Source organism: Burkholderia sp. Bp9142 (assembly GCF_003853415.1).
Classification (GTDB): domain Bacteria; phylum Pseudomonadota; class Gammaproteobacteria; order Burkholderiales; family Burkholderiaceae; genus Burkholderia.
Map to the genome: position 1 here is coordinate 114,344 of NZ_QTPP01000014.1, position 56,603 is coordinate 170,946.

Annotated in this window: 52 protein-coding genes and 3 pseudogenes (2 of these 55 running past the window's edge); 33 read left to right on the top strand and 22 right to left on the bottom strand. The window is 66.0% G+C overall.

Going from position 1 to position 56,603, the window contains the following annotated elements:
* Together DIE22_RS17880 and DIE22_RS17885 are read right to left on the bottom strand one after the other, a co-directional pair.
* Positions 1–1,805: the 5' portion of an efflux RND transporter permease subunit gene (locus tag DIE22_RS17880; RefSeq protein ID WP_124605702.1), read on the bottom strand. 1,363 nt of this gene lie to the left of the window's left edge; 1,805 of the gene's 3,168 nt are visible here — the first part of the coding sequence; its start codon is at positions 1,803–1,805; the stop codon falls past the left edge of the window.
* A 228-nt stretch (positions 1,806–2,033) separates the two neighbouring features.
* The gene (locus DIE22_RS17885; RefSeq protein WP_124501295.1) at positions 2,034–2,801 is read right to left on the bottom strand and encodes a Crp/Fnr family transcriptional regulator; all 768 of its coding nucleotides are present in this window, start codon (positions 2,799–2,801) and stop codon (positions 2,034–2,036) included.
* 216 nt (positions 2,802–3,017) lie between these two features.
* Here DIE22_RS17885 and DIE22_RS17890 point away from each other — a divergent pair, with 216 nt between their 5' ends.
* A complete protein-coding gene (locus DIE22_RS17890; RefSeq protein ID WP_124501294.1) occupies positions 3,018–4,670 on the top strand; it encodes an acyl-CoA synthetase in 1,653 nt (550 codons plus the stop codon).
* Between the two features lie 39 nt (positions 4,671–4,709).
* Here the strand turns inward: DIE22_RS17890 and DIE22_RS17895 are convergent, their stop codons facing one another.
* The 3 genes from DIE22_RS17895 to DIE22_RS17905 all read right to left on the bottom strand — a co-directional run bounded on the left by DIE22_RS17895 (position 4,710) and on the right by DIE22_RS17905 (position 7,990).
* Positions 4,710–6,692, bottom strand: coding sequence for a methyl-accepting chemotaxis protein (locus DIE22_RS17895; protein ID WP_124501293.1), 1,983 nt, complete (start codon positions 6,690–6,692; stop codon positions 4,710–4,712).
* Between the two features lie 142 nt (positions 6,693–6,834).
* A complete protein-coding gene (locus DIE22_RS17900) occupies positions 6,835–7,266 on the bottom strand; it encodes a YqaA family protein (RefSeq protein WP_124501292.1) in 432 nt (143 codons plus the stop codon).
* A 79-nt stretch (positions 7,267–7,345) separates the two neighbouring features.
* Positions 7,346–7,990, bottom strand: a complete 645-nt coding sequence (locus DIE22_RS17905) for a LysE family translocator (RefSeq protein WP_124605703.1) — start codon at positions 7,988–7,990, stop codon at positions 7,346–7,348.
* A 284-nt stretch (positions 7,991–8,274) separates the two neighbouring features.
* Between DIE22_RS17905 and DIE22_RS17910 the strand changes: the two genes are divergently transcribed.
* Complete coding sequence (locus DIE22_RS17910; RefSeq protein WP_124501290.1) at positions 8,275–8,757, top strand: Lrp/AsnC family transcriptional regulator; 483 nt, start codon at positions 8,275–8,277, stop codon at positions 8,755–8,757.
* A gap of 407 nt (positions 8,758–9,164) precedes the next feature.
* On the opposite strand, the gene DIE22_RS17915 is transcribed toward DIE22_RS17910, so the two are convergent.
* A complete protein-coding gene (locus tag DIE22_RS17915; RefSeq protein WP_179955234.1) occupies positions 9,165–9,308 on the bottom strand; it encodes a hypothetical protein in 144 nt (47 codons plus the stop codon).
* Between the two features lie 250 nt (positions 9,309–9,558).
* Complete coding sequence (locus DIE22_RS17920; RefSeq protein WP_124605704.1) at positions 9,559–11,211, bottom strand: IclR family transcriptional regulator; 1,653 nt, start codon at positions 11,209–11,211, stop codon at positions 9,559–9,561.
* 177 nt (positions 11,212–11,388) lie between these two features.
* Here DIE22_RS17920 and DIE22_RS17925 point away from each other — a divergent pair, with 177 nt between their 5' ends.
* From DIE22_RS17925 to DIE22_RS38830, 3 genes and pseudogenes are all read left to right on the top strand, one after another.
* Positions 11,389–12,348: an MBL fold metallo-hydrolase gene (locus DIE22_RS17925; protein ID WP_059599391.1), complete on the top strand. Its 960-nt coding sequence runs from the start codon at positions 11,389–11,391 to the stop codon at positions 12,346–12,348.
* A 182-nt stretch (positions 12,349–12,530) separates the two neighbouring features.
* A complete protein-coding gene (locus DIE22_RS17930) occupies positions 12,531–13,904 on the top strand; it encodes an MFS transporter (RefSeq protein ID WP_124605705.1) in 1,374 nt (457 codons plus the stop codon).
* A 78-nt stretch (positions 13,905–13,982) separates the two neighbouring features.
* Positions 13,983–14,292 (top strand): annotated as a pseudogene (locus DIE22_RS38830) (MFS transporter); the annotation flags it as partial.
* On the opposite strand, the gene DIE22_RS17940 reads toward DIE22_RS38830, so the two are convergent.
* Positions 14,206–15,996 (bottom strand): sensor domain-containing diguanylate cyclase, encoded by a 1,791-nt coding sequence (locus DIE22_RS17940; RefSeq protein ID WP_124605706.1) that lies wholly within the window; start codon positions 15,994–15,996, stop codon positions 14,206–14,208. The pseudogene DIE22_RS38830 and the gene DIE22_RS17940 overlap by 87 nt on opposite strands.
* Before the next feature lie 259 nt (positions 15,997–16,255).
* Positions 16,256–17,056 carry an SDR family oxidoreductase gene (locus tag DIE22_RS17945; protein ID WP_124605707.1) on the bottom strand — a complete coding sequence of 267 codons (801 nt, stop codon included), beginning with the start codon at positions 17,054–17,056 and terminating at the stop codon, positions 16,256–16,258.
* Between the two features lie 141 nt (positions 17,057–17,197).
* Here DIE22_RS17945 and DIE22_RS17950 point away from each other — a divergent pair, with 141 nt between their 5' ends.
* Positions 17,198–18,160: a GlxA family transcriptional regulator gene (locus DIE22_RS17950; protein WP_124501283.1), complete on the top strand. Its 963-nt coding sequence runs from the start codon at positions 17,198–17,200 to the stop codon at positions 18,158–18,160.
* Positions 18,161–18,170: 10 nt separating this feature from the next.
* Here DIE22_RS17950 and DIE22_RS17955 read toward each other — a convergent pair whose 3' ends face one another.
* Positions 18,171–18,662, bottom strand: a complete 492-nt coding sequence (locus tag DIE22_RS17955; protein WP_012365998.1) for a 2,4'-dihydroxyacetophenone dioxygenase family protein — start codon at positions 18,660–18,662, stop codon at positions 18,171–18,173.
* 247 nt (positions 18,663–18,909) lie between these two features.
* The gene (locus DIE22_RS17965) at positions 18,910–19,875 is read right to left on the bottom strand and encodes a LysR family transcriptional regulator (protein ID WP_185640640.1); all 966 of its coding nucleotides are present in this window, start codon (positions 19,873–19,875) and stop codon (positions 18,910–18,912) included.
* Between the two features lie 105 nt (positions 19,876–19,980).
* Between DIE22_RS17965 and DIE22_RS17970 the strand changes: the two genes are divergently transcribed.
* Positions 19,981–21,339, top strand: coding sequence for an aspartate aminotransferase family protein (locus DIE22_RS17970; RefSeq protein ID WP_124501281.1), 1,359 nt, complete (start codon positions 19,981–19,983; stop codon positions 21,337–21,339).
* A 49-nt stretch (positions 21,340–21,388) separates the two neighbouring features.
* A complete protein-coding gene (locus tag DIE22_RS17975; RefSeq protein ID WP_124501280.1) occupies positions 21,389–22,906 on the top strand; it encodes a CoA-acylating methylmalonate-semialdehyde dehydrogenase in 1,518 nt (505 codons plus the stop codon).
* Positions 22,907–23,060: 154 nt separating this feature from the next.
* Here the strand turns inward: DIE22_RS17975 and DIE22_RS17980 are convergent, their stop codons facing one another.
* From DIE22_RS17980 to DIE22_RS17990, 3 genes are all read right to left on the bottom strand, one after another.
* Positions 23,061–23,435, bottom strand: a complete 375-nt coding sequence (locus DIE22_RS17980) for a hypothetical protein (protein WP_124501279.1) — start codon at positions 23,433–23,435, stop codon at positions 23,061–23,063.
* 326 nt (positions 23,436–23,761) lie between these two features.
* Positions 23,762–24,694 carry an AEC family transporter gene (locus DIE22_RS17985; RefSeq protein WP_124605708.1) on the bottom strand — a complete coding sequence of 311 codons (933 nt, stop codon included), beginning with the start codon at positions 24,692–24,694 and terminating at the stop codon, positions 23,762–23,764.
* Positions 24,695–24,858: 164 nt separating this feature from the next.
* Entirely contained in the window at positions 24,859–25,743 is an 885-nt protein-coding gene (locus tag DIE22_RS17990; protein WP_124501277.1) for a LysR substrate-binding domain-containing protein, read from the bottom strand.
* A 365-nt stretch (positions 25,744–26,108) separates the two neighbouring features.
* On the opposite strand from DIE22_RS17990, the gene DIE22_RS17995 reads away from it, so the two are divergent.
* Entirely contained in the window at positions 26,109–26,486 is a 378-nt protein-coding gene (locus tag DIE22_RS17995) for a nuclear transport factor 2 family protein (protein WP_124501276.1), read from the top strand.
* A 24-nt stretch (positions 26,487–26,510) separates the two neighbouring features.
* Here the strand turns inward: DIE22_RS17995 and DIE22_RS18000 are convergent, their stop codons facing one another.
* A complete protein-coding gene (locus tag DIE22_RS18000) occupies positions 26,511–27,311 on the bottom strand; it encodes a helix-turn-helix transcriptional regulator (RefSeq protein ID WP_124501275.1) in 801 nt (266 codons plus the stop codon).
* 132 nt (positions 27,312–27,443) lie between these two features.
* On the opposite strand from DIE22_RS18000, the gene DIE22_RS18005 reads away from it, so the two are divergent.
* Complete coding sequence (locus DIE22_RS18005) at positions 27,444–28,850, top strand: APC family permease (RefSeq protein WP_124501274.1); 1,407 nt, start codon at positions 27,444–27,446, stop codon at positions 28,848–28,850.
* A gap of 64 nt (positions 28,851–28,914) precedes the next feature.
* The gene (locus tag DIE22_RS18010) at positions 28,915–30,024 is read left to right on the top strand and encodes a P1 family peptidase (RefSeq protein ID WP_124501273.1); all 1,110 of its coding nucleotides are present in this window, start codon (positions 28,915–28,917) and stop codon (positions 30,022–30,024) included.
* Between the two features lie 138 nt (positions 30,025–30,162).
* On the opposite strand, the gene DIE22_RS18015 is transcribed toward DIE22_RS18010, so the two are convergent.
* Positions 30,163–30,375, bottom strand: coding sequence for a hypothetical protein (locus DIE22_RS18015; RefSeq protein ID WP_124501272.1), 213 nt, complete (start codon positions 30,373–30,375; stop codon positions 30,163–30,165).
* Between the two features lie 158 nt (positions 30,376–30,533).
* Positions 30,534–32,717 carry an FUSC family protein gene (locus tag DIE22_RS18020; RefSeq protein ID WP_124605709.1) on the bottom strand — a complete coding sequence of 728 codons (2,184 nt, stop codon included), beginning with the start codon at positions 32,715–32,717 and terminating at the stop codon, positions 30,534–30,536.
* Positions 32,718–32,918: 201 nt separating this feature from the next.
* Here DIE22_RS18020 and DIE22_RS18025 point away from each other — a divergent pair, with 201 nt between their 5' ends.
* Complete coding sequence (locus DIE22_RS18025) at positions 32,919–33,866, top strand: LysR family transcriptional regulator (protein WP_124501270.1); 948 nt, start codon at positions 32,919–32,921, stop codon at positions 33,864–33,866.
* A gap of 140 nt (positions 33,867–34,006) precedes the next feature.
* On the opposite strand, the gene DIE22_RS18030 is transcribed toward DIE22_RS18025, so the two are convergent.
* Positions 34,007–34,309, bottom strand: coding sequence for a DUF4148 domain-containing protein (locus DIE22_RS18030; RefSeq protein WP_124501269.1), 303 nt, complete (start codon positions 34,307–34,309; stop codon positions 34,007–34,009).
* A gap of 223 nt (positions 34,310–34,532) precedes the next feature.
* The gene (locus tag DIE22_RS18035) at positions 34,533–35,675 is read right to left on the bottom strand and encodes a porin (RefSeq protein WP_124501268.1); all 1,143 of its coding nucleotides are present in this window, start codon (positions 35,673–35,675) and stop codon (positions 34,533–34,535) included.
* A gap of 308 nt (positions 35,676–35,983) precedes the next feature.
* Between DIE22_RS18035 and DIE22_RS18040 the strand changes: the two genes are divergently transcribed.
* The 5 genes from DIE22_RS18040 to DIE22_RS38845 all read left to right on the top strand — a co-directional run bounded on the left by DIE22_RS18040 (position 35,984) and on the right by DIE22_RS38845 (position 39,464).
* Positions 35,984–36,448 carry a VOC family protein gene (locus DIE22_RS18040; protein WP_124605710.1) on the top strand — a complete coding sequence of 155 codons (465 nt, stop codon included), beginning with the start codon at positions 35,984–35,986 and terminating at the stop codon, positions 36,446–36,448.
* Positions 36,449–36,522: 74 nt separating this feature from the next.
* The gene (gene codA, locus DIE22_RS18045) at positions 36,523–37,764 is read left to right on the top strand and encodes a cytosine deaminase (RefSeq protein ID WP_124501301.1); all 1,242 of its coding nucleotides are present in this window, start codon (positions 36,523–36,525) and stop codon (positions 37,762–37,764) included.
* A 398-nt stretch (positions 37,765–38,162) separates the two neighbouring features.
* On the top strand, positions 38,163–38,759 hold the full coding sequence (locus DIE22_RS38835) for a hypothetical protein (protein ID WP_260426705.1): 597 nt from the start codon (positions 38,163–38,165) through the stop codon (positions 38,757–38,759).
* Entirely contained in the window at positions 38,669–38,941 is a 273-nt protein-coding gene (locus DIE22_RS38840; protein WP_260426706.1) for a hypothetical protein, read from the top strand. The genes DIE22_RS38835 and DIE22_RS38840 overlap by 91 nt, the downstream gene beginning before the upstream one ends.
* A 46-nt stretch (positions 38,942–38,987) precedes the next feature.
* Positions 38,988–39,464 (top strand): hypothetical protein, encoded by a 477-nt coding sequence (locus DIE22_RS38845; RefSeq protein ID WP_260426707.1) that lies wholly within the window; start codon positions 38,988–38,990, stop codon positions 39,462–39,464.
* Between the two features lie 175 nt (positions 39,465–39,639).
* Here the strand turns inward: DIE22_RS38845 and DIE22_RS18055 are convergent, their stop codons facing one another.
* Complete coding sequence (locus DIE22_RS18055; protein WP_124501266.1) at positions 39,640–40,026, bottom strand: hypothetical protein; 387 nt, start codon at positions 40,024–40,026, stop codon at positions 39,640–39,642.
* 269 nt (positions 40,027–40,295) lie between these two features.
* Here DIE22_RS18055 and DIE22_RS18060 point away from each other — a divergent pair, with 269 nt between their 5' ends.
* The 7 genes and pseudogenes from DIE22_RS18060 (at position 40,296) to DIE22_RS18100 (ending at position 46,112) form a co-directional block, all read left to right on the top strand.
* Positions 40,296–41,015 (top strand): GntR family transcriptional regulator, encoded by a 720-nt coding sequence (locus tag DIE22_RS18060; protein WP_124501265.1) that lies wholly within the window; start codon positions 40,296–40,298, stop codon positions 41,013–41,015.
* Between the two features lie 356 nt (positions 41,016–41,371).
* Complete coding sequence (locus tag DIE22_RS18065) at positions 41,372–41,806, top strand: PAS domain-containing protein (RefSeq protein ID WP_124501264.1); 435 nt, start codon at positions 41,372–41,374, stop codon at positions 41,804–41,806.
* Between the two features lie 637 nt (positions 41,807–42,443).
* Complete coding sequence (frc, locus tag DIE22_RS18075) at positions 42,444–43,691, top strand: formyl-CoA transferase (protein ID WP_124605711.1); 1,248 nt, start codon at positions 42,444–42,446, stop codon at positions 43,689–43,691.
* A 38-nt stretch (positions 43,692–43,729) separates the two neighbouring features.
* Positions 43,730–43,992 (top strand): annotated as a pseudogene (locus DIE22_RS39330) (oxidoreductase); the annotation flags it as partial.
* 97 nt (positions 43,993–44,089) lie between these two features.
* On the top strand, positions 44,090–44,305 hold the full coding sequence (locus tag DIE22_RS18085) for a hypothetical protein (protein ID WP_124501262.1): 216 nt from the start codon (positions 44,090–44,092) through the stop codon (positions 44,303–44,305).
* A gap of 33 nt (positions 44,306–44,338) precedes the next feature.
* A complete protein-coding gene (locus tag DIE22_RS18090; protein WP_124501300.1) occupies positions 44,339–45,019 on the top strand; it encodes a GntR family transcriptional regulator in 681 nt (226 codons plus the stop codon).
* A 535-nt stretch (positions 45,020–45,554) separates the two neighbouring features.
* Positions 45,555–46,112, top strand: a complete 558-nt coding sequence (locus tag DIE22_RS18100; RefSeq protein ID WP_124501261.1) for an NADP transhydrogenase subunit beta — start codon at positions 45,555–45,557, stop codon at positions 46,110–46,112.
* Positions 46,113–46,200: 88 nt separating this feature from the next.
* On the opposite strand, the gene DIE22_RS18105 is transcribed toward DIE22_RS18100, so the two are convergent.
* Positions 46,201–46,458 carry a hypothetical protein gene (locus DIE22_RS18105; protein ID WP_124501260.1) on the bottom strand — a complete coding sequence of 86 codons (258 nt, stop codon included), beginning with the start codon at positions 46,456–46,458 and terminating at the stop codon, positions 46,201–46,203.
* Between the two features lie 98 nt (positions 46,459–46,556).
* Positions 46,557–47,501 carry a LysR family transcriptional regulator gene (locus DIE22_RS18110; protein ID WP_124501259.1) on the bottom strand — a complete coding sequence of 315 codons (945 nt, stop codon included), beginning with the start codon at positions 47,499–47,501 and terminating at the stop codon, positions 46,557–46,559.
* Between the two features lie 350 nt (positions 47,502–47,851).
* On the opposite strand from DIE22_RS18110, the gene oxlT reads away from it, so the two are divergent.
* The 9 genes and pseudogenes from oxlT to DIE22_RS18150 form a co-directional block, all read left to right on the top strand.
* Complete coding sequence (gene oxlT / locus DIE22_RS18115) at positions 47,852–49,192, top strand: oxalate/formate MFS antiporter (RefSeq protein ID WP_124501258.1); 1,341 nt, start codon at positions 47,852–47,854, stop codon at positions 49,190–49,192.
* A gap of 31 nt (positions 49,193–49,223) precedes the next feature.
* Complete coding sequence (locus DIE22_RS18120; RefSeq protein WP_260426708.1) at positions 49,224–50,210, top strand: LysR family transcriptional regulator; 987 nt, start codon at positions 49,224–49,226, stop codon at positions 50,208–50,210.
* A 130-nt stretch (positions 50,211–50,340) separates the two neighbouring features.
* A pseudogene (locus DIE22_RS38855) lies at positions 50,341–50,709 on the top strand (aldehyde dehydrogenase family protein); the annotation flags it as partial.
* A gap of 530 nt (positions 50,710–51,239) precedes the next feature.
* On the top strand, positions 51,240–52,985 hold the full coding sequence (oxc, locus tag DIE22_RS18130; protein ID WP_124605712.1) for an oxalyl-CoA decarboxylase: 1,746 nt from the start codon (positions 51,240–51,242) through the stop codon (positions 52,983–52,985).
* A 31-nt stretch (positions 52,986–53,016) separates the two neighbouring features.
* Entirely contained in the window at positions 53,017–54,267 is a 1,251-nt protein-coding gene (gene frc, locus DIE22_RS18135; RefSeq protein ID WP_124501256.1) for a formyl-CoA transferase, read from the top strand.
* 260 nt (positions 54,268–54,527) lie between these two features.
* Complete coding sequence (locus DIE22_RS18140; protein ID WP_260426709.1) at positions 54,528–54,725, top strand: hypothetical protein; 198 nt, start codon at positions 54,528–54,530, stop codon at positions 54,723–54,725.
* Between the two features lie 91 nt (positions 54,726–54,816).
* Complete coding sequence (locus DIE22_RS37995) at positions 54,817–55,017, top strand: hypothetical protein (protein ID WP_124501255.1); 201 nt, start codon at positions 54,817–54,819, stop codon at positions 55,015–55,017.
* Between the two features lie 229 nt (positions 55,018–55,246).
* Positions 55,247–56,026 carry a fumarylacetoacetate hydrolase family protein gene (locus DIE22_RS18145; protein ID WP_124501254.1) on the top strand — a complete coding sequence of 260 codons (780 nt, stop codon included), beginning with the start codon at positions 55,247–55,249 and terminating at the stop codon, positions 56,024–56,026.
* 1 nt (position 56,027) lies between these two features.
* Positions 56,028–56,603 carry the 5' portion of a Re/Si-specific NAD(P)(+) transhydrogenase subunit alpha gene (locus tag DIE22_RS18150; RefSeq protein ID WP_124605714.1) on the top strand. Its footprint extends 1,020 nt past the window's final position, so the window shows 576 of its 1,596 coding nt (coding positions 1–576); it begins with the start codon at positions 56,028–56,030; its stop codon lies beyond the right edge, outside the window.

The following is a 56,603-nucleotide window of genomic DNA, read 5'->3' on the forward strand; positions in this document are numbered from 1 at the left end:
CCGGGCGGCACGGCTTCGCGGATCACGCGCTCGACCTGGTCGGCGAGGCGCGCGGTTTCCTCGATCCGGTAGCCGGTCGGCGCGCGCATGTGCAGCCGGATGTTGCCGGAATCGGCATTCGGGAAGAAGTCGCGGCCGAGCACGAACACGAGGCCGGTCGACATCACGCAGAAGCCGAGGAAGCACGTCGCGTAGAAGCGGCGGCGCACCAGCAGGATGCTGAGCAGCACGATGTACCACGCGCGCAGCCGCTCGAACGCAGCGTTGAACGCGTGATGGATGCGCGCGAAGCGCGACGTCGAATGATCGGGGCCGGTGCTGGCCTGCCGCGGGCGGAACAGCAGCATCGCGAGCGTCGGCACGAGCGTGCGCGACAGCACGTAGGACGCGAGCATCGCGAACACCACGGCTTCGGCGAGCGGCACGAACAGGAAGCGCGCGACGCCCGTCAGGAAGAACATCGGCACGAACACGATGCAGATGCACAGCGTCGACACGAACGCGGGCACCGCGATCTCGCCCGCGCCTTCGAGAATCGCATCGTGCAAGTCCGTTCCGAGGTGCAAGTGCCGCTCGATGTTCTCGATCGTGACGGTCGCGTCGTCGACCAGGATCCCCACCGCGAGCGCGAGCCCGCCGAGCGTCATGATGTTGATGGTCTCGCCGAGCGCCGACAGCGCGATCAGCGACGTGAAGATCGACAGCGGAATCGAGATCGCGATGATCAGCGTGCTGCGCCAGTTGCCGAGGAACAGCAGGATCATCATCGCGGTCAGCACCGCGGCGATCAGCGCCTCGTGGATCACGCCCTGCACGGCGGCATTGACGAACACCGACTGGTCGAACAGCGGCGTGATCGTGAGCCCTTCGGGCAGCGTCGGGATCACCTTCGGCAGCAGTGCCTTCAGGTCCGACACGACCTTCAGCGTCGACGCGTCGCCGGTCTTCAGGATCGACATCAGCACGCCGCGCTGGCCGTTCTGGCGCACGACGTTGGTCTGCGGCGCGAAGCCGTCGCGCACCGACGCGACTTCGCGCAGGTAGGTCGTCGCGCCGTTGACGGTCTGGATCGGCAGGCTGTCGATGTCGGCGATCGTGTCGGCCGACGCGTTCGTGTCGATCCGGTATTCGGTCTGGCCCATCTTCGCGGTGCCGGTCGGCAGCACGAGGTTCTGCGCGTTGATCGAGTTGACGATGTCGGCGGGCGTGAGGCCTTTCGCGAGCAGCGCCTGCGGATCGAGGTCGATCGCCACCACGCGCGTGCGGCCGCCATACGGGAAAGGGATCTGCGCACCCGGGATCGTGATCAGTTGCGGACGCAGGAAGTTGAGCGCGATGTCGGCGAGCGACTGTTCGCTGAGCGTCTTGCTCGACAGCCCGAGCTGGATCACCGGAATGCTCGACGCGGAATACGTGATCACGAGCGGCGGCGTCGCCCCCTGCGGCATCTGCCGCACGATCGCCTGCGCGGACGACACCGTCTGCGCGATCGCCGTCTGCACGTTCGCGCCGGGCTGCAGGAACACCTTCACGACCGCGATGCCCGGCAGCGACGTCGACTCGATGTGCTGGATGTTGTTGACGGTCGTCGTCAGGATCCGTTCATGGACGGCCGTGATCCGGTTGGTCATCTCCGACGCGGAGAAGCCGTTGTAATTCCAGATCACGCTGATGACGGGAATGTTGACCGCCGGCAGCACGTCGACAGGCGTGCGCATCAGCGCAAGCGGGGTGGCCAGCACGATCATGATGGCCATCACGATGAACGTGTACGGGCGCCTGAGCGCGAGATTGACGATCCACATGGCGGCAGCGGGACAGGCGGTGATCAGGCGTCGGTGAAGGGAACCCGAATGATAGGCGTCGGGGCGGAACGGGTTACTGACGCGAAACTGGCGGGATTGTCAGGTTGGGGCGCGGTGATGACAGGCCGATTCATCGGATGAAACGCGAGCGGGTGCCGGCGCCCGGCAACGGCTGCCGCATCGCACGCGCGTGCCGCGGCGGCGGCGATTCCGTTCATCGGGCCTCGCTCAGATCTGCTCCATCCCGACCCGCGCGAGCGCGGCCAGATCGACGACCTCGATCTGGTTGTACGCGAGCCGCAGCACGCCGAGCTTCTCGAGTTGCTGCAGCGCCTGGTTGATCCGCTGCCGCGACACGCCGACGAGCATCCCCAGTTCCTCCTGCGAGATCGCGAGCGACGGGCCGGTGTCCGGGTACAGGGCGGGGTTGAACAGTTGCGCGAGCGCCTGCGCGACGCGCGCGTCGACGTCGAGCAGCCGGCTGTTCTGGATCGACGCGATGAATTCGCCCATCCGGTTGTTGAGCTGGTGGATCACGAAACGCGTGAACGGCAGGCTCGTGTCGAGCAGCGCATGGAACGTGTCGACCGGCACGAACAGCACGATCGAGCGCTGGACCGCGACGACTTCGTACTTGCGCAGCTCGCGCTTGATCACGCTGCCTTCGCCGAACCAGCCGCCCGACGGCACGCCGGAAAACGTGCAGCCGCGCCCCGACGCGTTGAAGATCGCCAGCTTCAGCAACCCGCGATGCACACCGATCCAGTATTCGGACGGCGCGAGCCGTTGCGCGATCACGTCGCCGGCCTCGCGCTGCTCGGCCCGCGATTGCGCGAGCACGAGCGCCTGGTGTTCCGGCGCCAGTGCGCGGAACCACGCGCACTGGCCGAACAGTGCGGACAGGGCGGGCAACGGGCCCGGTTCGAGCGGCGTGTCGGCCGGTGTGTTGGCCGAGGCAGCGGCCGCGTCGGGCGGCGCAACGAGGTGGTCGTGCATGGGTGCGGGTTTGCGAGGATAGGGATAACGCGCAGCGCTCGAGAGGCACTCTGTCGTTTCGATGACAGACGGCTCACAATAGCGCCGGTTAGGCTGTCGGCAATTGAACCACATCAAGACCGATCGGGGTGCATGCACGCCGGCTGGACACGAGATCGAAGCGTGCGCCGCGGCGCCGGCGCACGCACCGGTCGACAGAAAACGGGAGACAGGATCATGACGCAGATGTTCGAGGCCGGACTCGGCCGCCGCGACGCCAACTACGTGCCGCTCACGCCGATCGATTTTCTGGTCCGCGCGGCCGAAGTCTACGGCGCGCGCCTCGCGATCGTGCACGGCGACGTGCGGCGCACGTGGGGCGAGACCTATACGCGGGCGAAGCAGCTCGCGAGCGCGCTCGCGCAGGCCGGGGTCGCGCGCGGCGAGACGGTCGCGGCGCTGCTGCCGAACATCCCGGCGATGGTCGAGGCGCACTTCGGCGTGCCGATGGCCGGCGCCGTGCTCAACACGATCAACACGCGGCTCGACATTGCGTCGGTGCTGTTCATGCTGCGTCACGGCGAAGCGAAGGTGCTGATCGTCGACACCGAATACGCGGAGCTCGCGCATCGCGCGGCGCTCGAAGTGCCGGGCCTGAAGATCGTCAGCGTCGCCGACGCGATGCCGGCGGACCCCGCGCGCTTCGCGGGCGCGACCGACTACGAGGCGTTCGTCGCGGGCGGCGACCCCGACTACGCGTGGACGCTGCCGGCCGACGAATGGGAGGCGATCGCGCTGAACTACACGTCCGGCACGACCGGCGACCCGAAGGGCGTCGTCTATCACCATCGCGGCGCGTATCTCGCGGCGATCAGCAACATCCTCGAATGGGACATGCCGAAGCACGCGGTGTATCTGTGGACGCTGCCGATGTTCCATTGCAACGGCTGGTGCTTCCCGTGGGCCGTCGCGGCGCGCGCGGGCGTGAACGTCTGCCTGCGCAAGTTCGACGCGAAGACCGTGTTCGACCTGATCCGCCGCGAACGCATCACGCATTACTGCGGCGCGCCGATCGTGCAGAGCGCGATCGCGAACGCACCGGCCGAGTTCCGCGCAGGCATCGATCACACGGTGCACGCGATGGTCGCCGGCGCGGCGCCCGCGCCGGCCGTGATCGCGAAGATGAAGGAAATCGGCTTCGACCTGCTGCACGTGTACGGGCTGACCGAGGTCTACGGCCCGGCGACCGTGTGCGCGAAGCAGGCGCACTGGGACGACTTGCCCGACGACGAACGCGCGCGCCTCAACGCGCGGCAGGGCGTGCGCTATCACCTGGAAGCGGGCGCGACGGTGCTCGACCCGGACACGATGGCGCCGGTGCCGGCCGACGGCGAGACGCTCGGCGAGATCATGTTCCGCGGCAACATCTGCATGAAGGGCTACCTGAAGAATCCGCACGCGACGGAGGAAGCGTTCCACGGCGGCTGGTTCCATACGGGCGATCTCGGTGTGCTGACGCCGGACGGCTATATCCGCATCAAGGATCGCCGCAAGGACATCATCATCTCGGGCGGCGAGAACATCTCGAGCATCGAGGTCGAGGATGCGCTGTACCGGCATCCGGCCGTCGAGGTGGCGGCCGTGGTCGCGATGCCCGATCCGAAATGGGGCGAGGTGCCGTGCGCGTTCGTCGAGTTGCGCAACGGCATGAGCGCGACCGAGGAGGAGATCGTCGCGCACTGCCGGCAGTTGCTCGCGGGCTTCAAGGTGCCGAAGGTCGTGCGCTTCGGCGAGCTGCCGAAGACGTCGACCGGCAAGATCCAGAAATTCCAGCTGCGCAACGCGGTTGGATCGGACAAGGCGATCGACCTGGCGGGGGACAAGAAGTAATCGACGGGACCGGGCGGTTGCCCGGTCGTTCGTCAGGTGTCACGCGTTGGGTGCCAGCCGGAACACACTGACGGCTTCCGACAATTGCGCGGCCTGGTCGCGCAACGCGACGGCCGCGTGCTCGGCGTGCGAGATCAGCGTCGCGTTCTGCTGCGTCGCCTCGCCGATCTGCGTGATGGCCTGGTTCACCTGCTCGATGCCGGTCGATTGCTCGCGCGACGCGGCGCTGATCTCGCCGATCAGCGTGCTGACCTGGTCGACGCGCTGGACGATGTCGCGCATCGTGCCGCGCGCGGCGTCCGCGATCCGGTAACCCTGTTCGACCGTCGTCGACGATTCGGTGCTCAGCGCGTCGATTTCCTTGACCGCGGCCGCGCTGCGCTGCGCGAGCGCGCGGACTTCGGCCGCGACCACCGCGAAGCCCTTGCCATGCTCGCCCGCGCGCGCGGCCTCGACGGCCGCGTTCAGCGCCAGGATATTGGTCTGGAACGCGATGCCTTCGATCGTGCTCGTGATTTCGGCGATCCGGCGCGTCGCACGGCCAATGTCGTCCATCGTCGCGACCACGCGTTGCACCGCGGTATCGCCGTGGGTCGCGGCGGCCGATGCGTCCGCGACCAGTGCGTTGGCTTGCGCCGCGTGTTCGGCGTTTTGCTGCACGGCGGCCGTGATCTGCTCCATGCTCGCGGCCGTCTGTTCGACGCTGCTCGCCTGCGTCGCGATGCGCGCGGCGATGTCACCGCTGCCGGCCGCGATGCCGACCGTGCCGCGCGCGATGTCGGACGAGCTGCTGCGCACCTGCGCGACGATGCGTGCGAGGCCGTCGCCGATGCCGTCGACCGCCTGCACGAGCCGGCCGATCTCGTCGTTGCCCGCCGCGCCGCGCGCGGCCGCGCCGTCGCGGATCCGGAGGCTGAGATCGCCGGCCGCATAGCGTTCCGACGCACGTGCCGCCGCATCGAGCGGCCGGCTCACGACGCGCCGCACGACGACCACGAACAGCGCCGCGAACGCCGCGACGAGCACGGCCGCGATCATCAGGAAACGGTTGCGCACGGTGCGCATGCCCGCCAGCAGTTCGTCGTCGAGCGCGATGCCGCCGACCAGCCACTGCCATTGCGGAATCGTCGTGAACGACACGAATTTCGCGGTGGGCCGGGCATCGTGCGCGGCCGGGTCGGCCGACGTGTATGCGAGTTGCCCCTGGCCGGCCGCGAGCATTTGCGAGTACGGTGCGCGCGCGTCGTCGGCGTGCTGGCCGGCCGCGTCGGGATGGACGATCAGGTTGCCGCGCGACGCGCCCGGTGACGCATCGAGCACGAAGTAGTAGCCGCTTTCGCCGATCTTCAACGTCCGGATGCCGTCCTGGACGACTTGCAGTTCGGCCCCGACGTCGAGGCCGACGAACAGCGCGCCGATCACGCGGCCGGTCGCGTCGGTGAGCGGCTTGTACTGCGTGATGTACGGCCGGCCGAACAGCTTCGCAAGGCCCGTGTAGCTGCGTCCGGCGACGAGCGGCGCGTAGGCGGGGCCGGCGCGATCGAGGCGCGTGCCGACCGCGCGCGTGCCGTCCTGCTTCTTCAGCGACGTCGTGATGCGCACGAAATCGTCGCCGTCGCGCGCGAAGATCGTCGCGATCGCGCCGCTTTTCTTCAGGAACTGGTCGGGAATCGAGTAATCGAGATCGAGCGGCTGGCCCCCCGCGGACAGCACGGGCGCGGCGACGCCGCCGATGTCGACGGTGCGCGCCGGGTCGAGCGAGAAATCGGCCGGCAGGAACCCGGCGAACAGCGACATGGCGCGGCTGGCTTCAGCGGACAGTGCCTTGTCGAACACCTCGACCATCGCGCGGATCGACTGCTCCTTGTCGGCGATGCGGGCATGGGCCTCGTCGGCGAGTTGCTGGCCGGCGAAGTGGGCGAGCGCCCATGCGAAAACGGTGAACAGCAGTGCGACGAGCGCACACGCCAGCGCGGCCAGGCGCGCGCCGACGCTCGCCCGGCCCAATTGGGGCAATCTCATATGACATCCTGAGTGGGGAGGGAGAGAAACGGAACGCACGCGTCACCGCATACCGTAAGGAATACGGCAGCTTCGGCGAATTCTTTAGCGGTGCGAAGCCGACGGCGGCGCGAGCGGGTTCACTCGACGCAGGCAGGCGGCGTCAGTGCATCACGAGCCAGGCGATCACCAGATACCGCCCGACCTTCGCGATCGTCACGATCGCGAGGAAGGTGGGCAGCGGCTCGCGCAGCACGCCGGCGATCATCGTCAGCGGATCGCCGATCACCGGCGCCCAGCTCAGCAGCAGCGACCAGCGGCCGTAGCGCGCGTACCAGCGCTCGGCGCGCGCGAGCGCGGACGGCTTGACCGGAAACCAGCGGCGGTCGCGGAAGTGCTCGATGCCGCGGCCGAGCGCCCAGTTGATCGCCGAGCCCGCGACGTTGCCGATGCTCGCGACGAGCACCAGCGCCCACGCGGGCTCGCGCCCGGCGAGCAGCAGGCCGGCGAGCACGGCTTCGGACTGGAGCGGGAACAGGGTCGCGGCGACCATCGACACGGCGAACAGGCCGCCGTAGGTGAACAGTTCTGACATCGCGCGATTGTACCGGCCGCGCACCGGCCGGCACCGGTCACGCGGCGTCGGGTACCGAACAGCGAACGCGCGCGGCCGCTCAGTTCCAGCCGACCATGATCGCGCCCATGCCAACCAGCAGCCCGCCCGTCACGCGGTTCATCGCGCGCATCCGCGCCGGGCGCTGCAGCGCCCGGCCAAGCCGGTGCGAGAACAGCGCCATCGACGCGACCCCGCCAGCGAACAGCAGCGCGAAAGTCGTCGCGAGCAGCAGGAACTGCGCGTTCACGCTCCAGTCGTCGTTCGGGACGATGAACTGAGGAAAGAACGACGGAAAGAACAGCAGCGTCTTCGGATTCAGGCCGGAGGTGGCGACGCCGCGCCAGAACAGCGCGCGTCCGGTGTCGGCGGCGGGTGTGGTGCTGCCAGCTTCCGTCGATGCGGCCGGCGCGGTTGCCGGCGCGCGGTTGAGCCACTGCTTGCAGCCGAGCCACACGAGGTACGCGGCGCCGGCCCAGCGCAGCACGGTCAGCGCGTGCTCGTCGAGGTTGACCAGCGAATTCAGGCACAGCGCGGTCAGCGCCAGTTGCAGCAGCACGGCGAGCGTGCCGCCCCACACGCACGGCAGCGCACGACGCCAGCCGGCGCGCAGTGCCTGATTCATCGTGAGGAGGTTGACCGGGCCGGGGGCGTAGATGAGGACGGCGGACGCAGCGAGGAACGACAGATAAAGCCTGAACGACATGACGGGCGGTGCGGAAACGGAGGATCGGGCGCCGGCCCGCGCTGCCGGATCGGCGCGCGGGAAGCGGGGAATCGCATGCCTGCGTGTCCGGCGCCGCAACTCGTGATTGCGGCTTGGCGTCCCGCTGCGAAGGGGTTGTCGCGGGGAGCGTGCCGGACAACAGGCATGGAGAAAATGTATCAAGCGGGCCGGTTAAAAGGCTTCCTGTTTTCCAGCAAAACCGACCCAAAACCAGAATCATGTTCAGCTAGAATGCCGATTTTAAGTAGAAGATTCTTCCTGTCATGGCTACCCGCGAACGCACGCCCAGAACCCTCGACAACCAGGACCGCAAGATCCTCGGCGCACTGCAAAAAAATGCGCGTCTGTCGAACGCCGAACTCGCCGAACAGATCGGCATGTCGACCACCGCATGCTGGAACCGCACGCGGCAGCTCGAACTCGACGGCTACATCGACGGCTACGTCGCGCTGGTCAACCAGCGGATGCTCGGCTACGCGGACATCGTGATCCTCGAAGTCACGCTCGATCGCCACGAAGACGACGCGCTCGCGCGTTTCGGCGCCGAACTGGCGGCGCTGCCCGAAGTGCTCGAGGCGTATCTCGTGTCGGGTGAATACGACTACTGGATCAAGGTCGCGGTCGATGGCACGGCCGGCTACGAGCGTTTCCTGCGCGAGAAGCTGTACAGGATTTCGAGCATCCGCCACAGCCGCTCGATGTTCGCGCTGCGGTGCATGAAAGACGTGCCGTCGATTCAGGTATGACGACGGCGGCGCCGGGCCGCGCGTCGTCGTGACAACGCCGCGCGCGGCTGCGCTGGGGAAGGGAGGTGGCCGGGCTGTCGCGGCCGGTGCGCGCGGCCCGGCGCCGGATGCAGTCCGGACATGCCGGCTGGGCGGGAAAACGGATGAATCTTCCGTGACGACCCGGCGCGGCGCGTGGCATGCGCCATGTGCCGGCATTCCGGCAAGCGGCAGTCAACATCGTGCCGACACGCTCGGCACCAGCATCACGGCGCCCACATCGCGTGAGCGCATTCAATCGAGGCCATTCGGCCCTTTTTACAATATCCGTTGATACGCCGACGCCGGACGCGGCGGCCTTTCGGCGCGCGTCCCGGCACGCGGATCAGCCGGATATCGTGCCGCCGGCCGGCAGCCGGTCGCGGCGATCAGCGCGGCAGGCGTGCGTGCGCTTCGGCGATGACTTCGCAGTTCTCGAGGTGCAGTGCCCATGCTTCTGCAAGCAGCTCGCCAACACGTGCGAGCCAGCCAGCGGATTGGGTGGAACGATCGGAGACATTGGACGTTTGCATGACGAAGCCCCATATAGGTGGCGAGTTAGGGATAACCCTAATCATACGGGAGCCTCACCGTCTTGTGAAATGCGATTTCGTTATATGAGAATTACTGACAATTTCTGTTGCTGCTGCGCAACATGAGCGGAGTCCGCGGTGTCGTTGTTCGGTGGACCGGCGTGACGAGGCCGCGGCGAGCACGGGCCTCGCAATGAGGGACAGGAACGGAACGTCAGGCGGGGAGAAGGGCGCGGCAGCGGGGTGACGATTACTCGCCGATCCATCCGAACCGCCACGACAGGCGGCGCGTCGCGGCGAGCAGCGCATGTGCGAGTTCGCTGTCCGGCCCGCGCGGGAAGCCGCGCGACGAGCCGATGATCGCGATCACGAGCCGGATGCTGCCGGTGTGATCGAACACGGGCGCGGCGATCGTCCCGATGCCCGGCACCGGCGCGTCGAACGCGAAATCGAGTTCGTCCGCACGGATCGTCGCGAGCCGCGCGTGGAGCGCGTCGTCGACCTGCGCCGCGCCGCCGGCGAGGCGCACGGGCTCGTCAGCCAGCAGGCCGGCCAGCACGTCGTCGGACATGCCGGCCGCGAAGATCCGCCCGATCGCGGTATTCACGAGGGACATCACCGTGCCGACCTGCAGGCTCACGTGCTGCGGCCGCGCGGACTCCTCGAGGCGGATCACGGTCGGCCCGAGCGGCCCGAGGGTCGCCGCGGCCACGCTCATGTCGGTCGCGGCCGCCAGCGCGACGATCTCGGCTTCCGCATCGCGCGTCGGCGACACGCGCTGCATCGCGATCAGCCCGAGTGCCTGGCCGAGCGGCCCGCCGCCGAAGCAGCCCGCATCGTCGCGGCTCAGCAGGCCGATCTTCTGCAGGCTCACCAGATGCGGAAACGCCTTCGCGGCCGGCATCCCGGCCGCCGCCGCGAGATCGCGCAGCGGCAGCGCACGGCCCGCCGACACGAGCGCAAGCAGCAGCTCGCCCGTGCTGTCGAGCGCGTTGATGCCGCGCTGCGCTTTCGCGTCGTCGGCGAGCGCAGGCGGCATGCGCTGGACTGCCGGGGCTGCGGCCGGCGGCGACGGCTGCGCGTCGCGGCCGGCATCGAGCGACGCGGTGGCCTGCCGCGCCGCATCGCGCAGCGCCGTCGCGATCGGGCCGTTCCAGCCGACATCGATCGACCCGGTCGAGCCGATCACCGTCAACGCGAGTTGCAGGCGTCCGTCGGCGTCCAGCACCGGCACGCACATCGCGCTGACGCCGGGGCTCGGCCGGTCCACGCCGCGCTCGATCCCGCGGGTGCGGATCGCGTCGAGTTCGGCCTGCCACGCGCGGGCATCGGACGTGGGCTGATCGCCTTCCGCACCCGCGAGCGTGTCGCCGGCGCCGGCCTGGCTGGCCGCCATCGCGTCCAGCTGTGCGGCGTCGCCGAATGCCCGGAATACGCGGCCGGTCGCGGTCGTGTCGAGCGACATCACCGATCCGACGTGCAGGTTCACGTGCAGCGGATAGCCGCCGTGCTCGATGCGCACGATCGTCGGCCCGAGCGCGCCCGGCACCGACAGCGCGACGCTCAGGCCGACCGTTTCCGCGAGCCGCGCCGCGTGCGGCAGCGCCGCGCGATAGGCCGGCTGGCGTTCGATCGACATCAGCCCGAGCCGCAGCGACAGCGGCCCCGGCTCGTAGTTGCCGGTGAGCGCGTCGCGTTTCACGAGCGCGAGGCGCGTCAAGCTGACGAGATAGGTATGCGCCTGCGCGGTCGACAAGCCGGCCGCGGCCGCCAGCTCCGACAGCCCGAGCGGCTTGCGCCGGCGCGCAAGTGCGTCGAGCAGCCGGCCGCCGACCTCGACGCTCTGGATCCCGCGCTGCGCCTTGGGCGGCACGTCGTCTGCGCTGGCTTCGTGGTTCTGCACGCGATGGTTCTTCCGTTGACGAAACCCCGCATGGTATCCGACGCCATTTGATGCGCCAGCCCGCAGGTTTACCCGTATTGGACAATAGCAAGCGACTTTGTCATTGACAAATGATCAGTGCGGGTCGATGATCCGCTCACTCCCCTCAACACATGGCTCGCAGCCACGGAACGCAACATGGCCAAAGCATTCGCCTCTCAAGCCGATCTGGAAGAGAAGAAAGTCACCTGGACGCAGCTGTCCGAGAACGCGTACGCCTACACCGCCGAAGGCGACCCGAACTCGGGCGTGATCATCGGCGACGACAGCGTGCTGATCGTCGACACGACCGCGACGCCGGCGATGGCGCAGGACCTGATCGCGAAGATCCGCAGCGTGACCGACAAGCCGATCAAGCACGTCGTGCTGTCGCACTATCACGCGGTGCGCGTGCTCGGCGCGTCCGCGTATTTCGACGAAGGCGCGCAGCACGTGATCGCGAGCCGCGGCACCTATGAAATGATCGTCGAGCGCGGCGAGGCCGACATGAAGTCGGAGATCGAGCGTTTCCCGCGCCTGTTCGCGGGCGTCGAGACGGTGCCGGGCCTGACCTGGCCGACGCTCGTGTTCGAGCGCGAGATCACGCTGTTCCTCGGCAAGCTCGAAGTGAAGATCATGCACGTCGGCTCGGGCCACACGAAGGGCGACACGATCGTCTGGCTGCCGTCGCAGAAGGTGCTGTTCTCGGGCGACCTGGTCGAATACGACGCGGCCTGCTATTGCGGCGACGCGCAGCTCGAACAGTGGCCGGCCACGCTCGAGGCGCTGCGCGCGCTCGGCGCGGAAAAGCTCGTGCCGGGCCGCGGCCCCGCGCTGCTGAATCCGGCCGAGGTCGACAAGGGCCTCGACTACACGAAGGACTTCGTGACGACGCTGCTCGCGCAGGGCCGCAAGGCCGTCGAGCGCAAGCTCGACCTGAAGGCGTCGATGGCGCTCACGCGCGAAGCGATGGATCCGAAGTTCGGCCACGTGTTCATCTACGAGCACTGCTTGCCGTTCGACGTGTCGCGCGCGTTCGACGAGGCGAGCGGCATCACGCATCCGCGCATCTGGACCGCGCAGCGCGACAAGGAAATGTGGGACGCGCTGCAGGACTGAGCGGGTCACGGCGGCGGGGCGTCCGGACGGACGGCCCGCCGTTTTCCTGACGGCCCCTGAACGGCGGCGGCATCGCGCCGCGCTTCACGGCGCCGAATTCCGATCGCACAAGAAAGCAGGGCGCATGCACGCCCTCGGAGACTGCTGCGCGCTCGACGCGCGCGGCCCGTTTGGAGAGAGACATGCCCCGATCGCTTCCCGCCGAAGCGACGATCGCGCACGCGAGTGCTGCGGCGTCGACTTCCTCATACGAATCCGCGTCCGATGCCGGCGATGCGCTGCTGTTCCGCAAGATCGCGTGGCGGATCGTGCCGTTCCTGTTCCTCTGCTACGTCGTATCGTTCCTCGACCGCATCAACATCGGCTTCGCGCAGTTGCAGATGAAGCACGATCTCGGCTTCAGCGATGCGATGTACGGTCTCGGCGCCGCGGTGTTCTACGTCGGCTACGTGTTCTGCGAGGTGCCGAGCAACCTGCTGCTCGCGCGCTTCGGCGCGCGCCGCACGTTCACGCGGATCATGCTGCTGTGGGGCATCGCGTCGACCGGCATGATGTTCGTGTCGCAGCCGTCGCATTTCTACGTGCTGCGCTTCCTGCTCGGCGTGTTCGAGGCCGGCTTCTTTCCCGGCATCGTGCTGTACCTGACCTACTGGTTCCCGGCGAACCGGCGCGCGGCGGCGATCTCGGTATTCTTCGCGGGCGTCGCGGTCGCGGGCGTGCTCGGCGGCCTGATGTCGGGCTGGATCATGCGCGACATGAGCGGCGTGCTCGGGCTGCACGGCTGGCAGTGGATGTTCGCGATCGAAGGCGCGCCGGCCATCGTGCTCGCGTGCTTCGCGTTCACGTACCTGGTCGACCGTCCGCAGGACGCCGCGTGGCTCACGTCCGACGAAAAGGCGCGCGTCACCGCGCTGTGCGGCGACAGCCGTACGCACGGCGCCGCGCATGGCGCGCACGACAAGCGCAGCCTGGTCGCCGCGCTCGCGAACCCGCGCGTCTACCTGTTCGCATTCATCTACTTCTCGCTGACCTGCGCATCGCTGACGCTCAATTTCTGGATGCCGCTGATGATTCGCGACTTCGGCGTGACCGATGTCGTGGCCGTGAGCCTCTACACGGTCGTGCCGAACGCGGTCGGCGCGGTCGGGCTGATCCTGATCGCGCGCCGCTCGGACCGCACCGGCGAGCGCCGCAGGCATTTCGCGTGCTGCACGATCGGCGGCGGGCTCGCACTCGCCGCGCTGACGCTGCACCTGCACAGCTTCGCGGCGATGCTCGCGTGCCTGTCGATCGCGGCGACGCTGATCTTCGCCGCGCTGCCGATCTTCTGGGCCGTACCGACCCGCTACCTGTCGGGCAACGCGGCCGCCGCCGGGATCGCGTTGATCAGCAGCATCGGGATCACGAGCGGCATCGTCAGCCCGTGGGTGATCGGGCTGATCCGCACGCGCACCGGCAGCATGGATCTCGCGGTGTACCTGCTGGCCGCGCTGCTCGCGCTGAGCGGCGCGGCACTGATGCTCGGCGTGAAGGGCGAACCCGCGCAGCGCGCCTGAACCCCGGCCGGTCGCTGCCGGCGGCCGGCGTTGCGCTTCCAGTCCGCACCGCATTGGCATCCGTCGAGGAGACGATCGATGTCAGCCCATCTTCAAGCGGACGCCGCGCATGCCGTCGCGTCCGGCCCGCGCGTCCGACCATGGCGCGCTGTACCGGCGCCTCGGCACGCGGATCGTGCCGTTCCTGTTCATTTGCTACATCGTGTCGATCCTCGACCGCAGCAACATCGGCTTCGCGCAGTGGCGGATGCGGCAGGATCTCGGCCTGACCGACGCGATGGACCGCCTCGGCGCGGATCGGCTAGGCCCGATACACCTCGATCCGGTTGCGGCCGCGCTCCTTCGCCACGTACAGCGCCTTGTCGGCGCGCGACAGCGCCTGGTACGCGCCGAAATCCGATGTCCGCATCGCGTCGATGCCGATGCTGACGGTCAGCGAGAGCAGATGATCCTCGTGCACGAGCCGCGTGTCGGCCGCGCGCTGCCGCACGCGCAGCGCGAGCGCAACCGCCGCGTCGATCCCGGCGCGTGGCAGCACGATCGCGAATTCCTCGCCGCCGAGGCGCCCGACGATGCCCTCCGGCCCGATCTCCGCGAGCAGCAGCCGCGCGAAATGCCGGAGCGCGCGATCGCCGAGCGGATGTCCCCAGCGGTCGTTCAGCGCCTTGAAGTGATCGAGATCGAGCATCAGTACGGCGGCGTCCTGGCCGCTCGCGCGTACGCCGCGCAACGCGGCTTCGCTTTGCCGCATGAACGCGTGGCGGTTCGACAGCTGGGTCAGATGGTCGGTCGTCGCCATCCGGTGCAGTTCAGCCTCGATATGCTTGCGCTCCGTCGCATCCGTGATGAAGCCGTGCCATACGGTGCCGCCGTCCGGCGTGCGCTGCGGGCGCGCGTCGCCTTCGCGCCATCGCATGCCCTGGTCCGGCAGCAGCACCCGGTATTCGAGCCGCCAGGGCGACAGTTGCTCGGCCGACGCCAGCAGCGACTGACGGTATGCGGCCAGGTCGGCCGGATGGATCCGGGTTTCGACCGCATCCGCATCGCCTGCGATCTGGTCGGGTGTCAGTTCGTAGATGTCGCGCACGCCTGCGCTCGCATACGAAAAGAACCGGCGGCCGTCGGCGCTCTGCCGCAGCTGGAACACGAGGCCGGGAACCTGGTCGGTCAGGTTCGTGACGAGCGTGACGGAGTCGTGCAACCGGCCGGCGAGCTCGCGCAGCGCGGTGATGTCCGTGGTCGTGCCGACCATGCGCAGCGCTCGCCCGTTGCTGTCGCGGGTGATGACCTTGCCGCGGCTGCAGATCCATTTGTACGTACCGTTCTTGCAGCGGATGCGGTGCTCGACCGCATAGCTGTCGGTCCGGTTCTCGAAGTGGGCGAGCATCGCGGCCTTCACGTCGGCGACATCGTCCGGGTGCAGCCGTTGGTAGGCGTCCTCGATCCGGCTCGTCAGCTCGTGCGGCGCGTAGCCCAGCAGCGCCTTCCAGGCCGCCGAGTAATGGATCTCGCCGGTTACCACGTCGCGATCCCATACGCCGGTGCCGCTTTCGCTCAGCGCGAGCGTGGTCAGCGCGCTGTGTTCCTCGATGGCGCCGAGCCGTTCGCACAGCGCGGCCTGTGCGCTCGCGCGGCAGATCGCATGTTCAGCCAGCGTCGCCAGATCGTGAAGAAACGTGCGTTGCGCGGCGTCGAGCGTCAGGCCGGTGCTGCCGGTGACACACAGCGCGCCCAGCGTGGTGCCGTCGGGTGCGATCAGTTCGCAGGCCGCGACGATGTGCGGCCCGTCGTGCGGGAGGCTGCCCGCATCGGGCGTGATGAATCGTCTGCCGGCAGTCGGTGCGCGCTCGACATGCGCAGGGAAGAGCGCGGGGGGACGTGCGGCGGGCAGCGTGCCGTCGGATGCCGCCACGCGCTGCGCGCCGCCTTCCGCGTGCGCGACGAATGCGCCGGCCGTGCCGAAATGCGCACGCGCGAGACGGCACACGGTCGCCAGCTCGGGCAACGGCGCAGGCGCCGGACGATGGTCGGCGGGGACATGAGGGGAACCGGGCGTGTCGCCGATCCCGGTGGTGAACATACGGAACCGCATGGTCGAATTCCGCGACGGTCTATTGCGCCGATGATCGGACGAATGTCCGGGCGCTGCTTCGGGGATGCAATCCGAGAGATTATCGTCGAGTGAAATCCGTGACAAGCGGGGCGAAACCGGCTTGGGCGCCGGCGAGACGGCGTGGCCGGCATGCATCGCGGGCGTCGACGACGATCCGCGACTCACCCGCCATCGCCCGATTCAATTCGATTGGGCCGCCCCGTGGGGGCAGCCCGGGGCGCGGCCTGGAAACCGAGGGCTAGCGCGCAACCGCATAGCGCGGCGCAGGCGAATCGGTCGACAAATGCGGCACCATCGTGCGGCGCGCGGCCTCGTATGCATCCCATTCGTCGCCCGCGTGCAGCGACGGAATCGTCACGCGTTCGCCGCGATCGAAACCGACCAGTGCCGCATCGACCAGGTCCGACGCCGACATCACGATTTCCTTCGGCAGGTGTTCGAGCGGCAGGCCGCCCGTCTGCCAGAAGTCGGTGGCCGTCGCCCCGGGCAACACGGCCTGCACCTGCACGCCCTGGCCGGCGAGTTCGTGATGCAGCGACTGGCTGAACGCGAGCACGAACGCCTTGCTGCCGCCGTATACGCCGTTCAGCGTTTCCGGCGAGATCGCGACGATCGACGAGATGTTGATCACGGCGCCGCGGCCGCGTGCGACGAAGCCGGGCACGGCCGCATAGGTCAGGCGCGTGAGCGCGGTCACGTTCAGGTCGATCATCCGCGTCATCGCGTCGACGTCGCTGTCGAGCAGCGGCGCGTGCGTGCCGACGCCCGCGTTGTTCACGAGCAGCGTGATGCTCGCGTCCTGCTTCAGCTTTGCCTCGACGGTGGCGAGCGCCGCGCGGTCGTTGAGGTCCGCGCCGACGATCTCGACGCTGCGCCGCGTGTCGTTGGTGATGCGCTCGGCGAGGGCGGCCAGCCGGTCGCGGTTGCGCGCGACCAGAATCAGGTCGTAGCCGCGGCGCGCGAGCCGGTCCGCATAGATCGCGCCGATGCCGGACGATGCGCCGGTAATGACGGCGGTACCGCGATGTGCTTGAGTCATGATGTCGCTCCGGGTCGAAGGAAGGTGAGTGCGTGAATGCATTCTGGCTTCGAACCGCCGCGAAACAAATGACGTAGATGGGTATGATTCAGGACATCGGGCCGATCGCGGCGAGCGTGGCGCCCGGCACCGGAGACATGCATGCACCGAATCGGCTTCCTGATCAGCGACGGCTTCCAGATCATGGCGCTCGCCGCGCAGTCGGTGTTCGAGTACGCGAACATGGGCGCGGACGAGCCGTTCTACGCGATGGAGAGCTATTCCGTCGACGGCGGCGACGTGCGCTCGTCGCTCGGGCTGCCGGTCGCCACGCGCGCGCTGCGCGGACGCGGAAGCGACGTCGATACGTGGATCGTCGCGGGCGTCAACGATCCGCTCGCGTCGCCTGCGCCGGCCGGCGTCGTCGCGTTCCTGCGCCGCGCGAACCCGCGCGCGCGGCGGATTGCCGGCATCTGCACGGGCGCGTTCGTGCTCGCCGAGGCCGGGCTGCTCGCGCAGCGCCGCGCGACGACGCACTGGGCGTTCGGCCGCGACATGCAGAAGCGGTTTCCGGACATTCGCGTCGAGGAGGACCGCATCTACATCGTCGACGGGCCGATCTGGACATCGGCCGGGATGACGGCCGGCCTCGACCTGGCCCTCGCGATGGTGGAAAAGGATCTCGGCGCGAACGCCGCGCGCTCGGTCGCGCACAAGCTCGTGATGAACCAGCGCCGCGCGGGCGGGCAGTCACAGCATTCGGAAATGCTGGACCTCGCGCCGAAATCCGACCGGATCCAGAATGCGCTGAACTACGCGCGGCGCAATCTCGGCCGCGCGCTGAGCGTCGAGGAAATGGCGGAAGCCGTCCATCTGAGCCCGCGCCAGTTCAGCCGCGTGTTCACGCTCGAAACCGGGCAGTCGCCGGCGAAGGCGATCGAGCGGCTGCGGCTCGAGGCCGCGCGGCTGATGATCGAGCAGAGCCGCCATTCGCTCGACGTGATCGCGAAGGAAAACGGTTTCCGCGACAGGCGCCACCTGCGCGACGCGTTCGTGCGCGGCTTCGGCGTGCCGCCGCAGGCGATCCGGCGCGTCGCGCGGGCGGACGAGCGCGAAACGGCCTGAGGTCGATCGTTCAGCGCGTGACGAACGCCGTGGCGTCGTGCGGCGCGGTGCGCGCATGCTTGCGCTGGCGCAGCAGCGCGACGCGGCAATTTTCGCGCGCGGTCTCGCGGCCGTCGTCGTCGAGCAGCACCAGGTCGCCGCGCATCACGTTGAGCGTGATCACGTCGTCGCCGGGCGCGCCGAGCGTTTCCGGCGTATGCACCGACCCGGCCGGTTCGAGCACCGTCGAGCCGGCCTGCGCGATCCAGTCGTACTCGCGGTAGCGCCACGCACCCTGCAGCGTGTGGACGAACACCTCGCCGTCGTGACGGTGGCGCGGCAGCGTGCCGCCGGCCGGCATCTTCAGCAGCGCGGTCAGCGTGTCTTCCGCCGCATTGATATGCAGATACTTGATCGCGAGCCCAGGCAGGTCGGCGCTCATCGGCAGCCACGGCAGCGCATCGCCGGGCAGGCAAGAGATCGGCGGCAGGTCGGTGGGGAGCGGGGCGGACGGCTGCGTCATGGCGGGAGGCGGAGCGGAAACGGAAAGTGCGCATTATCGCAGAGCGGATCGGACGGCAGAACAGCGCGGATCGTCTGCTGCACCGGACGTTCGGCCGCACGCCGATCGACGCGCCGGTCACGGGCCGGGCATGAACCATCTCGGCCCGCGCTGGGCGCTCGGCGCCGGCGCGGCGGCGCTGGTCGCCGTGTCTTTCCTGATGCGGATGCGCCGACAGTCGCAGCCTGCCGGCGAAGCCCGAGCCCGGCTACGCGCTGTCTTCGTCGCTGACCGGCCGCGCCGCCGCATGCGCGGCTTCGAGGCACGACTGGAACAGCAGCGCCGCCCGCGACGGCCGCGGCGAGCGCCGCAGCAGGCTTACGAACCTGCACCGGTAGTTGAAGCGCTGCGGCGCGATCGGCTGCATCAATCCCTTGTGCTCGAAGCTCTCCGCGTAATGGTCGGGCAGGAAGCCGAGGTAGCGGCCGGACAGGATCAGCGTCGCGATCGATTCCTGGTCCGATGCCGTCGCGCTGCGCGTGAGCTTCGCGCGATGGCTCAGTTCCATGTTCGGCGAATGGAAACCGAGCCCCGCGAACGCGTGGTTGCGGATCGTCGTCCACGTGAGCTTGCCGTGCGGCGCATCGAAGAGCGGATGCTGGCGGCCGCAGTACAGCAGCATCCGTTCGCCGAACAGTTCCGAATACACGAGGCTGCCCGAACTGCGGTGCGCGGGAATGATCCCGACCTGATAGCTGCCGTCGATGATCCCGCGCTCGACCTCGTTGATCGACGCGACGTGCAGGTTCAGGGCGACGTCGGGCGCTTCGTCCGTGAACCGGCGAATGGCGTCGCCAAGCCGCGCGTTCGGGTTGGTGGCCGTCTTGTCGAACACCGCGATGTGCAATTCTCCGCCCATCTTGTCGTGAATGCCGTCGATCCTGCTGCGAAATGCCTCCATCGATGCGAGCAGCCGCAGGGTTTCCTCGTACACCGTCTGCCCCTCGGCGGTCAGCGTGAAGCCCGCGCGGCCGCGCCGGCACAGCACGAGCCCGAGGCGCGTTTCCAGGTCCTTCACGTGCCGGCTGATCGTCGAGATGCCGATGTTCAGCTCGAGTTCGGCCGCCGCCATCCCGCCGCACTGCACGACGCCCTTGAAGACCCGCAACAGCCGCAGATCCATGTCGCTGAGCTGCCCGAGCAGCGCGCGGCTCTTCGGTTTCTTTGCTTGCATAGTTGCGCAAGTGAACATTGATATTGCGATATTCAAAAGACTAATTGGCGTCCCGACAATGTGCAACATCATCACGAGGAGGAGGGGCGCGCCGCGCCGACCGACATGACCGACACGACCACCGCCAGCCAGCAGGAAGAGACGAACATCCGCACCGACGCCGCCTGGCTCGACGCCCACTGGATGCCGTTCACGGCGAACCGCCAGTTCAAGTCCGACCCGCGCATGATCGTGTCGGCCCGGGATGCGTATTACACGGATGGCGAAGGCCGCAAGATCTTCGACGGCCTGTCGGGTCTGTGGTGCACGGGCCTCGGCCACGGCCGCGCGGAAATCACGGAAGCCGTGAGCCGCCAGGTCGCGCAGCTCGACTACGCGCCGGCGTTCCAGTTCGGCCATCCGAAGTCGTTCGAGCTCGCGAACAAGATCAAGGACCTGACGCCGGCCGGCCTCGACTACGTGTTCTTCACGGGCTCGGGCTCGGAAGCGGCCGACACGTCGCTGAAGATGGCGCGAGCGTACTGGCGCGCGAAGGGCAAGGGCACGAAGACGCGCCTGATCGGCCGCGAGAAGGGCTATCACGGCGTGAACTACGGCGGCATCTCGGTCGGCGGGATCGGGCCGAACCGCAAGCTGTTCGGCCAGGGGATCGACGCCGATTTCCTGCCGCACACGCAACTCGCCGAAAACAAGTTCTCGCGCGGGATGCCGGAAAACGGCGCCGACCTGGCCGACCGCCTGCTCGACCTGATCGCGCTGCACGACGCATCGAACATCGCGGCCGTGATCGTCGAGCCGTTCTCGGGCTCGGCGGGCGTGGTGGTGCCGCCGAAGGGCTATCTGAAGCGCCTGCGCGACATCTGTACCGCGCACGACATCCTGCTGATCTTCGACGAAGTCATCACGGGCTTCGGCCGCGCCGGCGCGATGACGGGCGCCGACGCGTTCGGCGTGGTGCCGGACATCATGAACTTCGCGAAGCAGGTGACCAACGGCGTGCAGCCGCTCGGCGGCGTGATCGCGACGAAGGAAATCTACGACACGTTCATGGCCGCGGGCGGCCCCGAGTACATGCTCGAGTTCCCGCACGGCTACACGTACTCGGCGCACCCGGTCGCCTGCGCGGCCGGTGTCGCGGCGCTCGACCTGCTCGTGAAGGAAGACGCGGTGGCCCGCGTGCGCGATCTCGCGCCGCATTTCGAGGCGGCGGTGCACGGGCTGAAGGGCCAGCGCCATATCGCGGACATCCGCAACTACGGGCTGGCGGCCGGCCTGACGATCGCGGCGCTGCCGGGCGAGCCGGCACGGCGCCCGTACGAGATCGCGATGCGCTGCTGGGCGAAGGGCTTCTACGTGCGCTATGGCGGCGACACGATCCAGCTGGCGCCCCCGTTCATCTCGGAGAAGCGCGAGATCGACAACCTCGTCAACGCGCTGTCCGACGCGCTGAACGAAGTGGACTGAGCCGCGGCTTGACCTGAGCGACAACCGAATTCACGAAAGAGCCTGAACGATGAAACACGACAGCAATGTGACCTCCACCGTCGGCCACCTGATCGACGGCAAGCGCGTCGACGGCGGCAGCCGCGTCCAGCCGGTGTTCGACCCGGCGACCGGCGAATCGCACAAGAGCGTCGCGCTCGCCGACAAGCTGACCGTCGAAGCCGCGATCGCGTCCGCGCAGGCGGCGTTCCCGGCGTGGCGCAACACGCCGCCGCTGAAGCGCGCGCGCGTGATGAGCCGCTTCAAGACGCTGCTCGAGGAGCATGCGGACGAACTGTGCGCGCTGATCACCGCCGAGCACGGCAAGGTGCTCGCCGACGCGATGGGCGAGCTGCAGCGCGGAATCGAGAACGTCGAATACGCGACCTACGTGCCCGAGCTGCTGAAGGGCGAGCACAGCAAGAACGTCGGCCCCGCGATCGATTCGTGGAGCGAGTTCCAGGCGCTCGGCGTCGCCGCCGGCATCACGCCGTTCAACTTCCCGGTGATGGTGCCGCTGTGGATGTGGCCGATGGCCGTCGCGTGCGGCAACACGTTCGTGCTGAAGCCGTCCGAGCGCACGCCGTCGTCGACGCTGCGCATGGCCGAGCTCGCGCTCGAGGCCGGCCTGCCGCCGGGCGTGCTGAACGTCGTGAACGGCGACAAGGAAGCGGTCGACACGATCCTGACCGATCCGCGCGTGAAGGCGGTGAGCTTCGTCGGCTCGACGCCGATCGCCGAATATATCTATTCGACCGGCTGCGCGCACGGCAAGCGCGTGCAGGCGCTCGGCGGCGCGAAGAACTTCGCGGTCGTGATGCCGGACGCCGATATCGGCAACGCGGTGAACGCGTTGATGGGCGCCGCGTACGGTTCGTGCGGCGAGCGCTGCATGGCGATCCCGCTGGTCGTCGCGATCGGCGATGAAACGGGCGACAAGGTGGTCGAAGGCCTGAAGGCCGAGATCGCGAAGATGAAGGTCGGCCCGGGCAACGGTGCCGGCATCGACATGGGGCCGCTCGTCACGCAGCAGCATTTCGAGAAGGTGACGCGCTTCGTCGAAGCGGGCGTGGAGGCGGGCGCGACGCTCGTCGTCGACGGCCGCGGCGTGAAGGTCGACGGCCACGACGGCGGCTACTACCTCGGCCCGTGCCTGTTCGACAACGTGACGCCCGGCATGCCGATCTATCAGCACGAGATCTTCGGGCCGGTGCTCGGCGTGATCCGCCTGAAGTCGCTCGACGAGGCGATGGCGCTGATCGACGCTCATGAATACGGCAACGGCACGTGCCTGTTCACGCGCGACGGCGAAGCGGCGCGCTACTTCGGCGACAACATCCAGATCGGCATGGTCGGCATCAACGTGCCGCTGCCGGTGCCGGTCGCGTACCACTCGTTCGGCGGCTGGAAACGCTCGCTGTTCGGCGACCTGCATGCGTACGGCCCGGATGCGGTGCGGTTCTATACGAAGCGCAAGACGATCACGCAGCGCTGGCCGTCGGCCGGCGTGCGCGAAGGGACGGTGTTCAGCTTCCCGTCGAACCGCTGACGCGTGGGTGCCGGCCGCACGCGCCGCCTGCCGGTCGGCGGGTGTCGCCATGCAGCCGGCGTAGAGACGCACAGGCCCGCCCCGATCGGCGATCGGGGCGGGCTTTTTCACGCGTGCCGCGGCTGTCCTGACACGCGATGCGTGGAAGCGGCGCTTACGGGGCGACGACGTGCCACACGCTCTTGAAGTTGTCGCCGTTGCGATCGCCCTGTTTCATGTCCTTCGAGAAGAAGTACAGCGGCTTGCCCTTGTACGCCCATTGCGGGCTGCCGTCGTCGCGCTTGACGATCGTGTACGGGCCGACCGGTACGTCGGTCGCGCTGGCCTTGTACGGCGGCCAGAGGGATTCGCATTGGCCCGAGCACGTACTGGTGCCGGCGTTGGGCTTGTCCTTGTCGAACGAATAGACGGTCATCCCGTTCGCGGCGACGAGCGCGCCGTTTTCGACCTTGGTGATCGAGCCTTGAGCCGAGGCCGAAACCGATGCCATGGCGAGCAGGACGGAACTGACGAGCAGCACGGCTTTCATGGTTACCTCCTTGTAGTCCGGTGGGCGGCGCAGTTGCGCGCACGGCCGGGCGTGCGCGCGACTGCGGGGAATGGTGCCGGAACGCGGCGCCGCGGCCGCCGGTGCGAGCGACGCGAAGTCGAATGGCGGCGGCACGGACGCGCTTCATTCACCATAGGCGGTTTTTGGCAGGGCTGCGAGAAGAACCGGGGGCGCATCGGCGGCGCGTATGTCTCGTGCAACGGCGCGGCGTTTGCGCGCGTGTGCGGGATTCGGCATCCGTCCCCGAACCTGCGTGAGCCTTGCTGTGGCGCTTGCCGTCGGGTTCGGGAGCCGGTGCCGCGATGTCAGCGCAACACCGGCGCCGACGCGAGCGCCGTCAGCACGGCCGGCATCGCGAGCGCGGCGGCGATCGTCTGGAACGCGGTGATGCCGGCCATCAGCGGCGCGTCGCCGCCGAGCTGGCGCGCCATGATGTACGACGAGGACGATGTCGGCAGTGCCTGGAACAGCAGCGCGATGGTCAGCGCGGCATCGCCGAGCCCGAACAGGCGGCCGGCCGCGAGCGTGGCGAGCGGCATTGCCATGAACTTGAACGCCGACGCGATGCACATCGGTTGCATCCATCCGCGCGCCGCATCGAACTTCAGTGCCGCGCCCACGCACAGCAGGCCGAGCGGCATCGATGCGGCGCCGAGCGCGCGAACGGCCGGTTCGACGGTGGCGGGAAACGCGATGCCGGCGGCCTGCATCGCGATCCCCAGCGCGCACCCGACGACGAGCGGATTCGACAGGATCTGGCGCGCGAGCGCCCAGGCGCCGAGCCGCGTTTCGCCATAGCGCGCGAACACCAGCACGCACATCAGGTTCACGGTCGGCACGATCGCCGCGACGCACACGGCCGCGAGCGCGATCCCGTGCGCGCCGAACAGTCCGGCGGCGAGTGCGGTGCCGACATAGTTGTTGAAGCGCACCGCGCCCTGGAACACCGACGTGAACCCGGCGCCGTCGACCTGCACGAACCGGCGGACCAGCAGAAGAAGTGCCGCGACGAACACGGTCGACCCGACCAGCGCCGCCGCGAGCGGCAAGACGGGCAACGATTGCAGCCGCGCATTCGCGAGACCGTGCGCGAACAGTTCGGGCAGCAGCACGTAGTAGCAAAGCCGCTCGGCGTGCGGCCAGAACGCATCGGCGATGAAGCCCGTGCGCCGCAGGCCGTGGCCGAACGCGACCAGCAGCGCGACCGGCGCGAGCGCGAGCAGGATCGGGCCGATCATCGACGCGCCTTCAGGTGGACCGGTCGGGACGGCCGGCAGGCGGAGCAGCGGAACGAAGCGGGAATGCATCCGGCGGGCAACATGGCGGCACGCGATCGAAAGAGTGACGATGCCGCCAAGTTAACACGGGGTTGCAGCAGGAATTATTGTTAATTATCGGGTGTTCAATGAGAAATTCTCATCGATGAAGCTGTGATTTCGGCGGCCAGCGCACGGGCGAAACGCTCGGCCGGGCGCGACTGGTGTTCGAGCAGCACGACCGCGCGGCCCATCTGCGGCTGGCCGAACGGCAAGCGCGTGACGGGCGGCAGACGCGCGAGCGTCGAGTCGGGAAGCGCGACGATCGCCGCGCCGAGTCCGCGCGCGACCATGCGCGCGATGGTCTCCGCGCTGTCGAGCACCATCTCCTCGCGCACGCGGACGCCGATGCGGCGCAGCTCGGCGGCGATCATCCGGCCGGCCCACGCCTGCGCATCGAAGCGGATGAACGGCAGCGCCTCGAGCAGCGTGCCCGCGTCGCGCTCCGCGTAGTGCGGCGGCGCGAGCAGCCAGAAGCGGTCTTCGTACAGCGTGGTCCACGTCAGCTCCGCCGGATGCGGGCGCACCGGGCGCGTCGTGATCGCCGCGTCGAGTTCGCCGGCCGCGACGCGGTTCGCCAGTTCGGCCGACATGCCGGCCGATACGTGCACGCGCAACGACGGATGCGCGTCGCGCAGCGCAAGCAGCGCATCGGGCAACGGTCCGGACAGCGCGGTCTGGATCGCGCCGATCCGCAGGCGGCCGACGAGCTTCTTCTCGTCGCTGAGCGCATCGGGAATCCGGTCGACCATCGCGAGCACCTGTTCGGCCTGCGCGACGAGAATGTTGCCGGCTTCGGTGAGTACCGGCTGGCGGCGCGAACGGTCGAACAGCTGGACGTTGTATTCGCTTTCGAGCGTCTTGATCTGCAGGCTCACGGCGGACTGCGTGAGCCCGATCGCTTCGCCGGCGCGTGCGAAGGTCCGGTATCGGGCGATCGCGACCAGCGTTCTGAATGCGCGTAGTGACATGGACTCGGTGAGGTGGGCGGCCGGGGGCCGGCACGCGGATTGCTCGATGATGCCGGAGGCGGCGCATGGACGGCGCGCCGAAGCGGACGGAGCAGCCGGCACGCTGGCGGACATCATGCCCGTGCGTGCGGAAACGGGCAACCGCGGCACCGGCGGGCCGACGCGGAAAGCGTGATGCGGCGTGGTGCGGTGCGTGCGCGCCGGCCGGTGCGGGTTTTCGTGAACGGCATCGAGCCGGGCGTGCGCGTCTATCCGCCAGCGCGGGAGCGGGCGCGGTCGTGCGTGCCGCCCGCATGGTGTTGAACGATGCCTCGGGGCGATGCGGGCCGTAGCATTCGTCCCGGCCCTTGACGGAGGTAACGACGATGCCTGACGACCCCGGTGAAGTTGCGCGCGCGAGCTATCGCGCGTATGTCGACAAGGACCGCGATGCGATCGAAGCGCTGATCGCGCCGGACTTCCATTTCACGAGCCCGCTCGACAACCGGCTCGACCGCGATGCGTATCTGGCGCGCTGCTGGCCGAACAGCGCGATGCTCGCCGGCTTCGAGTTCGTCGACGTCGCCGTGCACGGTGAATGCGTGTTCGTCGTGTACGAAGCCGAAACGAGCGCCGGCAGGCGGTTCCGGAACGCGGAGCGATTGCGCGTCCGCGAAGGGCGGATCGTCGAGGCCGAGGTGTATTTCGGCTGGTATGTGCCGCACCAGGCGCCTGATGGCGGGTTCATCGAATCCGGCGGTTGAAGGCGTCCGTCAACACCGAAGCGCTTAACCCGCCGCATCCTCCCCCAGCGCCTGAATGAACCGCGAAAACAGTTCCGGCTGCGACGAGATCCCGAGCTTCGCGTAAAGGTGACGCCGATGCACCTTCACCGTCTCCGGTGAAATCGCCAGCCGCTCCGCGATTGCCTTCGACGAATTGCCGCGCAGCACCATTCGCGCGATCGACATCTCGCGATCGGTCAGCACGCCCGCGCCGAAGCGTGCGAGCGCCTGTTCGACGCGCGCGCCGAGATCGTCGTCGGGCGTCGCGCGCGCGGCATCGCCCACCAGCCGCCAGTGCTGCCGGATCGCCGCAAGCACCCACGGCATCGCGGCCGTCAGCTTGCCGAGCGGCTCGACGTCGAAGCGGGTGGCGGCGCCGAGCGACAGCGACAGCAGCAGGTCGGGATTCGGCCGCAACAGGATCTGGATTTCATCGTCGCCGACCGCATCGCGGAAGTAGCTCAGGAAATACTCGCTCTGCCGGAACAGGTCGGGCGCGACTTCCTCGAGCCGGTAGCAGCCGTCGGCGAGCCCGTCGTGCGCGGCCTGCAGGAACGGATCGAGCAGATATAACCCATTGAGGTAAAGCGGCACCGGCGACGCGCTGTCGGTGCCGCCCGTGTCGTATTCGTCGAGCACGAGCGGCACGCCATCGCGGCCGATCGCGGTCGCGAGCGCATTGTCGAACGGCACCATTTCGTTGAGCAGCAGCACCAGGAAACGCCAGAAGCGCGGCTGGCCGAGATGATCGATTGCGCGGCCGAGTGCCTGGTGCATCGCGATTTCGGAGAAGAGTCGATCCATACCACCACCGGAGGGCGTAACACGAAGGGGGAATAGCGGTCCTGAAATTGGCTTCCTAGACTGCCACGCAATCAATCGGGCCCGAGTATGGGTGTTCAAAAAAGTGCAGCATAGGCGCAATAGGAGAACGAAATGGCGATGATGTCGGAATCGACGGGCACGCTGCAAGCGACGCCTGCCACGGAAGACGCGCCGCGCGCGTTGTCGCAGACGCTCAGCGTGCGCGACGCGGTGATGATCACCGTGTCGGGCGTGACGCCCGCAAGCTCGATCTTCGTGATCGCGCCGTTCGCGATCCAGCAGGCCGGCAGCGGCGCGGTGCTGTCGTTCGTGCTCGGCGGCGTGCTCGCGCTCGCCTTCGCCCTCTGCTACGCGGAGCTCAGCGCCGCGCACCGCAGCGCGGGCGGCGAATACGTGATGGCCAAGCGCGTGTTCGGCACGCTGCCCGGCTACCTGACCTTCATCACGGTGCTGTCGGTTAGCGTCTTCATTCCGGCCGTGCTCGCGAGCGGCGCCGCGCCGTACCTGAACAACGCACTCGGCACGCACTTCAGCAACCAGTCGGTCGCGCTCACGATCGTGCTGCTCAGCTATCTGCTCGGCATGCTGAACATCAAGACGAATGCGTGGATCACCGGCGCGTTTCTCGTCGTCGAGATCGGCGTGCTGATGCTGATCGCCGGGCTCGGCTTCGGCTCCCCGCAGCGCGGCGCCGACGTGCTGGTCGCGCCGGTCGTCGCGAGCGGCAATGCGCTGGTGCCGGCCACGCTCGCGGCGATCGTGCCCGCGATCGGCACGGCGATCTTCTGCTACAACGGCTTCGGCTCCGCCGCGTATCTCGCGGAAGACCTGCGCGGCGGCAACCGCAATGTCGCGAAGGCGGTGATCTATTCGCTGCTGGTGATCCTCGGCGTCGAACTGGTCCCGCTCACGGCAATCGTGCTCGGCGCGCCGTCGCTGACGGAGCTGACGAAGAGCGCCGACCCGATCGGCTATGTCGTGCGCTCGCTGAGCAACCCGGCGGTGTCGCGCGTGGTCAGCGGCGGGATCTTCCTGTCGGTGTTCAACGCGATCATCGCGATCGTGATCACGATGGGGCGCCTGCTGTACAGCAGCGGCCGGCATGCGCTCTGGTCGCGCGCCTGCAACCGCGCGTTCTCGACGATCCATCCGCGCTTCGAATCGCCGTGGCTCGCGACGCTCGCGCTGGCGGTGCCGTCGTCGGGGCTGGTGTTCGTGTCGAGCCTCGACGAGCTGACCGCATTCACGGTCGACCTGCTGCTGCTGATCTACCTGGTCGTCGGGCTGGCCGCGCTTGCGAGCCGGCTCGTGCGCCGCGACGTCGAACATCACTACCGGATGCCGCTGTGGCCCGTGACGCCGCTCGTCGCGGTCGCGGGCGCCGCGTATACGCTCTACACGACGCTGGCAACGGCGACGAAGCCGACCGACCTGATCATCATCGGCGGGCTGCTGGTGGCCGCGCTCGTGATGTATGGGACCTGGGCGCGCCACAGCGATGCGTTCCGCTCGCTCTGAACCCCGCGTCGACACCTTGCCGTACCGAAACACCGAACCATCGAAACACTGGAGGAATTGCATCATGCGCACGAGGGATCTCGGCATCCGCATCGGACTCGGCACGCCGGGCCGCTTCAACGCGATCACGGACGTACCGGGCGTGCGGGTCGGACATTGCACGCTGAACGTCGAGAACGGCGACGCATCGATCCGCACCGGCGTCACCGTCATCGAGCCGCGCGCGGGCGCCGCGCACGATTCGCCGTGCTTCGCGGGTGTCCACGTGTTGAACGGCAACGGCGACGCGACCGGGCTCGAGTGGATCCGCGAAGCCGGCCTGCTGACGACGCCGATCGCGTATACGAACACGCACAGCGTCGGCACGGTGCGCGACGCGCTGGTCGCGAACGAACGCGAGGCGGCGGCCGGCCGCGTGTACTGGTGCATGCCGGTCGTGATGGAAACCTACGACGGCCTGCTCAACGACATCTGGGGGCAGCACGTGAGCGCCGCGCACGTGCAACGCGCGCTGGCCGCGGCACAGTCGGGGCCGGTCGCCGAAGGCGGCGTGGGCGGCGGCACGGGCATGATCTGCCACGAGTTCAAGGGTGGCATCGGCACCGCGTCGCGGGTGGTCGCGGCCGGCGCGGGCGGCTGGACCGTCGGCGCGCTCGTGCAGGCGAACCACGGCGTGCGCGAGATGCTGCGCGTGGCCGGCTATCCGGTCGGCGAAGTGCTGCGGCACGTGCCTTCGCCGTTTGGCGCGCCCGACGCGCAAGGCGAGGCCGGGATGGGCTCGATCGTCGTCACGATCGCGACCGACGCGCCGCTGCTGCCGCATCAGTGCACGCGCCTCGCGCAGCGCGCGAGCATCGGGCTGGCGCGCGTCGGCGGCGGCACCGAGGATTCGAGCGGCGACATCTTCCTGGCGTTCGCAACGGGCAACGACGGATTGCCGGCCGCGAACTACGGCAGCAAGGGTGCGCCGACGACGGCCGTGAAGATGGTGAACAACGACCACATCTCGGCGCTGTTCGTCGCGGCCGCGGAAGCGGTGGAGGAAGCGATCGTGAACGCGCTGGTCGCGGGGAGCGACGTCGAGTCGCGCGGCGTGCGGGTCGAAGGGCTGGGGCAGGCGCGCTTGCTGGATGCGTTGCGCGAAGTGGGGTGGCGGCCGGGACGCGGCGCCTGAAAGGGCATGCGCCGCTTCACTCGAAGCGGCGTGGCGGGCAGTGTCGTTGCGGCGATCGGCCGGCGCGTCGTGCGCGCGCGCATGCGATGCGTGCGAAGCGCGCGCGGCGGGCCTGGCCGTGACGACGCGGCGTCATGCTCAGCTGCCGAAGTAGACGTTGCAGAAGCTGACGGGGCCGACGCATGCGTCAGGGTCGTCCTGCTTCGATTGCGCACGATCGACGCGGCCGGCAGCCTGGACGGCTTCGGCGCGGTTCGCCGGTTGCTGCGCGCGGTCGGCCGGCGCGGACTGGGCGTGCGCGACAGCGGCGGTGAGCGACAGCGCAACGAGGGCGAGGTGCAGCGGCTTCATTTCAGTTTCTCCTGGGTCAGTGCCAGTCTCGCTGGCAGTGAGGAAACTATAGGCCCGCACTGCTTGAAGATTAATTACCGCGGATGCAGAGGTTATTTCCAATCGGAACAAGGTTGAACGTTGCGCACGCATCGAGTGCCGCCGCTTGCCGTCGACGGTCAGTGACGGCGGTGGTTGAACGGTGCGTCCTTGTCCAGCAGCGCGCTGCGGATGAAGTGAAGGCAGCCGACGATGCGCTGCATGCGGTGGCGCGCGTCGGGCACCGCGTACCACGCGTGCAGCGTGTGCTGCGCGGCGCGGATCGCCAGGTTCACGGATTTCAGCGTGCGCGCGTGGTGGACGGGTGTCGGATCGTCGAAGAAGCGCGGCAGCTCGCGCAGCACTGCATCGACCGACTCGGTCCAGCGCAGCGTCTGCGGCGGTTTGGATTCGCAGAACCCGTGCAGCTCGTCGCGCAGGTCGATCACCGCATGGCCGACTTCGAGCGTCGCCAGCATCCAGCGCAGCGCGTCGCGATGCTGGCGCGTGCGCTTGACGAGCAGCGTGCGCAGCTGCGCCATCAGGTCGTGCGTGCTCGACTGGAAGCGCGCGGCGAGGCCCTCGCGCGCGCTTTCGCACGCGAGCGTGACCTGGCGGCGCAGATCGTGCGCGATGCGCGACGTGAGCCACGGCATGTGGGTCGGAAACACCACGGCAAACACGATCGAACACGCAAGCATCGCGACGACAACGGCGAAACCGTTGTTGATCAGCACCTCGGGCGTATACGCGATTGCGTTGTCAGGGCCTGCCAGCAGGCAGAAGAACACCGCGAAACCGATCCCGTAGCCGGACAGGCCCGGACGCATCGCGAGAAACGCGCCGAGGCCGAGCACCGGCGCGAGTGCCGCGCACAGCAGCGGAAAACCGTCGATGTTCGGATACACGTAACAGAGGAACACATAGCCGACCGCCGTCGCGAACGCCGCGCCCACGCCCATCTGCGCGACGAACTTCGGCGCGCGCGGCGACGTCGAGCTCAGCGCGCACGCGATCGCGGTGGCGATCACGGCGAGCGAGCCGCTCGGCCATTCGGATGCGATCCAGAACGCGCTCATCGCGCCGACGGCGACGAGCGTGCGCAGGAATGCGAAGCCGACGAAGAACGTATTGGTCTTCACCGCGTAGTGGGTGACGGAACGTTCGAACGCGTGATCGTCCTGGTCGAGCGACGCGTTGGTGTCGGCATAGCCGAGATATTCGCCGATGAAGCGATACATCAGCTCGATCGCGGTATCGAAGTCCAGCAGGCCGCCCGCCGCGTGATCCTCGATCTCGCGGCGCGACGCGCGCGCGGCCTTCGGCAACGCGGTGTGGAAGCGGCGCAGTTCGAGCAGCGCGCCGGTGGTCGACGCGCTGCCGCGCTGCCGCTCGTCGCGCAATGCGGCGATCCGCCGCGCGAGCGCATCGATGTGCGGCGCGAGCGCGTCGAGCACGGCGTCCGAGCGGCTCGTGCGCAGGCGCTTGACGAGCTGATGCAGCGCATGCAATCGCGTGCACGCATTCATGAACTCGCTGTTCAGCCGCGCGAGCCGGCGGCTGCGCGCGCGAATGTGCGGATCCTCGAACGAGGCGAACGCGCGGTTGGCTTCGAAGCCGACGATCTCGTCGACGAAATCGGCGAAGCGCCGTTCGAATTCGCCGCGCGCGAGGCTGCCCGACAGCGCGCCTGCCGCGAATGCCGCGAACTTCACATGACGCACGCTCAGCGAGCGCATCAGCGCCTTCGCGGAGCTGAGCGGCAGGATCAGCGCGCTGACCGCGCCGGAGCACGCGATGCCCAGCGCGACCTCGGCGGCGCGCGTGAGCGCGGACTGGAACAGCGCCTGCGGCGTCATCACCGCGGGCAGCCCGATCAGCGCGGCCGTATAGCCGGCGAGCACGAACCCGTACCAGCGGAAGTGACGGTTGCGCACGGCGAGCGCGATGCAGCCGCCGACCCACAGCGTGATGCCGGCCATGTACAGCTCCGGCTGCTGCGCGAACAGCCCGCCGAGCGCGAGCGCGGCGACGAGGCCGGCCGCCGTGCCGAGCACGCGATAGAAACTCTTCGCGAACACCATCCCCGACAGCGGCTGCATCAGCACGAACACGGTCGTCATCGCGGTGCGCGGCTGCGACATCTCGAGCCGCATCGCGATGCCCATCGCGAGCAGCGCCGCGAGCACGGTCTTGGCGAGGTGCAGCCAGATCAGCCCGTCGCTCGCGGCCCAGTCGCGCGCGGCGCCGCCGAGCGGATCGAGCCAGGCTCTCCATCGTGCGGGTTCGACGGAAGGTCGCTCGATCGCAGATTGTGGCTTCATGAAAAGAGGGGGCCGGTGCGGGGCCGGGCAGGGTGCCGCGGCGCGTCCGGACGGGGCCGTTCGACTGGTGAGGCGCCGATTGTAGGAGCGCGGCGCGCGGGCATTAACGCAGCTGCGGGGAAACGATAGTTGCAGGCCGCGTAACAATCTGTCGCCCCCGCTGGAGGAAAATGGCGGCTCTGCTACAGGTGGTTCACAGGAATGGATACGCTACAAAACATGCGGGTGTTTACGCGCGTCGTCGAGACGGGCAGTTTCACCGCGGCCGCGCAATCGCTGAATTCGACGACGGGCGCGATGTCGCGCGCCGTGTCGGAGCTCGAGGCGCGCCTGCGCACCCGTCTGATGAATCGCTCGACGCGCCGTCTCGCGCTGACGTCGGCCGGAGAAAGCTATCTGCGGCGCTGCCGCCAGATCCTCGCCGACGTCGATCGCGCCGAAGAAGAGGCGAGCTGCGCGCACGAGCGGCCGGCCGGCGTGCTGCGCATGCACAGCTTCGCGAGCGTCGGCCATCACTACGTGATGCCCGCGCTGACGCGCTATCACACGCAGTATCCGGACGTGTCGATCGAGCTGTCGCTGTCGCAGCGCATGCCCGACCTGTTCGACGGCACGAGCGACATGGCGGTCGTGACCGCGTCGTCGCTGCCCGATTCGGAGCTCGTGTCGCACCTGCTGGGCTCGACCTTCAGCATCCTTTGCGCGTCGCCCGAGTACGTGAAGCGCCACGGCGCGCCGGCCCGCCCGCAGGATCTCGGCGCGCACGCGTGCCTGACGCTCTGCACGCCTGCATTTCCGACCCACGAATGGGTGCTCGAGGGCGCCGAGGGCGTCGAGCAGATCCATGTCGCCGGGCCGGTGCAGACCAATACGGCCGAGTCGCTCGCGCTGGCGATCCGCGACGGCATCGGGATCGGCATGCTGCCGCTGTATTCGGCGATCGACGCGCTGCAGGACGGCACGCTCGTGCGCGTGCTGCCCGGGCATATCCTGCAGAAGATGAATGTGTATGCGCTGTATCCGTCGCGCCGCTTCGTCGACGCGAAGGTGCGCACCTGGGTCGAGATGCTGCGTGCGCAGGTGCCGGGGATGATCGCGCGCGACGTCGAGATGCTGAACGCGATCGACCGCGAACCGCAGGCTGCCTGAGGGCGAACACGGAAACAGGATGGAGGATGGCGGCGTGCCGGACGGCGCGCTGTCCGGCCGCATCGTTACGGGCCGGTTCGCGCGATATCCGCCGCGCCCGCTGGACACATGTCATGCGGGCGCGGCGTTGCTGCATGCATTCAGAGCGCGGGCTTCGCTGCCACGCCCGATTCGGTTGCGCCCGCACCGGCCGGGCCATATGCGGCTTGCGCAGCCTTGTGCTCGGCGAGCCGTTTTGCTGCCAGGCGTTCCTGCGCGGCCATGATGTCGTCCGGATAGTTGCCGGCGTCGCCGAGCGACGGGTTGTAGCCCACCGATTCGAGGTCATAGAGCTCCTGCAGCACCTGCGCACGCGTGACGGGCGACTTTGCGGATTGCGCGAACGACAGGGCCGGTGCGGCAAGCAGGACGGCAGCGGCGGCGGTTACGACGAGCGATTTCACGATGTTCTCCTGTGGACGGGGTAGCGGGCCGGTTCGGTGATCGAGGTTCGATCCGAACCGTCGACGCCAGTCTATGCAGCGCGCATCGTCACAAAAACCCCGATTCCCGGCAGGCAGCTTTCCAGATGGCACAACATTGGGGCGCGCCGCCCGCGGCGCATGAACCCGTCTGTCAGGACAGGTTCACGGCTGACGGGCGACGCGCCGTCCTGCGGAGCAGAACTCAGAACCGCGTACGCATGCCGATCGTGCCGACGATCTGGTTCGCGGTGCTCGATGCGCCGCCCGACGTGTTGATGAACGCCTGGTAGCCGCGGCCCGACGCGTGCTGGTACATCGCTTCCGCGTACAGGTCGGTGCGGCGCGACAGCTTGTACACCGCCTGCAGGTCGACCTGGTGCCACTTCGGATCGGTGCCGTGCTTGCTGTCCGGGTTCGACACGCTGGCGTCTGTGTACACGTAGGCCGCGCCGAGGCTGACGGCCGGCGTCACCGCATAGCGCACGTTCACGTCGTAGTTGTTGAACGCGACCTGGCCGGTGGAGCCGAACGAGCCCGAATTGTCGTATTGCGAGCGCGTATAGACGAAGCCGACCGTCGCCGGGCCGAACACGTAGCTGACACCGCCACCGTACGTGCGCATGCGGTCCGCGCCTACCGACCAGCCGCCCTGGCTCACGCTCTTCGCTTCGGCCACGTCGGTCGCGCCCGGGCTCGCGCTCGTCGAGCCCTTCGTGCCGTTCATCTGCAGGTACGCGCCGGCCAGCTTCAGCGGGCCGTTCGTGTAGCTCGCCGCCACGCTGTACGCGCGGTTGCCGGCGAAGTTCGTCGAGTTCGAGAAGCCGTACAGCGCGCCGACCTTGAAGCCCGCGAGCGTATCGCTCGTGTACTTCACCGCGTTGTTGATGCGCACCGAGTGGTTCAGGTTGTCGTTGTCGAACGGATGCGCGAAGCCCGCATCGCCGAAGTCGCCGGCCGTCGCGGACAGCGGCGCGACGAAGTCGACCATCGTGTCGTACTGGCGGCCGAGCGTCAGCGTGCCGTAGCCGCTGTGGGTCAGGCCGACGTAGGCGTGACGGCCGAACAGCTTGCCGTCCTGGCCGAGCGCGCCGTTGTTCGCGTTGAAGCCGTTCTCGAGCACGAACAGCGCCTTCAGGCCGCCGCCGAGATCCTCGGTGCCGCGCAGGCCGAAGCGGCTGCCGTTGATGGTGCCGGTGGTCATGCGCCACAGCGATGCGCCGCCCGCGTTGTTGGTGTAGGCGATGCCGGCGTCGATCAGGCCGTACAGCGTGACCGAGCTCTGTGCGTGGGCGAGCGGGGCGAACAGCGCGGCCGTGCATGCGGCGGCAACCAGGGTTTTTTTCATGTAGCAGCTCCTGCGTGTGGGACGGGTGACCAAAGTTCGGCGCAAGTGTAGGGGCGGGTTCGCGCGATTCCGGCCGTCGGCGCGCGAGCGCTCCATTGCGCGTTGTGCAACAGTGCGTCACACGCCGTTCACAAATCGGTGCCGAGGCCCAATGGCGCGCGTTTTCGCCGACGGCGCGCCACGAGATGCGGGGGCGTCGCGCACGCCGTGTCGCGCATTGACAACACGCACGGCGCCGGCGCGGGAGTTGATTGCGGCGCCGCGCGCGTGGAGAATGAGCAGACCCATACCGAGATCCGGAGACCCCGATGACTGCGCCTCGCCGTCCTTCGTTCAGTGCCGCGCTGTGCTATCGCGACCCGAAAGCCGCGCTGGCGTGGCTCGAACGCGCATTCGGCTTCGAGCGCTCGATCGTCGTCACCACGCCGGAAGGCGACATCGCGCATGCTGAGATGAAATTCGGCGACGGCCTCGTCATGATCGGCGGCGCGTGGGCCGACTTCATCGCATCGCCGGAAGACACGGGCGATCGCAACACGCAGAACGTCCACGTGCATCTTCCCGACGACGCGGACCTCGACGCGCACTGCGAGCGCGCGCGTGCCGCCGGCGCCGAGATCCTGCAGGCGCCGGCCGACCAGTTCTACGGCGATCGCATGTATCGCGCGCGTGATCCGGGCCGGCATGTGTGGACCTTCGGCAAGCACGTGCGCGACGTGACGAACGACGAGATGAGCGCGGCGACCGGCCTGAAGATCGAAGATTTCAACTGAGCGCCGCATACATCGCCCGAACCGCTTTTCCCCACCACGCGGCGCACCGGCGCCGCATGACGCCCTGGACCTACATGAACCTCTTCAATGCACGCCTGCGCGGCCGCGACGGGCTGTTCACGATCGGCATCGATGGCGACAGGATCGCGCGAATCGACGCGCAACCCGCGCCGTTGGCGCCGGCCGGCGCCGACGATCTCGACGCGGGCGGCCGCCTCGCGATCCCGCCGCTCGTCGAGCCGCATATCCATCTCGATGCCGTGCTCACGGCCGGCGAGCCGGCCTGGAACATGAGCGGCACGCTGTTCGAGGGGATCGAGCGCTGGTCCGAGCGCAAGGCGACGATCACGCACGAGGACACGAAGACACGTGCGCATGCGGCAATCGGCATGCTGCGCGATCACGGCATCCAGCACGTGCGCACCCATGTCGACGTCACCGATCCGACGCTCGCCGCGCTGAAGGCGATGCGCGAAGTGAAGGACGAGGCGCGCGGACTGATCGACCTGCAGATCGTCGCGTTTCCGCAGGAAGGCATCGAGTCGTTCGACGGCGGCCGTGCGCTGATGGAGCAGGCGATCGACCTCGGTGCGGACGTCGTCGGCGGGATCCCGCATTTCGAGAACACGCGCGAGCAGGGCGTCAGCTCGATCCGCTTCCTGATGGAGCTGGCCGAGCGCACCGGCTGCCTCGTCGACGTGCACTGCGACGAGACCGACGATCCGCATTCGCGCTTTCTGGAGGTGCTCGCGGAAGAAGCGCGCGTGCGCGGAATGGGCGCGCGCGTGACGGCGAGCCACACGACCGCGATGGGCTCGTACGACAACGCGTACTGCTCGAAGCTGTTCCGGTTGCTGAAGCGCGCGGGCCTGAACTTCGTCTCGTGCCCGACCGAGAGCATCCACCTGCAAGGGCGTTTCGACACGTTTCCGAAGCGGCGCGGGCTCACGCGGGTCGCGGAGCTCGATCGCGCGGGCCTGAACGTGTGCTTCGGGCAGGATTCGATCAGGGATCCGTGGTATCCGCTCGGCAACGGCAATATCCTGCGCGTGCTCGACGCCGGCCTGCACATCTGCCACATGATGGGCTACCAGGACCTGCAGCGCTGCCTCGACTTCGTGACCGATCACAGCGCGACGACGATGCATCTCGGCGACGGCTATGGGATCTCGGTCGGACGGCCGGCGAACCTGGTTGTGCTCGACGCCGACAGCGACTACGAAGCGGTGCGCCGGCAGGTGAAGGCCACGCTGTCGGTGCGCCACGGGAAGGTGATCATGCGGCGCGAACCGGAGCGTGTCACGTATCCGGAGTGAGAGGGGCGGGTCGGGAGGCGGCAGCACCGGCGAGGGTCGCCTCTCGTTGTGTATTCGTAAAATGCATGAGTTGATCAGAAAAATACGTTTATTTCATGAGAGGTCGACGCCTACGATGCGGTCCTGACGGCGGCGTGCATGGTGTGCGCCGTCTTGTCGATCCAAGTTCGCCGACCTCATGCGCCTCGATCTCCCGTCCGCTCCAGCGTCTTCTTCGCCTTCCGCCATTCAAGGCTTCCCGGGTATTCCGATAGCTTCCGAATACGCCATTTAGATCCTTGATTTAAAAGAGATTTATGGGTGGCGGCGTGCTTGCGGCTACCATTGACGTCCCGCACAATTTCCTCACGAAGTATGGGTATCCGCGTTGGCCGATCGATGAGGTGCTGGTGCGTCACGTGACGAACGGTGTCCACGTGCCGACCTGGGATTCCGCGTGGTCGGACGATCTGTGGACCCGCGCTTGCGGGAAGGGCCGCTGGCTCGGCGCGGTCGATGGCCACACGGCGGCCGTCGCCGCGTGCGACGACGAGACGCTCTGGGCGCTGTCGGCCCAGCAGCGCCGCGACCTCGTCCGTTATGCGCGCGCGCGGCTCGCGTGGCAGCTCGGACAGCGAGGCGAGCCGTCCGACAAGCTCGCCTATGCGTCGCGCGTGCTCGATCCGAACATCCCGACGCTCGGCTTTGCGCGCCGCTTCACGGGCTACAAGCGTCCGAACCTGCTGTTGCGCGATTCGGCACGCCTTGCACGCCTGCTGACGAACGAAAAGCTGACCGTGCAGCTCATCGTTACGGGCAAGGCGCACCCTGACGACGTGGAGGGCAAGGAACTGATCCACGAGTGGTTCGATGACACACTGTTTCGACGCTGCGCACGGGCGTGGTATACATTGAGGACTACGATATGGCGCTCGCGCAGCAGCTTGTGCAAGGCGTCGATGTGTGGATCAACACGCCGCGGCGCGCGTGGGAGGCATGCGGTACGAGCGGGATGAAGGTGCTCGCAAACGGCGGGCTCAACCTCTCCTCGCTCGACGGCTGGTGGGCGGAAGCCTATCAGCCGCGCTACGGCTGGGCGATCGGCGACGACAACGGCAACAACAACGACGCGGACGATGCTGAGCACCTCTACGAATTGCTCGAGGACGACATCGTGCCGGCGTTCTACCGCACGTGACGTGCAGGGCATACCGCGAGACTGGGCGCAACGCGTGCGCGCGAGCATGTCGGAACTTGCGCCGCGCTTCGGCAGCAACCGGATGCTGCGCGAATATCTGGATGGCTTCTACTGGCCGGCGGCCGTCGCGTATCGCGATCGCTTGCGCGACGGCGGCAAGCTCGCGCGCGTGCTCGCCGAGTGGGAGGCGACACTCGGCGCGCGCTGGCACGAGGTACATTTCGGCTCGATGTCGGTGCGTTGCGAACGCGACGCGTGGCATATCTGCGTGCCGGTTTATCTCGGCGAAGTGCCGGCCGAGTGGGGGCTTGTCGAGTTTTACGCGGACACGGAGCAGGGGCAACCTGCAGAGTGTGCGTTGATGAGCGAAGGAGTACCGATCGCCGGAGCGATCCAGCGATACCTTTACCATGGGACGCTCGCTGCCAGGCGGCCTGCAGAGCATTACACGCCGCGTGTGCGCGTCGCGCGCGACGGCGTGTTCGTGCCGGCCGAGCTCAGCCTCATTGCATGGTATCGGTGACTGCTTGTGCGTGCAGCATGGGGCCGCCCCGCCTGCGCCCTGACAGCGGTGGGCCGGATATGGCGTAGGAATCCTCTCTTTCCGAACTTCAAATCCGGCGCCGGGTGTCAACCGTTCGCTGGCCGCGTCAATTCCGGCTGCCTTACGCCACGCTTCGTCGTGTCAGTGCCGACGTTCAGGCGCCCGCCAGTGCAGGCAATCCCGCATCGTCGCCGAAATACTGCGAGCGCGTGAAACCCGCTGCCCGTTGCGAGTGGTAGCCGTCGCACGATGCCTCGATGCGCGTCGGCAGCACGTCCGGCGTGTGCGCGCTCTTCTTCGCGAGGATTGCTGCGCTCAGGAACTCCGCGCTATACGCATTGAGCAGATGCGGTTGTTGCGCCTCGATGTAGGCAACAACGCGAGCGTGGTCGCCATCGATCGCCGCGAGCGACATCAGCGTTTGCGCATCCCAGCGAAAGCGCAGCCCCAAGTCGGCGAATGCGCTGTTGAACGCGCACAGCTGCGCATTGACTGCGCGGTCGTAGTCGGTCCGTTGTCCATCGTCGTGTGCATTGCGCATGATCCCCTCCATTTCATCGATTACGTGACGACAGCATAGGTCGGGCTATGGATTCACGATAGTTAAAGTTTTCTGTAAAAACCATTCTTTAATGCTTATGGATTGGGTGCAGCAAAGCAGAGTGCAGGGGAGCTGGTTTCAGGAGAACATGTGATATACAGTATTGTGAATATGTGATCTGGGAAAAAGCGAGGCCGAACGACCGCGCCTGTACGGCCCACGATCGAGCGGACCATCACCGTAATCGACAACGAGGAGATACGTCGACCATGTCCACCGACACGCCAGAGAATGTCCGCGCGGTCCCGTTGAGCCTGAACCTCACGCCGATCAGCGCGACGGCATCGCTGCGCGACCAGGCGTATGTGCGACTCAAGCAGGTGATCGCGGATACCGACATCTATCACTCACATGAAGAGGTACGTCTCGATGAAAAGGAACTGACCGAGGCGCTCGGCGTGAGCCGCACGCCAGTACGTGAAGCGATGACGCTGCTCGAGCAGGAAGGCTTTCTGCGCACGGTGCCGCGCCGCGGCGTCTATATCCTGCGCAAGACGAAGAAAGAGATCGTCGAGATGATCTGCATGTGGGCTGCGCTTGAAAGCGTGGCGGCACGCCTCGCGACGCTGCGCGCGTCGAACGAGAACATTGCGCGCCTGCGGGCCATGTTCGATCAATTCAGCCGGGCTGCACCGACCGATCACATCGAGGAGTACTCGGAGGTGAACATCGCGTTCCATCAGGCGCTCGTCGAATTGTCCGGCTCGCAGATCATCCTCGACACGATCAATAACATCATCATGCACGTGCGCGCGATACGCCGCATGACGATCGCGCAAAGCGACCGCGCGTCGCGTTCGATCGAAGATCACATGCGCATCATCGAAGCGCTCGAGGCGCGCGATACCGAGCGCGTCGAAACGCTCGTGCGTCAGCACTCGCTCGATCTCGCGCAGTACGTCGAAGCGCATTGCGATTTTCTGGACTAAGGCTGCCGTCATACCCGCACGGCAACCCCGGGACTATCCCGGGCCGGCGCATGTGCAGTACGCGATCCGATCGCCGACACGCCTCACACACAAAGCACTGGCGACCTTGTGCGATGCAGCAGCATGAGCAGGCATCTGCAAAAAGCCATTGACTAATACTGTGTATGGAATATTGTATATTACGTCGCGCGGCATTCTTGCGCCAAGGAGGCGACATCATGGCAGATGGGGTGGGGGAACTCGATCAAGTTCCCGGACCTGACGCCGTGCCGTGCGAACGAAGGAGTCACTCGAATGGCGTCCAGGCGGGCGCTGTTTTTCACTGAGCGGTATCCATATGACGCACGAGCCCGACTATGCAAGCAGCTATCATTGACTACCAACAACTGGTGAACGCGATCGGCGATGCCGTCGTGATCTCGGACAGGAGCGGCGCGATTACGATGTGGAATCCCGCAGCAGAACGCATGTTCGGCTTCACGCCAGGAGAAGCGCTCGGCAATTCGCTGGATCTGATCATTCCCGAACGTCTGCGCGGGCGTCATTGGGAAGGCTACGAAAAGACGATGGCGACCGGGCAGACGCGCTATGGCAACGACGTCCTTCGAGTGCCCGCTGTTCACAAGGACGGCCGCGCACTGTCGATCGCTTTTACGGTCGCACTCTTGTATTCGGACGAGCGCGAATTGACGGGCATCGTCGCGGTGATTCGCGACGAAACCGCGCGCTTCCAGGAAGATCGAAATCTGCGCAAGCGCATCGCGGAACTGGAGGCGCGCGTCAGCGCCTGACGTGTCGTTCCGGGCGCTCGAACCTGGGCGGCATGCGTGCCGCCTTTGTACTCGCGCAGTCAATATCACGTCGAACGTCGTTGCGACGAGCAGCGCGGAGAACATCGACGCGTGTAGAAACGCGTGTGCCGTATCAACTCGAATTATCGGCCATGCAGTTCATTCACAGCGGCGATTGGGCCGCCTGTACCATCGTCCGCAAACTCGATGACGGCGCGCATGCGCCCCTTCTTGCCCTATCAACAGGACGTCGATCTCACCGTATTCGCAAGCGCAACCGCGGCTATCGTGGCTGCGCGCGTCGTCGCTCCATTGATCGGACAGGACGCACGTTGACGACAACACTCGCGGCCGAGTCGGTCACTTGACGCTCTTCGCGAGGGCGCCGGTCATCGCAAGCGCAATTATCTTTCGGGCGCAGCGCGTCGCGGGTGGGCGCGTCTTCAGCGCGGGTTGAGTATCGGTGCGGCCAATACGGGTTTGCCCTCATCGGAAATCGCCGGAAAAAGCTTGCCCAAACGCCATGCTGTAAATACGATATATCACATATCATGTGTGTCGATGCCTGGGCAAGGTGAGTCCGGACTGGCACGAAAAGCGTCAGCGGCGAACAGCAATCAACGATGGGAGATGTAGCATGAGCAAAGCACTCGACGGTGTGCGCATTCTCGATTTCACGCACGTGCAGTCGGGGCCGACCTGCACGCAGCTGCTCGCGTGGTTCGGGGCGGACGTGATCAAGGTCGAACGCGCAGGCGCGGGCGACGTCACGCGTGAACAGCTGCGCGACGTTCCCGATGCCGACAGCTTGTACTTCACGATGCTCAACCACAACAAGCGTTCGGTGACGATCGACGCGAAGCACCCGGAAGGCAAGCTGGTGCTGGAGGCGCTGATCCGGAAGTGCGACGTGCTGGTGGAGAACTTCGCGCCGGGCGCGCTGGACCGGATGGGCTTCACGTGGGAGCACATCCAGGAACTGAATCCGCAGATGATCGTCGCGTCGGTGAAGGGCTTCGGTCCGGGGCCGTACGAGGACTGCAAGGTCTATGAGAACGTCGCGCAGTGCGTGGGCGGCGCGGCGTCGACGACGGGTTTCGACGACGGCCCGCCGGTGGTGACAGGTGCTCAGATCGGCGACAGCGGCACGGGCCTGCATCTGGCGCTGGGCATCGTGACGGCGTTGTATCAGCGCACGATAACGGGCCGTGGGCAGAAGGTGCTCGCGGCGATGCAGGATGGCGTGCTGAACCTGTGCCGCGTGAAGTTGCGCGACCAGCAGCGTCTGGAGCGCACGGGCGTGATGAAGGAGTATCCGCAGTATCCGAACGGCGCATTCGGCGAGGCGGTGCCGCGGGCGGGCAATGCGTCAGGCGGCGGACAGCCGGGATGGATCCTGAAATGCAAGGGCTGGGAGCACGATCCGAACGCGTACATCTACTTCATTACGCAGGCGCCGGTGTGGGTGAAGATCTGCAACGTGATCGGCAGGGAAGAGTGGGCGACGGACCCGGAGTACGCCACGCCCGGCGCGCGGCTGCCGCGGTTGAAGGAGATCTTCGAGGAGATCGAGCGCTGGACGAAGACGAAGACGAAGTTGGATGCGATGGCGATCCTTAACCAGCACAACATTCCGTGCGGGCCGATCCTGTCGATGAAGGAGATCGCTGAAGACGAATCGCTGCGCAGGACGGGCACGATCGTCGAGGTCGATCATCCGGTGCGGGGCAAGTACTTGACGGTCGGAAACCCGATCAAGCTGTCCGACAGCCCGACGGAGGTAACGCGCTCGCCATTGCTCGGCGAGCATACGGACGAGGTGATGGTCGAACTCGGCTATTCGCCGGCACAGATCGACGCGCTCAGAGCCTGCGGTGCGATCTGAACGAGCAAGCGAACGAACAGCCGAGGCTGAACGCCCGACTGGAGGCGAAGGCCGTGGCCGATCGCTTCGCCGTGCACTTCCGCGTGCCGTGGAAAGGCGTGTCAACGGCGCGAGCGCGGTGGGCGCGCACAAGACGGCGATGCTGCATGACCTCGAGGCCGGACGTATGATCGAAGTTGATTCACTGCGGATGGTGGTGCAGGAGATTGCGCTTGCGGGCGGGAAAAAGCGTAATATCGATCGGACCCGTATGGCGGTTCCGCACCGACCATCCGTGCTTTGGATCTGTTGTGGTGCTTGAGCAACAGTATCTGATATACTAAATACAAGATGCTTGATTCATGTCGCGACGCAGCATATGATTGAGTCATTCAATCATCAATTGGCTGGAGCAACTCATGGATCTCGTGTCGCTTGCAATCTTTGCCGTCGCCCTCGTGGGCCTGGGTTCGGCCGCAACCGTGCTGTTGACCTCTTGGGTGCCGCTGCATGTCGCCGAACTTGCGTCGAAGCACGGCCGTTATGTCGGTCTCGAAGCCGCAACCGGGCGTGAGGCCATGCCGAACGACTCGCGCGTTGGAGCAGTGATGGGCGCGATCGGCTCGTCGAACTAAGCGAACCTGGTAGTGAATACTCCTGTTCTGAACCTGCCTCTGGCGCTGCATCCAATCGGCAATAGCGCCAGCCTCCGCGACCAGGCCTACGCGATGTTGCGCCAGGCCATCGCGGATGCCGACATTTACGCGTCGCGCGAAGAGATTCGTCTCGACGAGCGCGTGCTGAGCGAATCGCTCGGTGTGAGCCGCACGCCCGTTCGCGAGGCAATGACGCTGCTCGAGCAGGACGGTTTTCTGCGCATGGTTCCGCGGCGCGGCATCTACATCGTGCGCAAGAGCAAGCGTGAGATCGTCGAAATGATCCAGATGTGGGCCGCGCTCGAAAGCATGGCCGCACGTCTTGCCACGCAGCACGCAACTGACGAAGAGATCGCGAAACTGCGCCACATGTTCGACCAGTTCCGTGACTCGACGCCTGCCGAACATATCACCGAGTACTCGGATGCGAACATCGCGTTCCATCAGGCGATTGTCGAACTGTCGAAGTCGCAGATCATTCTTGACACGATCAAGAACATCTTCATTCATGTGCGCGCAATTCGCCGCATGACGATTTCTCAGAGCGACCGCGCGTCGCGGTCGATCGTCGACCATTTGCGAATCATCGAGGCGCTGGAAAAGCGCGATACCGAACTGGCGGAGCGTCTGGTGCGCGATCACTCGCTCGGGCTTGCCGCGTTTGTCGAGTCAAATTGCGATTTTCTCGACTGAGCGCTCTGCGCTCCGTCAACCCCCGTTGAAGCCGAAGGCCGGCGGACCTGAAGGTCCGCCGGCTTTTTTATCGCCTGACGGGCCGCGTCGTCCGGCGCGCTTGTCCGGCGATGAAGCCGGCCACCGGGCTTCTTTGTGCGCGCGCGTCCTTCGGATGCTGCGCCAGATCTACCGCTTTGGCGGCCTGGGCGCCGAAGTTGCATTCGCAAGGCCAGATGGGAGAGGGGCTGAAGTGTTCTCCGGGACTCCCCCAAGTGTGGCTGAAAGCGCTTGCGACGATCTGTTATATCACATACTGTATTGAGTGTCGGTGCCGATGCGCGACAGGTACCTGACAGCGGGCAACCCGATCAAGCGGACGGACAGTCCCACGTAGGTGACGCGTGTTCGCCCGTGCCCGACGAGCACACGGATGAAGTGATGGCAGAACCCGGCTATTCGCCGGCACCGACCGACGCGCTCAGAGCGTGCGGCGCGATCCGAGCGAGTAACGGAACGAAACAACAGCGAATGCACGAAGCGAGGAGGAGGTTGCATGCCGGACTGGGCTAGCTTCATCACGTGGTCGGGGCTTGAGCGCCTGGAACTTTGTGTGTTTGTTTTCGCGGGCGCGTTGGTGATTGCGATAACGGCAACAGTGCTCGTCAACCGGCTGACGCATGGCAGGCGAAACACGTGGCAAGGTGCACCCGGCGACAAGGTCATCGATATGGTCGCGCTCGGATTGTGTGTCTGGATTGGTTATGCTTTCGTCAACGAGCCTGCGCAAACGCCTGGAATCGTAGCGCTGTTCGCGGTGAGCCTGCTGGCCGCCGCGTTGGGCGCGCATGTGATGCTGACCATGCATGAGCATCACGCGCGCGCGCCCGCGCATTGCGGCATGTCACCACGACGCGGCGCGACGTTGCGCCTCGCGTGGGACGGCGATCCTTCGCATCTGCAGCCTGCAGACGATTTCACGCAGCACTGGACGTGGTCGATCAATCCGCGCCGTGCGCAGCCGCGCTGCGCGTCATCTGCGCGGAACGCGCAAATGACACATGCAACGATGCGCGTGCGTAGCCGCCAACGCCATCAGGCAAAGCGACACTGACGAAACACGTAGCGGCAACTGCGTCGCGAACCATCAGGTTCGCGAGCGCGGAGGTCGAAGAGAATCACGAATGAACTGCAATTGTGCGTCATCGAGCCATGGGCTCGCGATAGAGCTGGTTTTTCCGGTCGAAAATCAGTTGCACGAGAAAAGCGGCGTCGTAGGCGTTGAGCAGATGCGAATGAAAGCGCTCGATGTAGGCCGTAATGCGTGCAGGTTCATTGCTGACGTCGTCGAAGAAATCGAGCGTGTCCTGGGTCCAGCGAAAACGTAAGCCCAGATCGCTGAACGCGGCGTTATAGGCGCTCAGCAACGCTTCATTATGCAAATCGGCAGATTGATTCATCGCGATCTCCCAAGCGGTCGAGTGATGTGACTCGGAAGAAGCATAGAGGTCGCGATGAATACACAATAATTAAATTTTCATTGGCATTCCATAGCGCGTCATCTATGGACGGTCAATTGATTTACGTGCGTGATCTGCTCGATCAGATCCGCACCTTCTTCCAGCAAAAAGCGCTTGAACGCAACCGCAACAGGCGGAAGCCGCTTGTTCTTGCGATGAACGACGTACCAGTTGAGCATCACCGGAAAGCCTTCGACATCGAGCACGGCGAGATGCCCGAGCTGCAATTCGAGGCTGATGGTATGTGCGGACAGAAACGCGATGCCCATGCCTGCAATCACGGCCTGCTTGATCGTCTCCGTGCTCTTGATCTCCATCGCGATGTTGAGGTTCGTAAGACGCCCTGCAAAGCCCTCTTCCATCGAATTCCACGTGTCCGAGCCACGTTCGCGCACGACGAACGATTCGCTCGCGAGCTGGCTGATCTTGATGTTGCGCTTGCTGGCAAGTGGATGCGAGGGCGCCGCCACAATCACATACGGATGCGGCGCGAACGCCTCGTTGATCGAATCCATTTCTTGTGGCGGCCGCACCATTACCGCGAGATCGGTCTGATTGGTTGCCAGCTGGTGCAGCAGTTCCTCGCGGTTGTGCACTGCAAGGTTCAGTTCGACACCCGTATAGCGTCGCGTGAATTCGGCGAGCAGCCGCGGAAAGAAGTAGTCGCCCGCGCTGATGGCCGCGACGTTCAGCTTGCCGCCCGAGATGCCTTTCAACTGGCCCATCGCTTCATCCACTTCATGAAACTGCTGAATGATCGCTCGGCTGTAATGAAGCATTTCCGTGCCTGCTGGCGTCAGATAGATCTTTTTGCCGAGCTGTTCGAAGAGCGGCAGGCCAGCGTGCTCCTCGAGCTGCTTGACCTGGGTGGAGACGGCGGGCTGCGTGAGGTGCAGTTCCTCGGCCGCGCGCGAGAAGCTGAGGTGCCGCGCCACCGTCTCGAACACTTTCAGCTGGCGCAGGGTGGCGTTACGCATCGTCATGGTGGATGTATAAGCGAAGATGAATCCTCATGGTAACAAACTTTAATTATCAGTAATTCAGCAGAGACCCTAGGATGAATTCTGCAATGGACGATGGAACGCGTGAGCATCGGGTTAACGCTGAAAACAAGGCCCGGCGCGGTGAAATCGAGAAAAAATGACCTGCAGGCGCCTATTCGTCCGAGCAATGAGCCGTAAATCAGATTAAAGATTTTTAGAAAAGAAGCGCTTGAATTTTCGTTGCGAAATACACCCGACGCGGTCCGATCGGGACGCAACGATAAGGTATGCATGCATACAGACCGGATTTTTGGTCGGCTACCCTAAATATAGATGGCGGAGACAGGTACATGAACAGCATTTCTCAGCAAGCTCCGGTAGCGTTTTGGCGCAGCCGCTGGTGGCAGCTAGCATTCGGCATCCTGTGTATGGCGCTCGTCGCCAATCTGCAATATGCGTGGACGTTGTTCGTCGCGCCGATGAGTGCAAAGCATCATTGGGGGCAAGCTGAAGTTCAGCTCGCGTTCTCGATTTTCATTCTCACCGAAACGTGGCTGGTGCCGGTGGAAGGGTGGCTCGTCGACCGCTTCGGTCCGAAGCCTGTCGTGGCGGGCGGTGCGATCTGCGTAGGGCTTGCGTGGGTGATGAACTCGTTTGCGACGACGCTGCCCGAACTCTATATAGCGTCCGTCATCGCCGGTATCGGTGCGGGCGGCGTGTATGGCACCTGCGTCGGCAACGCGCTCAAGTGGTTTCCGGACAAGCGCGGCCTCGCCGCCGGCCTGACGGCGGCGGGCTTCGGCGCGGGCGCGGCGGTGACAGTGATTCCGATCGCAAACATGATCACGCGCTCAGGTTACGAGCACACATTCCTGTTCTTCGGCATTCTGCAAGGGGTGTGCATTTTCCTGCTCGCGTTGATGCTGAGAAAGCCCGACACCGCAAAAGTGTCACCTGCCAAGCGCAAATTCGCTGTCACGAAAACGGACTATACGCCGGGTCAGATGATCAAGGCGCCGGTGTTCTGGGTGATCTACGCGTCGTTTGTCGCGGTGGCGGCAGGTGGCCTGATGGCGACGGCGCAACTTGGTCCGATTGCCAAGGACTGGGGGCTCGCCAAGCTGCCGATGAGTCTCTTCGGCATGACGCTGCCGCTGCTCACGATGACGCTGTCGATCGACAACATCTGCAACGGCTTCACGCGTCCGTTGTGCGGCTTCATTTCCGACAAGATCGGCCGAGAGAACACGATGTTCGCGATCTTTATCGGCGAAGGGCTTGCGCTGCTGGGCCTGATGCAATATGGCCAGAACCCCTATGCGTTCATGACATTCGCAGCACTGATTTTCCTGTTCTGGGGCGAGATCTTCTCGATCTTCCCGGCGCTTTGCGCCGATACGTTCGGCAGCAAGTACGCCGCGGCGAACGCGGGCACGCTTTATACGGCGAAGGGTACGGCGTCGCTCATCGTGCCGATCGCTTCGGTGCTCGCCACGACGGGCGGGTGGAATCTCGTGTTCCTCGTGTCGGCGATAGTCACGATTGGGGCAGGCGTGTCGGCGAAATTCATTCTCGCGCCGATGCGTGCACGCTGGATCGCTTCAACGAATGAGAAGTGTGACGAACACGTGCCGGAACTCGCGGCAAGCGGACCCGGCCTGCGTCACTGGCCGGAACAGACTGGCGAATAACGTTCGTGTCAGCGCGCCGGGATCTGAACACATGAACGTAACGCTGCAGCAACTGAAGGTGTTCATCGCCGTCGCGCGCCAGCGGAGTTTCACTCGCGCGGCACGCGAGTTCGATTTGACGCAGTCGGCCGCTAGCCGGCGCGTGCGCGAACTTGAAGAGGCTATCGCACTGCGCCTCTTCGATCGCACCACGCGTCAGGTAGAGCTGACGACGGCGGGCTCCCGGCTCGAACGACGCATCGGCTGTCTGATCGAAGAATTCGAAATGACGCTGCGCGACGTGCAAGCCGCACGTGAAGAACCCACGGGGTTCGTCGTCTTCGCGTGCGATTCCATGCTCTCGTCGGGCCGGTTGCCCGAGTGGCTTACGCGTTGCGCTGCGGCTTTCCCAGGTCTGATCGTCACCGCGAAGGAACAGCTGCAACACGCGGTACCCGCCTCTGTCGAGCAGGACGCAGTCGATTTCGGTGTCCTGTGCGATGCAAACTTCGCAGGCACCGACGCCTTTCATGCGCAAGCGCTGGCCTCGACGCCGCTTTGTGCCGTATTGCCGCATGCGCATCCGCTCACATCCGGTGCCGCGCTGTGCTGGGACGCGTTGCGCGACACGCCGCTCGTCACGCTCAACGCAGAAGCCGGCACGCGCAATGTGACGGAACGCACGCTCAATACGTATCGCGTCGGCACGCAACGCACCAACGAGTGCGCGCATGTCGCCACCGCATTGCGCATGATCGAACTGGGCCTCGGCATCGGTGTGCTGCCCATCGACACACGTGCGTCGACTCTGCCGTCGTCGCTCGTTGCACGTCCGCTCGTGCCGGAAGTATCGGTGACGACCATGCTCGTGCGCCGCCGCCACCGCTCGCTGCGTCCCAATGCCGACGCTGTGTGGACGCTGCTTGCCGACGGGAATTCTCGGGACCCGCGCGGCGGCGCGCGCCAGACGCAACGCGGCACCCGCAACCCGATACGACGGGAAGCAGCAGACGAACCGATGCCGCTCGTCCCCCGATGACGACGCATTGATGCGAGCGTCGTAAGCGCGGACAGGCGCGGTTTTGCCAACGGTTCGAGATGAACGATAGCGCCATTCGCAATGTGTATGCGATGGACACTGATGCGATCTCAGACGACATGACCTCCTTATCGACGGAACGCGGCGAGCGCCCGGCACGGGCGAATACTCTGGCATGCTCAATACCGCCACGGAAGAACCGATTGAGATCGTCGCGCTGGAACTGCGGAGCGGCATACGCACTGCGGAGCATGGACTCATCCTGATGCGATTTTCCGAATTTTTGCGCAAGTGCCGGGGTGCAATCGTAGCGCTCGAGCGTCTCGACGCAGGCAAGCCCCTTGCAGCCGCCAATCGCCGGACGTGCCCGCCGCCATCGGCACGCTCGCCCACTACGCGGGCTGGTGCGACAAGATCAACGGCCAAGTGGTGCTCGTGCATCCCGATGCGCTCACCGACACGATGCGCAAGCCACGTTTTCGTGGTCGGCGCGATTGTCGAACTTCGGATTCGGCGAGCAGGGCGCCGCGTTCCCCGACAACCACGTCCTCACTGGCGTCATGGCGGCAATCATCCCCGGCGCCATGACGCCTGCCCCCGCGGTTCGAGAGCGGGCAGTTTGCATGGAACGGGAATGGAAGGCCTGGCTCCGAACTGCCCAACGCGGACAGGCTGAACAGTTGCGCCGTGTTCGTGGCTGCGCTGTCCGGTCCACATGCACCTACAGCACGGTCCTTCCACGAATCTTTCTGATATGCAATATACGATATATAAAACGCAAAATCGCGTACCAACTGCGATCTGCCGAAGGGGGATGGGGCAGAGCGACTGCGGGACGCATCCGATATCTCTCGTCCACATGCACCACATCGAAGCCCTCCCTGAACTGGCTCCGCAACAGCGACGCGACCCGCGCGGCGGGACTCCCGCGTGGGCTCCCCAAACCCGGCCAAAAATATCTGTTGACACATTCAATATGTGATATACCATATACCAGAAGCGCCACCATTTGCCCCCAGGAGACATGACATGGCAGAAGTCGTTGGGACCATTCCAGTGGAAACCCGCCCGGCACAAGAAGCCGCATCGATGACCGATGGATTCCATCTCATCATCGACGCGTTGAGGATGAACGACATCGAGACGATCTACGGTTTGCCAGGCATTCCGATCACCGATCTCGCACGGCTCGCGCAGGCCGAAGGCCTGCGCGTGATCAGCTTTCGTCATGAGCAGAACGCAGGCCACGCCGCTGCGGCCGCGGGTTACCTGACGCAGAAGCCCGGGGTGTGCCTGACCGTCTCGGCCCCCGGCTTCCTCAACGGCCTTACGGCGCTGGCCAATGCGACGACGAACTGTTTCCCGATGATTCTCATCAGTGGCTCGAGCGAACGCGAGATCGTCGATTTGCAGCAGGGCGACTATGAGGAGATGGATCAGCTCAACATCGCGAAGCCGCACGCGAAGGCGGCGTTCCGTGTGCTGCACGTGGAGGACATCGGCATCGGGATCGCGCGCGCGATCCGCGCGGCGGTGTCGGGCCGCCCCGGCGGTGTCTATCTCGATCTGCCGGCCAAGCTGCTGTCGCAGGCGATGGAAACCGAGAAGGCGCGCCGCTCGCTGGTGCGTGTGATCGACGCGGCGCCACGCCAGCTGCCCGCACCGGATTCGGTGCAGCGTGCGCTCGAAGTGCTGAAGCGCGCAAAGCGTCCGCTCATCCTGCTCGGCAAGGGGGCGGCATATTCGCGCGCCGACGGCGAAATCCGCGCACTCGTCGAGAAAACGGGTATTCCGTTCCTGCCGATGTCGATGGCGAAGGGCCTGCTGCCCGACACGCATCCGCAGTCGGCCGCTGCCGCGCGCTCGTATGTGCTCGCCGAGTGCGACACAGTGCTACTCATCGGCGCGCGCCTCAACTGGCTGCTCGCTCACGGCAAGGGCAAAACCTGGGGCGGCACGCCGAAGCAAATCGTGCAGATCGACATCTCGCCGACCGAGATGGACAGCAACGTACAGATCGCGGCCCCCGTCGTCGGGGATATCCACTCATGCGTGAAGGCGCTCCTCGACGGTGTCGCGACCGGCTTTCCGAAACCGAGCGATGAATGGCTCGAGGCTGTCGCCGGGCGAAGGAACAAGAACCTCGCGAAGATGGCAGAGACGCTCGCGAAGAACCCGTCGCCGATGAGCTTCCACAGTGCGCTGCGAGTGTTGCGCGACATCGTGAAGGCGAACCCGTCGATGACGGTCGTCAACGAAGGCGCGAACACGCTCGACTACGGCCGCGCCGTGATCGACATGTACGAACCACGCAAGCGTCTCGATTGCGGGACGTGGGGAATCATGGGTATCGGCATGGGTTTTGCGGTCGCCGCGGCGGTCGAGACCGGCAAGCCGGTGCTCGCGATCGAGGGCGATAGCGCGTTCGGCTTCTGCGGCATGGAGATCGAGACGATCTGCCGCTATAACCTGCCCGTCTGTACAGTCATCTTCAACAATAACGGCGTCTATCGCGGCACGGACGTTAACCCGTCGGGGGGCGCCGACGTCGCGCCGACGGTGTTCGTCAAGGGTGCGCGCTACGACAAGATGATGGAGGCCTTCGGTGGCATCGGCCATCACGTCACGACGCCGGAGGAGCTCGAAAAGGCAGTGACGGAGGCGATCCGATCGGGCAAGCCGACCCTTGTCAATGCGGTCATTGACGAAGCAGCCGGCACTGAAAGCGGCCGCCTGACGAATCTCAATCCCCAAAGCGCGGCGATGAAGAAGTAATCCATCCGGGTAACCTATCAGGAGAAAAGACGTGAGCAATCCCCTCGACGGCATCAAGATCATCGATTTCACGCACGTGCAGGCGGGCCCGGCGTGCACGCAGCTTCTGGCCTGGTTCGGCGCCGATGTGATCAAGGTCGAACGCCCTGGCTCGGGCGACGTGACGCGCAATCAGTTGCGCGACATTCCGGAAGCCGACGCGCTGTACTTCACGATGCTCAACAGTAACAAGCGCTCGCTGAGCCTCAACACGAAAACGCAGGAGGGCAAGGAGGTACTCGAAAAGCTGATCCGCGAGTCGGACGTGCTCGTCGAGAACTTCGGCCCCGGCGCGCTCGACAGAATGGGTTTCTCGTGGGAGCGCATCAGTGAGCTGAACCCGAAGATGATTGTTGCGTCGGTCAAGGGCTTCAGCGACGGGCACCACTACTCGGACCTGAAGGTCTACGAGAACGTCGCGCAGTGCGCGGGCGGCGCCGCATCGACGACGGGTTTCTGGGACGGTCCGCCGACCGTGAGCGCGGCCGCCCTCGGCGACAGCAACACCGGCATGCACCTCGCGATCGGCATCCTGACTGCGTTGATCGGCCGCGACAAGACGGGTAGGGGCCAGAAGGTTGCCGTGTCGATGCAGGATGCGGTGCTGAACCTCTGCCGTGTGAAGCTGCGCGATCAGCAGCGCCTCGACCGCGTCGGCCATCTGGAGGAGTATCCGCAGTACCCGCACGGCACGTTCAGCGATGTCGTGCCGCGCGGCGGCAACGCGGGCGGAGGCGGCCAGCCGGGCTGGGTGCTCAAGTGCAAGGGTTGGGAGAGTGATCCGAACGCCTATATCTACTTCACCGTGCAGGACCATGCATGGGAGCCGATCTGTCGCGCGATCGGCAAGCCGGAGTGGATCGACGATCCCGCGTACAACACTCCACGCGCACGCCAGCCGCACATCTTCGACATCTTCAAGACGATCGAGGACTGGCTCGCGAACAAGACCAAGTTCGAGGCCGTCGATATCCTGCGAAAGTTCGACATTCCGTGCTCGCCCGTGCTCAGTATGAAGGAGCTCGCCGCGGACGAGTCGCTGCGCAAGAGCGGCTCGATTGTCGAGGTCGATCATCCGGTGCGCGGCAAGTACCTGACGGTCGGCAGTCCGATCAAGTTCTCCGATCTGAAGCCGGAAATCACGTCGTCGCCGCTACTCGGCGAGCATACGGAGGATATCCTGCTCGGCCTCGGCTATAGCAAGGAGCAGATCTTCCAGATGCGCGAGACGAAGACGGTCTGATCGTCCGCCCGCCCGCCGCTTGACTTCGCGGCGGGCGACATCGCAGGCGCCGGCGAATTGATTCGCGACAAACAAGCCGCTTTCAGGACGTGCGGAGCTTACGCAAGAGGCTTACCGAACCGGAGGCTCGCGTCGGGGGCCGATGCCGCGTGCTGCAGTGGAGCACGCGCGGCGCGGCGACCGACGAGAGATCAAGCGAAAGAAGGGGACGTGCGATGCATGTAGAGTTCCTGGGAACATATCGGTTCGAATTGTTTGCGATGCAGCTCATCGAGAACGGCGGATGGACCGCGTATGCGGCGGTCCGCGGCGCCGAAGACGAAGGCGGGACGCAGATGAGCCCGCTGCCGTATCGGCGCGTCGACGACGACGCCGTGTTCGAGAGCGAGGCCGCGGCACTTGCCGCCGCGCGGCGCGTTGCAGTCGCACTCGTGCGATTGGGCAACTCTTCGTCCTAGTCGCTACGATCTTTTCTCACGAGTCAGTATTCGTAAAATACATAGCAGTGCATATCAAATTGAGGCGGCCGAATCAAGGAGGCTGACCCACATGACAGGACGGCGCGCCGGAGCGGACGCGGCCATGATGCAGACAAACAAGGTGGGGAGGCAGGAAGTGATCGAGACATTGAATAGTGTGCGCACCATCGATTTCGTACATGTGCTGTCCGGCGCGTATTGCGCGCAGCATCTGCCCTGGTTCGGCGTGAATGTGATCACGGTAGAACGGACCGGCGCGGGCAATGTTTGAGCCTCACCCGCTGGCCTGCAGAACTCGGCCCCACTCCGCGAAGCGCTGCTCGCCGGGCATACCGACGAGGTCGTGATAGCGCTCGGGTTCACGCCCGAAGACGTTGAGCATTTTCGGGTGCCTGGCGCGAAATGACCGTATGCGGAGTGGTCATCGCCTTTGCAGGGCTCGAACCCGCTGTATGCGAATTCCATTCTCAATCAATGATTCATACATCCAGGAGACCCCGATGACATCGTGGATACGCTTTCAGGCGGCGAACGGAAGCGTCGGCTTCGGCTTGCTCGAAGACGACTGCGTCGCCGAGTATCGAGGCGACATGTTCGGCGATGCCGAACCGACCGGTGCGTGCCACCCATTGGATGACGTCACGCGGTTGAGCCCGTGCATTCCGAGCAAGGTCATCGCATTGTGGAATAACTTCTACGCACTCGCCGCAAAGCTCGACAAGGCGCCGCCAACTCATCCGCTCTTTCTTATCAAGCCACCGATGTCCGTGATCGGGCCCGGCGAGCAGATTAGACGCCCTGCCAATTATCACGGCAAGGTTGCTTACGAGGGCGAACTCGGGATCGTGATAGGAACGCGCTGTAGCAACGTGTCCGTCGAAGAGGCCGAGCAATACATCTTCGGCTACACGTGCATCAACGACGTCACGGCGATCGAACTCTTGAACGAGGATCCCAACTTCGCGCAATGGTGTCGCGCGAAAGGCTTCGACACGTTCAGTTGCATCGGACCCACGATTCGATGCGACTTCGACTGGCGCGCTGCGAGGGTGACGACGCACGTCGACGATACCGAGCGGCAGAACTATCGCCTCGACGACATGATATTTTCGCCGGCCCAGCAGGTCAGCATGCTTTCGCATGACATGACGCTCATGCCCGGCGACGTCATCGCATGTGGAACGTCGTTAGGCGTCGGGTCCATCAAGGACGGCTCGACCGTGACGGTGTCGATCGATGAGATCGGCTCGCTCTCGAATGTCCTTTCCGCGAGAGGATGAGATGGCAACAACGATTGCAGTGCCGCGCGAGGTGCATGCAGGGGAACGCCGCGTCGCGGCGACGCCTCAATCGGTCGGCCAATTGATCAAGCTCGGGTATGCCGTGAACGTCGAGGCAGGCGCGGGTGCCGCCGCGTCGTTCGATGACGACGCCTATCGTGCGGCAGGCGCGCAGATTGTCGCCGATTCGCGCGCGTTATGGGCTGGCGCCGATGTCGTGATCAAAGTGCGTCCGCCCGAGTTTCATCCTGCGCTTGCCGTCGATGAGGCGACGCTCGTCAAACCGGGCGCCACGCTAATCGGCTTCATCTGGCCAGCACAGAATCCCGCCTTGCTCGAGCAGCTCGCCGCTCGTGGCACGAACGTGCTGGCGATCGATTGCGTACCGCGCATCTCGCGCGCGCAAAAGCTCGATGCGCTGAGCTCGATGGCGAACATGGCCGGCTATCGCGCCGTCATCGAGGCCGCAAATCACTTCGGGCGCTTGTTTACCGGACAGATCACCGCGGCCGGAAAGATGCCGCCGGCGAAAGTGATGGTGATCGGTGCGGGCGTCGCAGGACTCGCCGCAATCGGC

What these genes read in the sequence shown, in the direction of transcription:
- DIE22_RS17885 (WP_124501295.1), bottom strand. Translation starts at nt 2,801, where the DNA reads ATGCACGACCACCTCGTTGCGCCGCCCGACGCGGCCGCTGCCTCGGCC.
- DIE22_RS17890 (WP_124501294.1), top strand. Translation starts at nt 3,018, where the DNA reads ATGACGCAGATGTTCGAGGCCGGACTCGGCCGCCGCGACGCCAACTAC.
- DIE22_RS17895 (WP_124501293.1), bottom strand. Translation starts at nt 6,692, where the DNA reads ATGAGATTGCCCCAATTGGGCCGGGCGAGCGTCGGCGCGCGCCTGGCC.
- DIE22_RS17900 (WP_124501292.1), bottom strand. Translation starts at nt 7,266, where the DNA reads ATGTCAGAACTGTTCACCTACGGCGGCCTGTTCGCCGTGTCGATGGTC.
- DIE22_RS17905 (WP_124605703.1), bottom strand. Translation starts at nt 7,990, where the DNA reads ATGTCGTTCAGGCTTTATCTGTCGTTCCTCGCTGCGTCCGCCGTCCTC.
- DIE22_RS17910 (WP_124501290.1), top strand. Translation starts at nt 8,275, where the DNA reads ATGGCTACCCGCGAACGCACGCCCAGAACCCTCGACAACCAGGACCGC.
- DIE22_RS17915 (WP_179955234.1), bottom strand. Translation starts at nt 9,308, where the DNA reads ATGCAAACGTCCAATGTCTCCGATCGTTCCACCCAATCCGCTGGCTGG.
- DIE22_RS17925 (WP_059599391.1), top strand. Translation starts at nt 11,389, where the DNA reads ATGGCCAAAGCATTCGCCTCTCAAGCCGATCTGGAAGAGAAGAAAGTC.
- DIE22_RS17930 (WP_124605705.1), top strand. Translation starts at nt 12,531, where the DNA reads ATGCCCCGATCGCTTCCCGCCGAAGCGACGATCGCGCACGCGAGTGCT.
- DIE22_RS17940 (WP_124605706.1), bottom strand. Translation starts at nt 15,996, where the DNA reads ATGCGGTTCCGTATGTTCACCACCGGGATCGGCGACACGCCCGGTTCC.
- DIE22_RS17945 (WP_124605707.1), bottom strand. Translation starts at nt 17,056, where the DNA reads ATGACTCAAGCACATCGCGGTACCGCCGTCATTACCGGCGCATCGTCC.
- DIE22_RS17950 (WP_124501283.1), top strand. Translation starts at nt 17,198, where the DNA reads ATGCACCGAATCGGCTTCCTGATCAGCGACGGCTTCCAGATCATGGCG.
- DIE22_RS17955 (WP_012365998.1), bottom strand. Translation starts at nt 18,662, where the DNA reads ATGACGCAGCCGTCCGCCCCGCTCCCCACCGACCTGCCGCCGATCTCT.
- DIE22_RS17965 (WP_185640640.1), bottom strand. Translation starts at nt 19,875, where the DNA reads ATGCAAGCAAAGAAACCGAAGAGCCGCGCGCTGCTCGGGCAGCTCAGC.
- DIE22_RS17970 (WP_124501281.1), top strand. Translation starts at nt 19,981, where the DNA reads ATGACCGACACGACCACCGCCAGCCAGCAGGAAGAGACGAACATCCGC.
- DIE22_RS17975 (WP_124501280.1), top strand. Translation starts at nt 21,389, where the DNA reads ATGAAACACGACAGCAATGTGACCTCCACCGTCGGCCACCTGATCGAC.
- DIE22_RS17980 (WP_124501279.1), bottom strand. Translation starts at nt 23,435, where the DNA reads ATGAAAGCCGTGCTGCTCGTCAGTTCCGTCCTGCTCGCCATGGCATCG.
- DIE22_RS17985 (WP_124605708.1), bottom strand. Translation starts at nt 24,694, where the DNA reads ATGATCGGCCCGATCCTGCTCGCGCTCGCGCCGGTCGCGCTGCTGGTC.
- DIE22_RS17990 (WP_124501277.1), bottom strand. Translation starts at nt 25,743, where the DNA reads ATGTCACTACGCGCATTCAGAACGCTGGTCGCGATCGCCCGATACCGG.
- DIE22_RS17995 (WP_124501276.1), top strand. Translation starts at nt 26,109, where the DNA reads ATGCCTGACGACCCCGGTGAAGTTGCGCGCGCGAGCTATCGCGCGTAT.
- DIE22_RS18000 (WP_124501275.1), bottom strand. Translation starts at nt 27,311, where the DNA reads ATGGATCGACTCTTCTCCGAAATCGCGATGCACCAGGCACTCGGCCGC.
- DIE22_RS18005 (WP_124501274.1), top strand. Translation starts at nt 27,444, where the DNA reads ATGGCGATGATGTCGGAATCGACGGGCACGCTGCAAGCGACGCCTGCC.
- DIE22_RS18010 (WP_124501273.1), top strand. Translation starts at nt 28,915, where the DNA reads ATGCGCACGAGGGATCTCGGCATCCGCATCGGACTCGGCACGCCGGGC.
- DIE22_RS18015 (WP_124501272.1), bottom strand. Translation starts at nt 30,375, where the DNA reads ATGAAGCCGCTGCACCTCGCCCTCGTTGCGCTGTCGCTCACCGCCGCT.
- DIE22_RS18020 (WP_124605709.1), bottom strand. Translation starts at nt 32,717, where the DNA reads ATGAAGCCACAATCTGCGATCGAGCGACCTTCCGTCGAACCCGCACGA.
- DIE22_RS18025 (WP_124501270.1), top strand. Translation starts at nt 32,919, where the DNA reads ATGGATACGCTACAAAACATGCGGGTGTTTACGCGCGTCGTCGAGACG.
- DIE22_RS18035 (WP_124501268.1), bottom strand. Translation starts at nt 35,675, where the DNA reads ATGAAAAAAACCCTGGTTGCCGCCGCATGCACGGCCGCGCTGTTCGCC.
- DIE22_RS18040 (WP_124605710.1), top strand. Translation starts at nt 35,984, where the DNA reads ATGACTGCGCCTCGCCGTCCTTCGTTCAGTGCCGCGCTGTGCTATCGC.
- codA (WP_124501301.1), top strand. Translation starts at nt 36,523, where the DNA reads ATGAACCTCTTCAATGCACGCCTGCGCGGCCGCGACGGGCTGTTCACG.
- DIE22_RS38840 (WP_260426706.1), top strand. Translation starts at nt 38,669, where the DNA reads ATGGCGCTCGCGCAGCAGCTTGTGCAAGGCGTCGATGTGTGGATCAAC.
- DIE22_RS38845 (WP_260426707.1), top strand. Translation starts at nt 38,988, where the DNA reads ATGTCGGAACTTGCGCCGCGCTTCGGCAGCAACCGGATGCTGCGCGAA.
- DIE22_RS18055 (WP_124501266.1), bottom strand. Translation starts at nt 40,026, where the DNA reads ATGCGCAATGCACACGACGATGGACAACGGACCGACTACGACCGCGCA.
- DIE22_RS18060 (WP_124501265.1), top strand. Translation starts at nt 40,296, where the DNA reads ATGTCCACCGACACGCCAGAGAATGTCCGCGCGGTCCCGTTGAGCCTG.
- DIE22_RS18065 (WP_124501264.1), top strand. Translation starts at nt 41,372, where the DNA reads ATGCAAGCAGCTATCATTGACTACCAACAACTGGTGAACGCGATCGGC.
- frc (WP_124605711.1), top strand. Translation starts at nt 42,444, where the DNA reads ATGAGCAAAGCACTCGACGGTGTGCGCATTCTCGATTTCACGCACGTG.
- DIE22_RS18085 (WP_124501262.1), top strand. Translation starts at nt 44,090, where the DNA reads ATGGATCTCGTGTCGCTTGCAATCTTTGCCGTCGCCCTCGTGGGCCTG.
- DIE22_RS18100 (WP_124501261.1), top strand. Translation starts at nt 45,555, where the DNA reads ATGCCGGACTGGGCTAGCTTCATCACGTGGTCGGGGCTTGAGCGCCTG.
- DIE22_RS18105 (WP_124501260.1), bottom strand. Translation starts at nt 46,458, where the DNA reads ATGAATCAATCTGCCGATTTGCATAATGAAGCGTTGCTGAGCGCCTAT.
- DIE22_RS18110 (WP_124501259.1), bottom strand. Translation starts at nt 47,501, where the DNA reads ATGACGATGCGTAACGCCACCCTGCGCCAGCTGAAAGTGTTCGAGACG.
- oxlT (WP_124501258.1), top strand. Translation starts at nt 47,852, where the DNA reads ATGAACAGCATTTCTCAGCAAGCTCCGGTAGCGTTTTGGCGCAGCCGC.
- DIE22_RS18120 (WP_260426708.1), top strand. Translation starts at nt 49,224, where the DNA reads ATGAACGTAACGCTGCAGCAACTGAAGGTGTTCATCGCCGTCGCGCGC.
- oxc (WP_124605712.1), top strand. Translation starts at nt 51,240, where the DNA reads ATGGCAGAAGTCGTTGGGACCATTCCAGTGGAAACCCGCCCGGCACAA.
- DIE22_RS18140 (WP_260426709.1), top strand. Translation starts at nt 54,528, where the DNA reads ATGCAGCTCATCGAGAACGGCGGATGGACCGCGTATGCGGCGGTCCGC.
- DIE22_RS37995 (WP_124501255.1), top strand. Translation starts at nt 54,817, where the DNA reads ATGACAGGACGGCGCGCCGGAGCGGACGCGGCCATGATGCAGACAAAC.
- DIE22_RS18145 (WP_124501254.1), top strand. Translation starts at nt 55,247, where the DNA reads ATGACATCGTGGATACGCTTTCAGGCGGCGAACGGAAGCGTCGGCTTC.